This window comes from Deinococcus fonticola (assembly GCF_004634215.1).
Taxonomy (GTDB): Bacteria; Deinococcota; Deinococci; order Deinococcales; family Deinococcaceae; genus Deinococcus; species Deinococcus fonticola.
This window is the reverse complement of record NZ_SMMH01000003.1, coordinates 111,892-167,705: the sequence shown is the minus strand read 5'-3', so window position 1 is coordinate 167,705 and position 55,814 is coordinate 111,892. Positions and strand designations below refer to the sequence as shown.

The window sequence follows — 55,814 nt, the reverse complement described above, 5'->3', positions numbered from 1 at the left end:
GCGCGAAAATGCCGCCGCGCAGCGCGTATGGTTCTATGACCTCTCCGCCAACCCGGATCCCTGGACGCAGGCCTACGACGTGACCAACAGCGACGTGACCGGCGACAAGAAGGCCGATTACCGCATGCCGCCCATCTGGGAGTACGGCACCCGCAAGGCCAGCCTCGGCTACAGCCGCAAGGTCAGCCCGGATCTGGCGCTGGTGACCCGTTACGTGGCCCTCAACCTGCTGTTCACGCCCAGCCCCATCTACCGCGTGGCCCTGACGCCGCCCGAGCTGCCCAACGACATCGTGCTGGATTACCACGTCGAGCAGGGCGCCAAAGCCAGCGGCATCGACAAACTGCTGAACAAGACGCTCAGCCAGCAGCGCTTGCAGGTGCTGCAACCCTTCGCCAAGCTGTCGTCCAGCGAGAAGACCACCGCCCTGAGCGGCGACCTGGCGGACGTGTACAAGTGCTTCATCGTGACGCCCGAGAAACCCGAGGACATCTGCTCCCCGAACTTCGCGGATGCCAGCGGCGAACGCCTCTTCCAGTTTGCCCTCAAGGAACTGCGCGAATCGTACAAGACCAACCCTGGCAAGTACCTGCTGCCCATCTACCTCTTCAACGACGACGCCGACATCAACGAGGGCCTGCTGGGCATCGCCTACGACGACGGCGAAACCGGCACGCAGACCTTCGTTTACTCCTTCCTGAACCCCTCGCTCAACGATGCCGGCTTCGGGTTTACCGACACGGCGGTGCATGAGGCCGGTCACCACTTCAGCCTGTCGCACCCCCACGACGGCTACGACAGTGAAGAAGACCTGTCCTACGGCCCCAGTGGTCAGTTCCGCTTCGTCGACCTGGGCGACGAGAGCAACTCGGTGATGTCGTACATGAGCATCCAACCCAACTTCAGCCAGTTCAACCTGGACAGCCAGTACCGTTACCTGACCGCCGCGTACCTGAACAACACCAACGCCATTCTGGAACTGGCCCGCCGCGCCGGCAAGGAAAGCGCCCTGGCCTCCACCGCCGTGGCCGCCGACAAGGTGTTCGCGCAGGTGCAGGGCAAGTACGACGCCCTGGCTTACCTCGACGCCGCCAGGCTTGCACACGACGGCTACCGCCAGGTGCTGAATGCCGCCAAGACGGCCGGCGTGAACGTGCAGCCGTACAAGTGGTACGAGAACCTCAACGGCCTGTCCACCTCTACCGGCGCCAAGGCCCGCTACAGCTCCACTTTCCTGCCGCAGAAGGGCGCGGTGATCTTCCCCGAGGAGACCGAACAGCAGCGCGCCAACCGTCTGGCTCCCTGAGCATTTGACCGAAGCGTCACCGTTTTGACGCTGGCGGGGAAAGTTGCCGGGAGGCCTTTCCCCGCCAGCCCTTTTTCGTTCTCAGGAGATAAGAATGTCCCCGCTTCTTTTCAGCTGGTCGTCAACTGGACGGCTTAAGCTGGGCAGTATGACGCGCCGTATTCGCTTCGCCCAGCTGATGCCCCTGCTTCTGGGTTGCGGGGTGTTCCCGGAGGTGTCCGCCATGACCCCAACCACCCCGCCGTCGCAGGCCGACCGCATTCAGCGGCAACAGGGCCAGGGCACCCGCTGGTGGCCCTCGGACACTCCCGGCCCCCGGACACCCGCCGCGCCCACCGGCCACGAGACCCTCAGCCTGCCCACGCTGGACTTGCTCATTACCCTGCGGCTCCTGCGCGATCAGGTGAAGCAGGGAAACATTCAGCCCACGCCGGCGGCCAGCGCGGCCCTGCGGGAGCTGCTGCCTGGCCTGCTGCGGGAACCTGCACTGGGCAATCGCAAGGCTACCGATATGCGCTTGGCAGTGCTGGAAACGCTCTCTGCGGCGGACGTGGCCCTGCTGGAACGCCAGCGCGTGGCCCTGGAGCAGCGGGCCAGTCTGCTGCTGACCCGCGCCCGCATCGCCGCGCCGGATGGCCCTGTGAACATCACCGAAGTGCGCCTGGGGTTCATGGTGCCGGGTGGCACCGTCCTGGTCAAGGAACTGCGCCAGCAGCCCACCCTGAACCCGTACCGTCAGGCCGGCGCGAATGCCGCCCTGCTGCGCGAACTGCTGGCCCTGCTCAACCTCAACCGCTGAGCGGCTGACCTGCCTGGCTGGCACACTGCGGGCACCGGCCGTACAGCGTGACCTCGTGGGCCTCCACCACGAAGCCGCCGGGATAGACCGTGCCGCTGGGCAGGGCCACCGGGCAGGTGTGCAGCGTGAACACGCGCCCGCACACTGTGCAACTGAAGTGATGGTGGTGGCCGCGCCCGGACGCCTCATACAGCGTCTCGCCGTCCAGGATAACGGGGTGAATGCGGTGCTGCTCGGTCAGTAGCTTCAGGGTGCGGTACACCGTGGCCAGGCCCAGGGTAGGCAGGTCGGCGCGCGCCTGCGCCAGCACCTCGCTGACCGCGAGCGGCCCGGCGGCCTGCGTGATGACGCGGGCAATCACGTCGCGCTGGCGGGTGCTGCGGGTGGCGGTCATGCCCCCAGCTTACCAGAAGCCAGGAAGTGCTAAACGGGAGTGCCAAACGAAAAAAGCCCACCATCAGGGTGGGCCTCTCGGGATGGGCGGCCGCCCGCTTCAGTGGGCGTTGGGGTTGCGGCGCTCCTCTTCGGCAATGGGCGTACCGACCGCCTTGGCCTCGACCTGGCTTTCGGGCATGGGGATCACACCCACGTGGGCCGTCACTGGCGCAACCTGCGGGGCGGCAGGCGCGGGCGTCTTCAGGAAGCTGGCCACCGGTTCGGGCTGGTTGGCCGCCGGGCTGGCGGGCACCAGAACAGGTCTCGGGGCGGCAGACACCTGTGGCCTGGGCGCGTGACTCGCCGGCTGCCCGGCCTTCTCCAGCAGGTTGTTGGCGGCCTCTTCCAGCCGGGGCGTCACGACCTTTTCCATTACCTGCTTGAAAGCCAGGGTGCCCAGCGTGGCGATCAGCGCACCGCCCATGCCCTTGCCGCTCTGCTGCTGACTCTGGGCTTTCATCAGCCCCTTCTGGTGCTTCAGGGGACTTTCGGCGTCCACGTAAATTTTCTTGCTGCGCCGGAGCTGCCGGCCCAGTACCAGGCCCATCACGGCGCCGACCGCTGAAGCGCCCCCCAGCATCTTGAGGGGTTCTTTCTGCATCTGCACCTGCAAACTGGCCTGCTCGCTCAGGGCGTCAATGCTGGCTTTCAGGCGGGCGCGGGCCTCCTCCTGCTCGGTCATGTACCGCACCTCGGTGGGGTAACTTATGTCCTTCAAGTAAGTCGGGGGCAGCTGGGGGGGCTGGTCTTTCGGGTTTTCGGCCATCTCAGTACCCCTCCTTGCGCATGTCTTCCGGGTAGGTGGGCTTGGTGCTCACGCTGATGCCCGGGGTATCCTTGAGCGTCACCGGGTTGTGCAACTCGGGGTCGGCGTGCCCGTCGTTCAGCTTCTTGTTCAGACCGCTGCCGTAATACTGCGCCTCGCCGCTGGGTTTGCTTTCGTATACGGTGTGGTTGGCGCGTTCCACGCTGGAAGCAGAATGACCGATCACGTCATCGCTGGGAAAGCGCATGTCCTTCACGTACACCGCCTCCGGGTGCTTTTCGGCGGCGGTCGCGGCCGTTCCAGCGGCGATGGCTGCCCCCACCGGCGCAGCGGGCGTGGCCGGAACGCTGCTCTCCGCTTTGCTGAGCGGCACCGGGTGGCGGGGCATTTCAGTGTCCACGTGGGCGCTGAGTTTCTGCATGGCAAAGGCGATCAGAGCGCCCGCCAGCGCGAAGCTCAGCAAGGCGATGACCAGCGCCGCGCCCCAGGCCGGCAGCCACAGGCTCAGCAGATAAAACACCGCCAGAATCAGGAAAATCAGGCCCAGAATAATGGGGCCGGCGGCAGCCAGCATCAGGGCCACGCCCACCCCTTTGGCCTTGGCGACGTCACCGACCTTCTTACCGACGGCGTTGATCTCGGATTTGACAAGCACCACGCCGGCGTCGAAAACATCGACCAGTGCGCTCCCCATGGTTTTACGTTCTTCCATTCTTCCTCCCAGAAGACCCGCCCTGCGGCAGGGTTTAACGCCCCTAGCATAATGAAAAGCGTGAAAGGCACGCTACACAGCCAAGAAACCCTGAACGGCTCTCATGACCAGTGACTCGCCTCGGCTAAATTTGACTAAATCACTCGGATTAATTAGGATTACAATTCATGAAGAAAGCTATCCTCCTGCTCGGCCTTACCCTCACCAGCACCAGCCTCGCGCAGCAAAGCCTCACCATCTACTCGGGCCGCGCCAAGACCTTCGTGGAACCGGTTGTCCAGCAGTTCCAGCAGCAGACCGGCATTAAAGTCAACGTCCGCTACGGCACCGACGCGCAACTGGTCGCGGCCCTGCAGGAGGAAGGCAGCCGCAGTCCCGCCGACATCTTCTGGGGCAACAGCGTCGGCGCCCTCGGTGAACTCAGCGACAGCAAAAAATTCGCCAAACTGAGCACCAGCCTGTACCGGGGCGTCAGTGACGACTACGCGCCCAGCAGCAAAGACTGGCTCCCCACCACCGTCCGTTTCCGCGTCCTCGCGTACAACAACACCAAACTGAAACCGGCGGACCTGCCCGACAGCGTTCTCGACCTGCCCAAGAAAACCAACCTGAAAGGCCGTATCGGCTGGACGGTCAGCTACCCCAGCTTCCAGGATTTCCTGGCCGGCATGATCGCCAAGCACGGCGAAGCCACCACCAGGGCGTGGCTGGAAGGCATGAAGGCCCTGCAACCCCGCGACTACAAGACCAGCAACGTCGGGATGCTCGAAGCCATTCGCGCCGGAGAAATCGACGTGGGCCTGACCAACCACTACTACATCCAGCGCGTCAACCGCCTCAGCTACCCCATCGACACGCACTTTTTCAAGGCGGGCGACATCGGCAACCTCGGCAACGCCACCGGAGCCGCCATCCTGAGCAGCAGCAAGAACCGCGCCGCCGCCACCCGCTTCCTGCAGGCCCTGACCGGCAAGGACGCCCAGACTTTCTTCCTCAGCGTCAACTTCGAGTACCCGGTCATCGGGAATATCCTGCAGCCCACCACCATGCTGCCCTACAACGACGTGGTGAAACGCAGCCCCAAAGTCGAGCCCTCGGTGCTTCCCAAAAACATCGAAAAAGCCCAGAAGCTCCTGCGCGACGCCGGACTGCTGTAAAAACACACAAATGAAAGCTCCGTCGAGAAGAAGGCGGAGCTTTTGCGTATCGGGAACTTTCCGCTTGACTCGGTTGTCTGCCTCCCGTGACCTTTCACTCAACTCGCTGACAGTTCTCCCGAAGAAGCGAAATTCACTGGCTGGGCAGAAATTTTTTGCTCTTGTCGGCTGCGTCCTTCCAGCTCGACCCATTGAAGAGAGCCCGATCTCTTTTCCTAACCCATTAACCTGATCAAGTTAGTCTGGTATCTTTGGTGACTTGATGCGCCGTATTCCGCCACATCTGCTTTTGCCAGCCTTGTTGACGGTGCTGGGCGTGCTGTTGCCGATCTGTTATCTGCTGCTGCGGGCAGTCAGTGCGGACGCCGGCGAGTTGCGGGAGATTGTGTTTCGTTCCCGCAATCTGGAGTTGGCGTGGAACACCCTTGTTTTAACAGTGGCGACCCTGGCGGGAACAACGGCGCTGGCGTTGCCGTTGGCGTTTCTGGCGGCACGCTCCACCTTCAGGCCGCGCCGATTGCTGGTCTTGCTGGGAACCCTGCCGCTGGCGCTACCGGGATACGTGGGCGCTTACGCCCTGGTGGCCGCGACGGGCTATGGGGGCGCCCTGGACACGCTGCTGGGCCTGAAGATCACACCACCCAGCGGGTTTCTGGGGGCACTGGGCATCCTGACGCTGTTTACGTTTCCATACCTGTTCCTGAACTTGCACACGGCCCTGCGCACACTGGATCCGGCCCTGGAAGAAGCCGCGCGGCTGCTGGGGCGCACGCCCTGGCAGACCTTCCGTGAAGTGACGTTGCCGCACCTGCGCCCCGCCTGGCTGTCCGGGGCACTCCTGATTGCCCTGCACGTGCTGGGGGATTTCGGGGTGGTGTCCCTGATGCGCTACCCGACGTTCAGCGCCGCGATTTACCAGCAGTACACCGCCGCTTATGACCGCGTGTACTCGGCCTGGCTGGGCCTGTTCCTGCTGGCGTTCGCCGCCCTGGTTCTGTGGCTGGAAGCGCGACTGATGCGGAACGTGATGCTGGCGCGCGTTTCCCCCACCACCGCCCGCCGCTCCGCTCCGGTGCGACTGGGCGCGTGGACGTTGCCCGCGTGGGGGCTGGCCGGGAGTATTGGCGTGGCCGCGCTACTCATTCCCATCATGACCATCGTGTACTGGACGCGCACCGAGTTGAATCCCTGGGCGCTGAGCAGCCTGTGGGCCTCCGTGAAATCCGCTGCGGGCGCGGCGGCCCTGGCGGCCCTGACCACCACGGCGTTGGCGTTTCCGCTGGCTTACATCGGGAGTCGGTATGGAAACACGCCGCGCAGCGGCAGGCTGGCCCGACTGACGGAACGGGTGGCTTATCTGGGGTACGCCACGCCCCCGCTGGCGTTCGCCCTTGCCCTGATTTTCTTCACGCTCGGGGTCGTGCCGGGCCTGTACCAGACCTTCACGCTTCTGATTCTGGCTTACACGCTGCACTTCGTGGCTGAAGCCATTGGCCCCCTGCGCAGCGGGCTGGTGACTGCCACGCCACGGCTGGAGGAAGCCGCCCGCGTCCTGGGGTACAGCCCCCTGCAAACCCTCTGGAGCGTCACCCTTCCCCTCCTGAGGCCGGGCCTGCTGACCGGCGCGGCGTTCGTGTTTCTCAGTGTCCTGAAAGAACTGCCGCTGACGCTGCTGCTCGCGCCCATCGGGTTCGAGCCCCTCTCGCGTAACCTGTGGACGTACACCGAAGAAGCCCAGTACGCCAGCGCCGCCCCCTACGCCCTCGCGCTCATTGCCTGCGGGGTCGTCACCACCCTTCTGATTGGCCGGAGAAACGCATGAGCACCCTTCCCCTGACCCTGGAGCCACTGACCCTGGAGAACGTCACGCGGCGCTTCAGTCCCCACCTGCCGCCCGTCATCGACCGCCTGAACCTGTCGTTGCAACCGGGGGAACTGTTGACCCTGCTCGGCCCCAGCGGGTGCGGGAAAACCACCGCCCTGCGCCTGATCGCGGGCCTCGACACGCCCGACGAGGGGCGCATTCACGTGGCCGGGCGCGAGGTCACGCAACCCTTCATTCCACCGGAGAAACGCGGGGTGGGGCTGGTGTTTCAGGATTACGCGCTGTTTCCTCACCTGAACGTCCTGCAAAACGTGCTGTTCGGGCTGAAGCATTTGCCGCGCGCCCAGCGCCTGCCGCGTGCCCGGGAAACGCTTGCCCTCGTGGGTCTGACCGTGTTCGAGGGCCGCGCGCCACACCAGCTGTCTGGCGGGCAGCAACAACGCGTCGCGCTGGCCCGCGCCCTGGCCCCACGGCCCGCGCTGCTGCTGCTCGACGAACCGTTCAGCAACCTGGACGCCCAACTCCGGCACGCCACCCGCCAGGACGTGCGGCACATCCTGCGGCAAAGCGGAACCGCCGCCATTCTCGTTACCCATGACCAGGAGGAGGCCCTGGCTTTCAGTGACCGCGTGGCCCTGATGCGGAGCGGCACCATAGAGCAGATAGGCCCACCCACCCACGTTTACGGCCAGCCGGAAACCGCCTTCGTCGCCAGTTTCCTCGGGCGCAGCAACCTCATTTCCGGCACGGCGCAGGGCCAGCAGGCGCACACCCTCCTGGGCCACCTGCCCCTGCACGAACCCGCCAGCGGCCCGGTCATGCTCAGCGTCCGGCCCGAACAACTGATGTTCACCCCGCACGGAACACCCGCCACCGTGAAAGCCCGCGAATTCGGCGGGCGAGACACCCTCTATCACCTGCAGATCGGTGAACAGGAACTCCTGATGTTCACCAGCGACCCGCAAGTCCACCGGGAAGGAGCGAGCGTGAACATCAGCGTCCAGGGCGCGGCCCGGATTGTTCGCTGAGTCTCTTGCCGAGGCCCAGTTACAGAAAGGCAAAGCACCTTGTCCTCTGCCTCTTTCAACACTGAGATGATGCGCCTCTCTCACGGGCGATCTGCATGAAGGACACCATCGACCTGCGCCGGGGTTGCTACCATGGGTGGCGTGAATGCCGCCCGTCTGTTCCTGACGCTCATTTCCGGCCTGTCCACCGCGCTTCTGGCTTTCGCGGTCATCTACGTCCGGGGCGACGCGGGGGGCGTAATGATGTTCCTGCGGGAACGCGGGAAATTCAAACGCCTGGTGACCTCCGGCGCAGCGGCCGAGCAGATTGACGCGGCCCGCACGCACCTGCAACAACTGGCCGAGCGCCTCGCCGCGCCTGACCTGGCCACACAGCTGATCCCACTGGAACTGCTGATCGGGGTGCTGTTCGGTGCCCTCGTCTGGTGGGCCTTCGGCCGCCGGGCCGCCCGCATGGACAGTGGCCGGGAGCGCCCGGACGTTCAGGAACGCATGGTCATTCGCTTCGCGCACCGCGTGGGCCGCCCCTTTACCCTGCGCGACCTCAGCGACAGGAGCCCGCTGAACGCCGAGCAGGCCAGCCTCACCGTGAGCGCCATGCTGGAACGCGGTCAACTGCGCCGTGAAGGCGAAGGGTACGCCCTGCCGTGACCCCAGAAGACCTGGCCACCCTGCTGGACGAAGCGAACCACCACCCCTGGGAAAGCGTGAAAGCCGCCCTGAGCAAAGTGGACGGGCAACCTCACCCGCGCATCGGCTGGCTTACGGCCCATCTGGCAGAGACCAAGAGAAGGTACTGGCTTCTGGTGGCGGAAGTGGCTGGAAGCAGATTGCCCCCCGATGATGCTGGACTGACGCGCCTGATGGAATGGGAAATCGAGGCGGCCCGGGAACTTCCGGCTGAATCGCTGAACCTTTCCACTGCTTATGAGGGAATGGAATGGAGCGTCGCTTCACTGCTGCGCCTGAACGCCCGTCATACCGCGTGGCACGCTGGACAGATCGCGGCCCTTGCCCGGCGAATGCAGACCGCCTGATGCCCGACGAAAAACCGTTCCTGACCGAACCCAGCCCCGCTGGGGAAACCGGGAACGGTTCCGCCCCGGACGCCCTGTTCGACCTCGCCGTGAACCGCGCTGCCCTGGCCGTGCGCGGCAGCCCGCTGGAAAGCTGGCACGCCCGCACCCGCTTCGCCCGGCGCATTCCACTGGGTGAGATTAAAAAAGCACTTTCCACCAGACCGGGCAGCGGCGACTGGCACTGGCAAGGCGGGCCGAACGGCGCATGGCAAGAAGGGAAAGCGCCGTTTCCGTAAAGCCTCCTCATCACTGAACACCCGAATAGCGGGAGAAGAAAAAGCACTCCGGCCCTGATGTGAGCCAGCCGATGCTGTTCCGAGTGGCTGACGACTCGAACGGGAGGTTCATCAGTCGCCTCACCGAGTCAGCCTGGCAAGCAGCGGATCCGAGTCCCCTTAAAAGGGAAGCGAAAAGCAAAATTCACTGATCAGTCGCTCTCATTCCCTTGACCGTCGTCTCTGCCGCTATCTTCACTGCCCTGGTAATTTCACTTTGCGGCAGGTAGGGGAGGGCGGGGCGGTCTTCCGGCACGGCCAGCGCCACGGCCGGGTTGGCGGGAACGTGCAGGAAGCCGCAGGGAACGTGCGCGGCGTTCGTCTCGTTCAGGTAATGAAGGGCCTGGTACATCACGAAATTACAGAGGTACAGGCCCGCGGTGTTGCTGATCTGACCCGGAATCTCCGCCTCCCGCCACACTTGCAGGATGTTCCGCAGCGGCAGGGTGCTCAGGTAGGCGGCGGGCGCGGCCTCGTGCTCATGGGCCGGTGCGTCCCGGTAGGTGTTCCCGGCGTTGTCTGGAATGTTGAAGTCCATGACGTTCACCGCCACGCGCTCCAGTGAAACGTGAGGGCGTCCTGCCGCGAGGCCCGTCAGCAGCACCGCGTCCGGTGAAAGGCGGTCGAGCAGGCCCAGCAATTTCTGCGCGGCGGTTCGGGGTTCCACGGGCAGCAGGGCGGACACCACCTGGACATGTCCCAGGTTCGCCCCGTCCAGTTCCGACGCGGCGTTCGCGCTGGGGTTGTCCGGATGCGTGTGAAACGGCTCGAAACCAGTCAGGAGTAGCGTTGGCACACGGCCCAGCATACGCGCACGGTTGCCGCCCTGTTCGCCCGGTATTCTCGCTTCATGCCTGAGTTGCCGGAAGTGGAAACCACCCGTCGCAAAATAGAGCCGCTGCTGAAAGGCCGCGTCATCGAGCGCATCGAGCACGACGCCCCGCACAGGTACCGCAACACGGAGGCCGCGCACGGCAAACGCATCAAGGCTTTGACCCGGCGTGGCAAGTACCTGCTGTTGCAACTGGCTGCCGCCGACGCCGAGGGCGACGTGCCGCACGAGCTGGAACTCATCGTTCACCTGGGCATGACGGGCGGATTCCGCCTGGAACAGGGCAAGCACACCCGCGTCACGCTGCACACGGATGACGGCGTGCTGCACTTCGACGACTCGCGCCGCTTCGGGAAGTGGGCGGTGGTCGATCCTGGCAAGTACGCGAGCATGCCCACCCTCGCCGCGATGGGGCCGGAACCGCTTGAGGAGGCGTTCACCGAGGCAGAGTTTGTGAAAGCCGCCGCCACCTGCGGGGCCGTGAAGGTATGGCTGCTCTCGCAGAAACCCGTGAGCGGCGTAGGCAACATCTACGCCGACGAGAGCCTCTGGCTGGCCAGAATTCACCCGGCCCAGACGAAACTCCAGCCCGCCGAGGCGGGACGCCTGTACCACGCCATCCGCGAAGTGATGCAGGGCGCCGTGAACGCCGGCGGCAGCAGCCTCGGCAACGGAGTCGGGAATTACCGCCAGCACGACGGTCTCTCCGGCCTTTTTCAGCACCAGCACCACGCCTACGGCAGAGAAAATCAGCCCTGCGAACGCTGCGGCACGGAAATCAGGAAAATCGTGCTGGGACAACGCGGGACACATTTTTGCCCGCAGTGCCAGAAGTTGAGAGAATAGGCCCAGCATGACCGACTTGACTTCGATGCGGATTTCTTACACGCGTGACGCCCTGAGCCGTGACCAGTTGAAGGACAGCCCACTCGAGCAGTTTGGCGTGTGGTTCGAGGACGCCCTGCGTGAGGACGTGCCCGAGCCTTATGCCATGCAGGTGGCGACGGCGAACGCAGCAGCCCGCCCCAGCGTTCGCACGGTGCTGCTGCGCGGCGCGACCGAGGACGGCCTGACGTTCTACACGAACTTCGACAGTCACAAGGGACTGGATCTGGCGGAAAATCCGCAGACGGAACTGCTGTTCTACTGGGCACCACTGGAACGGCAGATTCGCGCTTACGGCACCGTTGAAAAAGTCCCCGACGAGGAAGCCAACCGTTACTTCCACGTTCGCCCGCGCGAAAGCCAACTGGCTGCGCACGCCAGTGATCCGCAGAGTGGCGTGGTGGAGAGCCGCGAAACCCTGGAAAAACGCTTCGCCGACTTACACACGCAGTACCCCGAAGGCACCGCCGTTCCTAAACCCGACTTCTGGGGCGGCTACCGTGTGACCGTGCATGAGTGGGAATTCTGGCAAGGCCGTCCCAACCGCATGCACGACCGCTTCCGTTATACCCGCGAAGGCGACGGCTGGCGCGTGGAACGACTGAAACCCTGACAGGCGCTCTGGCCGTCAATAAGGCGAACCGCCCAACCACTGAAACACTTCTGGCGTTTAGACGGTTCGGCAGTTAGATGGCTTGATTTTCTTCAGTACTTGTAGAAACCTTCGCCGCTCTTGCGCCCCAGCAGCCCCGCCTGCACCATTTTGCGCAGCAGGGGAGAGGGCCGGTACTTGTCGTCCCCGAGGCCCCTGTGCAGGACTTCCATGATGGCCAGGCAGGTGTCCAGGCCGATGAAGTCCGCCAGCGTCAGCGGCCCCATCGGGTGGTTCATGCCCAGTTTCATGATGCCGTCAATCGCCTCTGGTTCCGCGACGCCTTCCATGACGCACTGGATGGCCTCGTTCAGCATGGGCATCAGGATGCGGTTGCTCACGAAGCCAGGGAAGTCGTTGCACGCGAGCGGCGTTTTGCCCATCTTCTCGGCGGTTTGCGTGACCATTTGCGTGGTTTCGTCACTGGTCTGATACCCGCGAATGACCTCCACGAGCCCCATCAGCGGCACCGGGTTCATGAAGTGCATCCCGATGAACTTAGAAGGGCGGCCCGAAGCGGCAGCCAGCGCCGTGATGGGGATGGAGCTGGTGTTGCTCGCCAGAATGCCCTCGGGCTTCACGATCTGGCCGAGTTGCCGGAACAGTTCGTTTTTCACCTGTTCGTTTTCGACGATCGCTTCGACCACCAGATCGCAGTCGGCGAAGTCGTTCAGGTCAGTGGTGAAGTGAATGCGGCCCAGGACGGCTTCAGGCGAGTCGCTCAATTTGCCTTTCTCGTGCAGCTTGCCCAGGCTTTTCTGAATGACGGCTTTCCCGCGATCCAGAAATTCCTGTTTCATGTCCTGAACAACGACATCAAAACCACTCTGCGCCGCGACCTGCGCGATCCCACCGCCCATCTGACCTGCACCGATGACCCCAAATTTCATAACTGGAACCTCTCTTCCTCATTTAGATAAGTGAAGTTGGTTTTGGGATTTCGCATTTTTTCAGCGAGGACTCGGACAAAACCATTGACATAGATCACGTAATTTTCTTCGACTCCCTTCCTCTTTAGATTCTCAGAGAATTCCTCAATCACTTTTAAAAATTCTCTCTGGGTTTCAAGGCTGTAGTCTTCAATCCATACCCCGTGCATCAGGCTGCCTTCTTTGAGCAGGCGTAAAAGCTCAGAGCTTGCTCGCAAATCCTCTGCGAATCCGAGGATGCCAGCAAAAAACAGGTTGCTGAATTGATAGTGGTTCTCCGAATTTGCATCATCCAAAAAGACAAAGACCGTCACACTTCACTCCACCAGGGGCACGCCCTCCAGTTCCAGGCTTTTCCCGCGCTTCACTGGATGGAAGGCGGTGTACTTGTAGCGGGAGCACCCGTGTTTCACGAAGGGGTCTTCATCAAACAGTTCCATGAGTTGCTCGACGTGCTCGGTGCGGGCCACCAGGATGCCGCCGGTGTTGTCCACTTTGCGCCCGCTGGTGAGAAAGAGGCCGCTCCTGTAGTGCTGATCGAGCCATTCGCGGTGCTGCGGGGTGATTTTGGCGATTTCATCGGCGGGTTTCAGGTACGTGCTTTCGATGATCCAGAGGGTCGTCATGTGCTTAGCCTAACCGTTTCACAGCCAGGGCGAGGCCGTTGCCGCCGCCCATGCACAGGGTGGCAATGCCGGTTTCCTTGTCCTGCTGCTTCAGGGCGCTCAGCAGCGTGACCAGAATGCGTGCGCCGCTCGCGCCGATGGGGTGGCCCAGTGCGACCGCGCCGCCGTTCACGTTCACGCGGGCCGCGTCCAGACCCAGTTCGCGGCTCACGGCGAGGCTCTGCACGCTGAAGGCTTCATTTAGTTCCCACAGGTCGACGTCGCCGGCCTGCCAGCCGAGTTTCTGCAGGAGTTTCTGGGTGGCGGGCACGGGCGTCATCATGACCCATTCGGGGGCCAGGCCGCCCGTGGCGTAGTCGATGATTTCCGCAATGGGCGTCAGGCCGTGCGCCTGGGCGAATTCCTCGCTGACGACCATCAGGCTGGCGGCACCGTCGTTGAGCCCGGGGGCATTCCCGGCGGTGACGCTGCCCTCCTTCTTGAAGGCAGGTTTCAGTTTGCCGAGGGTTTCCTCGCTGGTGTCACTGCGGGGGCCTTCATCGGTATCCACGACCACGTCACCCTTGCGGCCCTTCACCGTCACGGGAACGATTTCGTCTTTGAAGCGGCCTTCCTGCTGCGCGGAAACGGCTTTCTGATGGCTGCCCATCGCGTAGGCGTCCTGTTCCTCGCGCCCGATACTGTACTTCTCGGCCACGCGCTCGCCGGTCAGGCCCATGCCCTCGTCGTTGATGGAGCACCACAGGCCGTCGTGAGTGTTGGCGTCCAGCACCGTCTGGTGGCCCAGGCGGTAACCCTTCCTGGCCCCTGGCAGCAGGTGGGGAGCGTTGCTCATGCTTTCCATGCCGCCCGCCAGAACGGCGTGCTGATCCCCGGCCCGGATGCTCTGCGCGGCCAGAATCACGGCTTTCAGGCCGCTGCCGCACACCTTGTTGATGGTCAGCGCGCCGACCTCGTGGCTCAGGCCAGCTTTCAGGGCCGCCTGCCGCGCCGGGTTCTGGCCGCAGCCGGCCTGCACGACCTGCCCCATGATGACTTCCTCGACCAGTTCAGCCGGGGCGCCGCTGCGTTTCAGCGTTTCGGCCAGGGTGATGGCCCCCAGATCCACGGCTTTCACGTCAGCGAGTGCACCCAAAAATTTCCCCGTCGGCGTGCGGGACGCCGCCACAATCACAGCTTTCGACATACGTTTAGTTTACGGGAAGGGCCTAACGGGTGTTAGGAACTGAGGGCGTGACGGCCCACTCCTGACGGCCCACTCCTGACGGCACAGTCCTCACAGCCCAATCCTCACAGTACAGCCCCCTCCACTCATTCCCCTTCCCAGTACAACCTCTGCTCGAAAGCGCCACGGTCTCTGGCTTTCTCGGCGCGGAAGTAATCGAGTTGGCTTTCGGTGACGCCGTCCAGTTTCGCCAGCGCGTACACGACCTCCAGAATGTCCGCGAGTTCCATGACCTCGCCGCCCTCCAGGTACTCCTGCACTTCCTCCTGAAGTTTCTGGCGCAGCGCGGTCTCGAAGGCGTCGTCGTCAAGGGGACGGTGCGTGCCGGCCTGGTCGCCCAGCAGTTCGGGAATGCGGTCGCGGATGAGTTTGCCCATGTCCTCAGGGTACAGGGTGGTTTCCGAATCTGGTTGACGCCGTGCGCCAGAGGTCCCTGCCCAGGTCGGGCCTGGTGACGGACTCAGCTGTGGGAACCGACTTGAGTCTGGGCACGTATGCTGCTTTCAGAATGACCTGGCCTTTTCTCGTTTTTCTGGTGGTGTGGCTGGTAGGCGTGATATGCACGTTCCTGCCGGTGGTGCCGGCCACCCTGATCATTTTCGCGGGGGCGCTGGTGGCGGTTCTGATGGACGGGTATCAGGCCGCGCAGGATCTGACCGTGCTCCTGACTTTCGGGCTGGTGGCAATTCTGGCCCTGGTCGTCGACAACCTGGCGGCCTCGTGGGGAGCCCGCAAATTCGGGGGCAGCAAGGCGGGCATGTGGGGTGCCCTGCTGGGCGGGCTGCTGTCGTTCTTTATTCCACTGCCGCCTTTCAACCTGCTGATTGGCCCGGTGGCGGGGGCACTGATTGCCGAACTGCTGTTCGAGCGCAAACCCTTAAACGAGGCGCTGGCCTCTGCCTGGGGCACCTTGGTCGGCCTGCTCTCGGGGATCGCGGCCAAACTGGCGCTGCACGTTCTGATCGGCCTGTACGGTCTGTGGCACTTCTGGGGCCGGTAAGGAAGCAGCCGCTTTTCCGCCCCGGTCTTTTTACGCGTACTGATTTTCCCAGATCAGGTCGCGCAGCACCCAGCCGCTGCCCTGAAAGCGCAGGCCGCTCTGAATGGCCTGCAGCAGATACTCGCGCACGATATTCACGTCCTGCGCCAGGTCGACGATCTCGCCCAGGTTGCGCTCCCCGTCGAGCAGCAGCGTTACCGGGTGATCGGTGGCGTACTGCGAATCGGGATTGATCAGCAGGCCGAACCACGCGAACCGGTTGGTGGGGCGCAGCCGGCGGCTCCGGACGTCCTCGGCGACCTGCTGCGACAGTTCCAGCAGCGGGCGGTTGCTTTTGCGGGCAGCGGCGCGAATGCTGCGGCCCCCATGCTCGTTGAAGAGGGGCAAGTCCCCGCTGAACAGGCGGCTGGGACTGCCGATGTACGTGCAAACCTCCGCCCACTCGTCGCTGACCCTGGCCCACTCGGTGGTGAACATGTCGTAAGGCGCCAGCGGCTGCCCGGTCACGCCGCGCTGCCGGAACTGAAACTTTCCCCGGGTGGGCAGCAGCGAGCAACTGTGCAGGGCGTCGGTGCCCAGCCAGTCCAGAATTCCACCGGAAACGATCTGGCCCTGCTGGAAGGCAATGGTGAAAGGCAGGTCACTCTCGACCTCCAGCACGCCAGTCTGCCGGGTCGCGTGGATCAGTTCCAGCAGGCCGAGAAGGGGAAGATCAGAGAGCAAACCCTGCATGAACGGGCTCAGTTTAGTTCATTTTATGACGTTGCCTTCAATGATGTCGTGCCGCCCTTTGGGGGTGGGGGCGGTATTGTCCGCCAGCACCAGGCTCTGCCAGGCACGGCCCAGTTGTTCTATGACGTCCGTGGCGCTCAGCCCGTACCCATGCTGCTGCCCGGCCAGTTCGCCCGCGCGGGCATGCAGCGCTGTGCCGGCCAGCGCGGCCTCGCCGGCACTTAAGCCCTGGCCCAGCAGCGCCGCCAGCACCCCGGAGAGGGTGTCGCCCATTCCGGCGCTGGCCATACCGGGGTGTCCGCCCCGGCTGACCCGTATACCGTCCGGCGCCGCGATGGTGCTTGGCCCGCCCTTCAGGATGACCACGCCGCCCAGCCGCTCCTGAAGGGCGCGGGCCGCCTGAATGGGGTCGCGGGTCACGTCCGGGGTGTTCGTGCCCAGCAGGCGGGCAGCCTCGCCGGGGTGCGGTGTCCAGATGCACTGCGCGTGCCCCGCGCCGGCCAGGGAGGGTTGCAGGGCGTCGGCGTCCAGCACGGTGGGCCGTTGCCAGGCCAGCACCAGACGCGCCGCGTCCTCGGCCTGGGGCCCCAGGCCCATGCCCACGCACAGCGCCTGCGGGCGACTGGCCGGCGCGGTGTCCCGCAGCGCCCCCAGCAGGGAGGCGTGCTGCCGGATCATCAGTTCCGGCGTGACCAGCGGCACCGGCGCCTCGGAATGCACCGTGACCAGGCCCGCCCCGCTTCTCAGGGCGGCCCAGCCAGCCAGGGCGGCGGCTCCGACCATTCCCGGATGCCCGCCGATCACCCACACGTGCCCCGCCGTGCCCTTGTGCGCGTCCGCGAAACGCACCGGCAACAGCCCCGCCACTTCGGCAGCCGCCGGCCGGGTCGCCAGGGCTTCGGCCAGCGCCCAGCCGGGCGGCAGGCGCAGGTCGGCCAGCTGCACCTGCCCCGCGTAGTGGGCTGCCGGGCCGTACAGCAGCGCGGGCTTCAGGCCGCTGAAGGTGACCGTCACGCTGGCCTGTACCGGTTCACCCGTGACCGCCGCGCTGCCGGCGTCCAGGCCGGTGGGCAGGTCGAGCGCGATCACCGGCTGCCCGGAGGCGTTCACCAGCCTGACCAGTTCCTGCAACGCGGGCCGCAGTGGGGGCCTGAAGCCGGTGCCCAGCAGGCCGTCGATCACCCCCTGACTCTCACGCAGGGCGCGGCGTAGGGGCGCCGCACTCAGGCGGCCGACCTCGACCCCGACCGCTTTCAATCGGCGGCGGTTGAGGCGGGTCAGGGGGTGCTGGGCCGGCAGCGCCAGCACGGTCACGGCCCGCCCCAGCGCATGCAAGTGCCGCGCCGCCACCAGTGCGTCCCCGCCGTTGGCCCCGCTGCCCGCCAGCAGCAGCACCTGCCCCACTGGAAAAAAAAGCTGGATGGCGTCCGCTGCGGCCCGCCCGGCTTCCTCCATCGCCAGATCCAGCAGGCCCGCGCGTTCCAGCCGGGCATCGATGGCCCTCACGCCTGCCGGGGACAGCACCACTTCCGGCCGCAGCCTCTCTGGCGTCATGACCTAGCGGCTCAGCAGCAGAATCAGGAGAAACACCGCGACCAGCACGGCAATCATGATGTTCCGCATGCGGCGCATCGCCGGATCGCTCTGCATTTTCTCCTTCATTTCCTCGCGCGTCTCCTGCTGCGTGCGCCGCACGTTCAGGCGCTGCGCCCGGCGGATGGAACCCACCGACTCGTACACCTTGCCCTGCCGCCGCAGCGCCACCCCCAGGTTGTGGTGCGCGCCGTCGTACTGCGGCGCCAGTTTCAGCACGGCGCGGTATTCCTGCTCGGCCGCTGCGGCGTCGCCGGCCTCCAGCGCCAGGTTCCCCAGGTTCATGCGCGCCCGGTAATGCCCGGGATCGTGCGCCAGCGCCTCACCGAAATGGCTTTTCGCGGCGTCCGCTTCGCCGCGCAGGGCGTGCAGCACCCCCAGGGCGTTCAGGGCCTCGGCGCGGGTCAGCGGGTGGGTTTCGGCTTCGGCCAGTCTGGCGTGCAGCACCTCCGGGTCAACCTCGCCATTGACCGTCTCCAGCGCGCTCAGGGCGCGGCCCAGCTGCTCCGGCGTGACCAGGGTATGCAGCAGGGCCGCTTCCCCCTGACGCTGCTGCTCCAGCTCCTTCAGGGTGATCTGGAGGACGCTCAGGGCGCGGCGAGCGCCGAAGTACTTGCGGGCCCGCACGTCCTCCTGAAGCGCCGAAACCGACTGTAAGGCGGCGTGAAGTGTCCCCCCCGGCTCCTTCAGCGACGCCACCGTCTGGGCCCGCGACCAGTCGTGCTGCCGGGCAAAAGACTGCCAGCTGGGCAGTTCGGCGCTGCCCGGCCCGGCGGGAACACTGGATGGCAGGTCATCCACGGCGTTCCCCACGCTGCTGGAGGGATGGGCGGGATCGGTCATGCCGGCAGTATACTGACGCGCTCAGGCCCGCTTCTCGGCCCCAAACCACAAAGGGCGCGGGGGCACCGGCCAAAAGCGTAGCGCGCCCTTTCCCTGGAGTTTCCCTGTGACTGATCCTGTTGCCGCCCCCCCTCTGTACTCCCCGGCCCGCGTGCGCGAACTGCTCAGCACCCACGGCCTGCGCCCCACCAAGAGCCTGGGGCAGAATTTCCTGATCGACGGTAACATCCTGCGGGCCATCGCCGAGGCGGGCGGGGCGGCGCCGGGCGTCGACGTGCTGGAGGTCGGGCCGGGCCTGGGCGTGCTGACGCGCGAAATGGCGTTACGCGGCGCGCGGGTCACGGCGCTGGAAAAAGACGAACGGCTGCGCCCGGTGCTCGCCGAAACGCTGGCCGGCACGGACGTGCAGGTCGTGTGGGGTGACGCGCTCGACTTCGATTACGCTTCCCTGCCCGCCGGCACCCGGGTGATCGCCAACCTGCCGTACTACATCACCGGGCTGCTGCTGTCGCGTTTCATGGCTGCGCCCGGCATCCTTTCGGCCACGGTGCTGGTGCAAAAGGAAGTGGGGCAGCGCCTGGCCGCCCGGCCCGGCCAGGACGCCTACGGGTTCCTGAGCGCCCTGGCGGCCCTATACGGCAGCGTGACGCACGTCCGCGACGTACCCAAAGGGGCTTTTTTCCCCGCGCCAGACGTGACCAGCAGCGTGGTGCGCCTCGACTTCGACCGCGCCCGCCCGCAACCCCAGACAGAACTGATTGCCTTTATCGACGCGGCCCTGCACCACCGCCGCAAAACCCTGCGCAACAACCTGCGCCTGGTGGGGCATGCGCCCGAAGCCATCGATGCGGCGCTGGGCCGCGTGGGGTTACGTCCAGACATCCGGGCAGAGGACATCCCCCTCCCCGAATTGGTGTCCATGGCACACCACCTGGACGTGATACGGTAAGCAGGCGCTGCAAAACCCGTGCGTACCCTCACCGCTCCGCCCCCGCAAGCCACCGAATTCCAGGGCCTGGAGTGACCCCTTTCCGGAGGATGTTCTCGTGAAGTTCTACGTCATAGGCGACGTTACCGTTGACCACCTTTATCATCTCGACCACCTGCCCACCCCCGGCGCGGAGATCGCCCCCCGACGCTCCACCATGCAGCCCGGCGGCGCAGGCGGCACCATCAGCGTCACCCTGGCCCGGCTGGGCCACACCGTCACCCTGGCGGCCCGCGTCGGCGAAGACCCCTTCGCGCAGGTCGCGCTGGCGCAGGTGCGCGAAAGCGGCGTGTCCGAAAGCGCCGTTCAGACCGACCCCGAATACCTGACCAGCACCATCACGGTCATGCAGACCCCCGACGGGGAACGCGCCATGATCAGCGACGGGGCGGCCAACCGCCAGCTCGACCCGGCCAAACTGAAGAAAAAAGACGTGGAAAGCGTCGACGCCCTGATCATCAGCGGCTACAGCCTCACCGAAGGGCCACAGCGCGACTACGCCCTGAAAGCCATCGAACTGGCGAAAGCGGCCAAGAAACCCGTCCCGGTGTTCATCGACCTGGGCACCGGAGCCGTCAACAAGGTCGGCACCAAGCTTCTTCAGGACGTGGTCGGCGCGGATTACCTGACCCTCAACCAGCACGAACTGCTGGCCCTGACCGCCACGAACAGCCTCAGCAACGCCCTCGCCAAGCTGGGCGAAGCCGGCGTCAGCCAGGTCGCCGTGAAGGTCGGCAAGATGGGCAGCGTCGTCTGGACGCCCGAGGACACCGAGCTGGTCGACTCTATTCGCCCTGAAAAACCTGTCATCGACAGCACCGGCGCGGGCGACACCTTCACCGCCGCCTTCGCCCACGCCATCCTGCAAGGCCAGACCCTCGCCCAGGCCGCGCGCGCTGCCAACGCCGCCGGAGCCCTGGCGTCCACCGCCGTGGGCGCACAGAGCCAGGAAATCACCCCCACCGACCTGGACAACATCCTCAAGCAGTAACCCTGCTCCTGGAATCCCAGAAACTGCCTCCCAGCGGGGCAGTTTTTTCATGGTTTCGATTCCAACCGGTAGCGTTCACCATTCCAGGAGTGCTGCCAGGAGGAGTGGCTGAACCGGTCAAATTGGTGATATGGACTCCGATATCTGGCGCGGCGGTGACTGTCCCTTCTCTGTTTTTCAGGCCTCTGCCATAATTTCCTGTGCTCAAGTCTCCTTATGCCGGTGGTCACCTTGAGGTGATCGTCGGCCCCATGTTCAGTGGTAAAAGTGAAGAGTTGATCCGCCGGGTCACGCGGGCGGTCATTGCCAGGCAGCGGGTGGCGGTGTTCAAGCCGGCGCTAGATGACCGCTACCACGCCACGCAGGTGGCGAGTCATGCGGGGCGCAGCATCGAGGCGGTGGCGGTGCCGGACGTGCAGGCCATCCGGGCGCGGCTGAGCGGTGAGGGCCAACTGCTGAGCGCCGAACCCGAGGGTGTAGACGTGGTGGGCATTGACGAGGCGCAGTTTTTTGGGCCGCAACTGATTCCGCTGGTGCTGGAACTGGCCGAGCGGGGCGTGCGCGTGATCCTGGCGGGGCTGGACATGGATTTCCGCGCCGAGCCGTTCGGCCCAGTGCCGGAGCTCCTGGCACGCGCAGAAAGCGTGGAGAAACTCACGGCCATCTGCACGGTGTGTGGCGCCCCGGCCACGCGTTCGCAGCGTCTGATTGCCGGACAACCGGCGCTGTTCGACGATCCGGTGGTGCTGGTGGGCGCTCAGGAGAGTTACGAGGCGCGCTGCCGCATTCACCATGACATCGGGTTGTCCACAGCCTGAGCCCGTACGCGCATAGACCCCATATCCCGCGAGGAACCTCCTGACCGCGCTCCCGGCGTTTTCTTCCGGTATCAGACGAGGCCGCCTCTTTTTCCTGAACAGCTGCTCTTTAATCTCCAGGGGTCGTACAGCGCGGGGCGTCGGCGCCTCTTAAAAACGGTTTACAATAAAAATCCCTCACATCCCGCTCAATTTGCGGTACACAACATGACTCACAGCGACTCTCGCCAACTGTTCACTATGACCGCCGGGGTTGGCGTGCTGGCCAGCGCGGCGGCCCTGTGGTTCGAACGGACGGACTTCGACCCGCTCGACCTCCTGATGCTGCCGGGCATCGCGGCGTTGTGGCTGGCGCTGATTTTCGGGGTGTACCGGGGGTGGGTGCGGCTGAACGTGGCCCAGATCGTGCTGTTCGCCGTTTACGCCGTTTACTTCCTGCTGGCGCTGAACCAGCAGTTCCGGGTGTTCGCGCCGGTGCATCATATGCTCAGCCAGAACACTTACTGGTTTGCCCCGCTCTATGCGGCGGCTTTCCTGTACTTTCGACCGCAGCGGGCCTTCCGGTTCAGCCTCAGCATCTTCGGCCTGTCCATGCTGATCACGGCCGGCCACCTGGCGGGCAACCCGACGCTGCGGCAGGACGCAACCCTGCTGGCGTCCACGCTGCAATTCGTGATGGTGAGTCTCACCATGATTTTCATGCAGTTCGTGATGGGGCGGCGGCACCTCCTGATGATGGCCAGGCAACTGGCCGCCTACCAGGACGCCCTGACCGGAACCGCCAACCGCCGCGCCGGTGAGGAGCACTTGCTGACGCTGCAACAGAGCAGTCAGGACTTCACGGTGGCCCTTTTTGATCTGGATCACTTCAAGAGCATCAACGACCGGCACGGGCACGCGGCGGGAGACGCGGTGCTGCGCAGCGTGGTGCAGTAGGCCCAGCGCGTGATGCCGGACGGCACAATGTGCGCCCGCTGGGGCGGCGAGGAATTCCTGCTGATTCTGCCGGTTTTGCCTGGGCCAGACATCACGCGCGTGCTCGAGCACTTCCGGGAGCGGCTGCCTGGCCTGAAGGTGGGCGAGGTCTCTGGGGTGACCGCCAGTTTCGGCGTGGCCCGGCGACTCCCCGCTGAGTCTTCGGACGAATTGCTGCGCCGGGCAGATATGGCCCTTTACGAGGCCAAGGCGCTGGGCCGCAACTGCATTCAGCACAGCGCTCACCAGCTCATCGCCGCCCAGCCGTAATCGACAAAAAGACAACCGCCCCACGGGGAGGCGGTTGTTAAAGAGCGAAACGGGTTACTCTTCGGTCTTCTCGTCTTTCTTATCGTTGCTCAGGCCAAACTGCGCGAACAGATCCGCGTACACGTCACCGAGTTTGGTGCTGATCTTGCCGCCCTGCTGGGCGTCCTTGGCGTTGTAGTTGTAGTCGGCGCCGCCCTGGCGTCCACCACGGCCGCCGCGCTGCCCGCCACTGCCGCCACTGCTGTAACGGTCGCTGCGTGCACCGCCACCCTGGCTGACGTAGTCGCGGTTGCCGCCCTGCTGCGGGGCGGGGGCACCGCCACCCAGGAAACGGCGACGGCTGAGGCTGGCGCGCTGTTCCACCGGGTCGATGTTCAGGATCATGGCTTCGATCTCGTCGCCCTTCTTGAACAGGTCAGCGGGGTTGTTGACGCGGTTCAGGTCGAGTTCGCTGATGTGGATCAGGCCCTCGATGCCTTCCTCGATCTCCATGAACACACCGAAGTCGGTCATGCCGGTGATCTTGCCCTTGACGGGCGTGCCGGGCGGGTAGCGGTCAGGCAGCGCGCTCCAGGGATCGTCGGTGGTCTGACGAATACCCAGCGAGATGCGGCGCTCCTTGGGGTCGATGCGCAGGATCACGGCCTCGACCTCGTCGCCTTCCTTCATCACTTCGTTGGGGTGACGCACACGCTTCGTCCAGCTCATCTCGCTGACGTGCACCAGACCTTCCAGGCCGGGCTCCAGCTCAATGAACGCGCCGAAGTTGGTAAGGTTCGTGACCTTGCCCTTGACCTTCTGGCCGATGCTGTAACGATCCACCGCACCTTCCCAGGGGTCTTGGGTCAGGGACTTCATGCTGAGGTTGATGCGCTCACGGCCCTCGTCCACGTCGATGACCTGAACCTTGACCGTTTCGCCGACCTTCACGACGTCACGGGGGTGGTTGAAACGCCCGAATGTCAGTTCGCTGCGGTGCACCAGGCCGTCGATACCGCCGAGGTTCACGAACACGCCGAAGTCGGTGATTTCCACCACTTCACCCTCAAACTCACTGCCGGGGGTGAGCTGACCGACCGTCGCCTCGCGGGCCTTGGCCTTCTCGGCCTCCATGATGGCGCGGTGGCTGATGATCACGCGGTTGCGCTTGCGGTTCAGCTCAATGAGCTTGACCTGCAGGGGCTTGCCCACGTAGGGGTCGAGCTCATTCACGCGGCGGGTGTCCACCTGGCTGGCGGGCAGGAAAGCGCGAATGCCTTCCACCTGGGCGACCAGACCGCCACGCACTTTTTCGAGGACGTCGACTTCGAAAGCCTCGTCGTTTTCCTGCATTTTTTCCAGAACGCGCCAGCCCTTGTCCTGCTCGGCACGTTTCTTGCTCAGCACAATCTGGCTGTTGGGCAGGTCGACGCGCACGACGTACGCCTCGATGGCGTCACCGGGCTTGTACATCTCCTGGGCCTGCTCCACGGTCACCGGCTCTTCCCCGAGCTGATTCAGGGGAATGACGCCTTCGACCTTCGCGCCGATATCCACCGCAATGCCGTCCTGACCGATAAACACCACGGTGCCGTCCACGATGTCGCCACGTGAGACGTTCTGGTGCTCCTGCGCCGCTTCACTGGCGAGGATGTCCTCCATGGTCATGGCCGGGTACTCGCGCTCCTGGCTCTGACGCTCCTCGGCGCCGGTGCTGGGCGTGTTGTCGGTGGGGGCGGCGTTGCCCGTCGTGGGCTGAGTCCCACCCTGCTGGGCGGGGGTCTGAGTGTTCTCTTCCATGAACTCCTGTCCTCCTGGCGCGGGCGCACTTGGCGTGCTCCTCGTTCGCCTGATCCTGATACCTACCCGTTTTGAAACGGCGCGGCAACACCTTAGTGTAACAGAAATGAATCAGGGGGGGCAAGTCGATTAGAGGCTTTCAAGGACGCCGTTGAACGGAGTTCAGCAGTGCCGGGCCTGAACGCCGGACTTGACGCCGCTGATTCGCTGTGCATATACTTTCCCGCGCCAGTGTGCTGTGCCTGGTGGGGCATCGTCTAATGGCAGGACGACGGTCTCTGACACCGTTAATCAAGGTTCGAGTCCTTGTGCCCCAGCCAATGAGAAACCCCGCCGACAGGCGGGGCTTTTTCGTTTCTACTTCGTTTCTGCGCGGCTTGATGAGAGACGACCCGCTGGGCCTGTTTTCTGACCGTTCCTGGCCGCACTGAAAGCTGGAGTTCCTGGGTTCTTCAGCATTTGTTGCCCGAGTAGACCCGAACGCTTCGCCCAGGGAAAGTGAAATTGCTGGGCCGGTCGTCACAGTTCGGCTTGCCGCAGATGGACGTTTGGACGACGGTTCGAAAAGAACTGGGTAAGATCCTTTGCTCTAGCATGATCTTATGTCCGAGGAATCGCTGCCCTCTGTCCCCTCCACCGATGAAGCGCAGGTGTCTCGGCTCCAGGAACTGCTGAGAACCGCCGAACCGCTGGTCGTGGCCGATGTCGCGCGCGCAGAGCAGCTTCTGCGCGAGGCGCAGGCCCTGGCCTTTCGGCTGGGAGACGCCCGCAGCGAGGCGCTGGCCTTGATTTTCCTGAGCGCGACCTCCTATTTCCGCTCGGAGTATCAGACGGCCCTGGACACCCTGGCCAAGGCCCAGGCCGCCGCCGATCTGGTGCAGGACGACCTCCTCACGGCCCGGATCGAGAACAGCCGGGGCAACTGCGCGGTGGCCCTTGGCCATTACGGCGAAGCGATGGAACACTACCAGACCAGCCTGGCGCTGGCTCAGGCCCGTGGGGACGTGGAAGACCGCGCCCGGGTGCTCAATAACGTGGGTCTAGTCCATATCGACCTTGGTGACTATCCCCTGGCACTCGAAGTGTTTCAGGAAGTCATGAAGCTGGCCCAGCAAAGCAAGTCGCCGCACGCGTACTCCTCGGCGCTCATCAATACGGTGCTCTGCTATTACCACGTGGGCTCCCCGGAGGAAGCCCTGGCGCTGGCCAGTGGGTATCTCCCCACCCTCCAGGAACTGCACGTCCGTCAGCACGAGGTGGTGCTGCGCACCTGGATCTTGCCCTGCCTGATCGATACGGGTGAGGTGGCCGAAGCGGCCCGTCAGGCCGAGGAACTGCTGCCGCTGGCGCTGGAGGTCGACGACCGGCAGTACGTGGTGTATGCCCGTATGTTCGCCGGCCAGGCCCTCTTGCAACTCGGACAGCTCGGCCCGGCCCAGGAGCAGTTGGAACTCGCGCTGGAGGAAGCCCGGCGCTACGACATCAGGCCGCTGCAACGGTCGGTGCTGCTGCACCTGAGCCGGCTGTACGCGGCCCGCGAGGAGTGGCAGCAGGCCTACGAACATTCACAGCTTTACCAGGCCCTGGACCGTGAACTGCATACCGAGGCCGTGGAGCGAAAAGCCAAGGTGCTGGGTGCACAGATTCAGGTGGAAATTCTGCGCCGCGAGGCCGAACACGAGCGGCGCCGCAGCAATGAGCTGGCCCAGGCCAACACCGCCCTCCAGGCCGCTCAGGAGGCCCTGGCCTACCGCGCGACCCACGACGCCCTGACTGGCCTGGCCAACCGTGCCCATTTCCAGCATGAAGTCGAGCGCGAGTTACAGACCCTCGACCAGGGCCTCTTCGGACTGCTGTTTATCGACCTGGACCGTTTCAAACAGGTCAATGACACGCTGGGACACGATGTCGGAGATGAACTGCTCAAGGAGGTGGGGCGCCGGCTGACCCATGTGGTGCGCTCCAGTGACCTGGTGGCCCGCATGGGGGGCGACGAATTCACGGTCGTGCTGCGCCAGATCCGGTCGGCTCAGGACGCTGAACGGGTGGCGCACAAGATTCTGAATGAGTTGATCCGGCCAGTCGAGGTCGGGGGGCACACGCTGCACGTGACCGGCTCCATCGGCGTGGCGGTGGCCCCGCACGACGGCCGCGACGTCACGACGCTCCAGAAAAACGCCGACATTGCCATGTACCGCGTCAAGCACGAGGGCAAGAACGGCGTGCAAACCTTCCAGCCGACCATGACTGAGGAAACGGCGGAGCGTGTGGATGTCGAGCGCGACCTTCGCGAAGGCCTGGCCCGCAATGAATTTGTGCTGCATTATCAGGGCCAGTTCGATGTTCAGACACGCGTACTGGTGGGCTATGAGGCGCTGGTGCGCTGGCAGCATCCGACTCGCGGTCTGCTGCCCCCTGGAGCGTTCCTCGGGATTGCCGAGGACAGCGAATTGATTGTGCCGCTGGGCGAATGGGTTTTGCAGGAAGCCTGTCGTCAGGCGGCGGTCTGGGGCGCGAATACCCGTGGTCTGACCATCAGTGTGAATATCAGCGCCCTCCAGTTCGAACACCCCAGCTTTCTCCCGGCAGTTCAGAAAGCCCTGGAACTCTCTGGCCTCGATCCGCACCGCCTGATTCTCGAACTGAGCGAGAGCAGTGTCCTGAGCAATGCCGGGGCAGCGTCGCAGCTGTTTACTCACCTCAAGGCGCTGGGGGTGCGGATCGCCCTGGACGATTTCGGTACCGGCCAGAGCAGCGTCAGCATGCTGCGGAGCCTGCCCATCGATATCCTCAAAATAGACCGCTCCTTCATGCACGATCAGGGCGCGCAAAAGGAACCCAGCGAGGTGTTCATCAGCGTGGTGATCAACCTGGCCCACGGCCTGAACATGCTCGTCACCGCCGAGGGAGTAGAATCCTCCGGGCAGATGGCCCTCCTGGGGGAACTGGGCTGTGACAGCATTCAGGGCTTTCTTCTGGCCCGGCCCCTGCCGCCGCGAGACATTGAAGCCCACCTTGGGGACAGCACGGCAACCTCGCCCGTGGATTAGAGACTCAGCGCGCGCAGTGTCTTGTGACGCGGCTATGGGTCAGGCCGGGTGGTCTAGCGCCACACGAGCTGGACTTTGGTGGCCTTGCCCGGTTAGGGTGGTGCGGCCGCTGGAGTGTAGCGTACCCACGGATGTACCCCGTGCAGGACACAAGTCAAGAGAACTTCTTGTGCCCAGGAGGCTCCTCGGGCAGACGCTCACCGGGGTTACAGGTTCACGAAGTGCTGTCCGGAGTGCCCCGGCGGCCGCTCTGAACAGCACTCTTTGCCCTGCCCGCACGTCCGAGCCTGCCGCATCGGATGGCAAGTCAGGTGGCGGTGTTTCCACCGCGAGCCAGACACCTGAAGGAGGACGACCTCCTGAATGTGCAGGTGCCTGATCTGGCCGGCGATATCGAAGGTGGGGTTGACCTGACGTCTGAAGACGGAGAAGCTACTGCCGGATGGTCAAGGCTTTGAGGATGCTGGGCCTCAGTTGTGGACTGACTTCCATAATGAAGATGCGCGCACGGGTACGTTCGCCATAGGTGTTGAAACTGATCGGGCCGGTGATGTTCTGACAGCCGAACTCGCTGGGCTTACATGCGGGCAAATCAATCTGGCGAACGGCGGCCGCCACCTGCGCTCTGCTGGGCCACTTTTGCTCTGCCATGGATTGTTCAAGGGCATTCAACAGGACGTTCATGGCGTCAAATGAGAAAGCGGCCAGACCATCAGGTTTCGTCTTGTAGGCCGTCTGATAGAGCTTGACGAAGCTTTGCGAGGATCTTTCATCTTCCTGTAGACCGAACACGGTCGTGTAGGAAGTCCGCACGGCATCGTGCCGCGCTGCTTTCAGGTAATCAGCCGTGTCCAGTCCGTCTGCACCCAGGAAAAACCCCTTTACGCCAGCGGCCCGTAAGCTCTTGAGCAGGACAGCACCCACATCATAAGTTCCGCCGAAATACACGGCGTCGACGTTGGCTTTCTTGATGGCTTTCACGGCGCTGTTGATCTGCTCGGGCGTTCCTGCGCCAAGCGCTACAGGCACGGCAATCGAGCTGTCCTTTAAAGCCGTTTCAGTGATTTTCATCAGCCCATTGCCATAGGTGGTGTTGTCCGAAATGACGGCCACACGTTTGACCTGTTTTTCCCGCAGGAGATCGGCGGCGGCGGTTCCCTGGGCGCCGTCCGGCGCGACCACGCGACTAAAGTGCTTCCAGCCGTTCTGGGTGAGCTTATCGTTCGTGCTGCCAGGCGAGATGATGGCCAGTCCGCTGGGTTCGAAGGCGCCGGCCAGGACGTTGCTGACACTGGAGTTGTAGGCACCAATGACACCCAGGATGGCGGGGTCGGCAGTGATCTTGTCGGCGATTCCACTTGCTCGGGTGGCGCTGGCCTGGTCATCGAAAGGCACCAGTATCAAGTCGTATCCCATTGCAGCGAACGCTTTGCGTTTGAAGCTCACTGCCAGTTCTGCGCCTTGCTGCATGGCTTTACCAAAAGCCGACTGGTCGCCACTGAGGGGGCCAACCACGGCGACCTTGAGTGGCGTGGCTGCCGCCTGACCCAGCATTAACGCCATGAAGGGAAAAACCAGCCGCCGTTTGGTATATTTGGACATAGCTCAGCGTAAATGGTCAGCGCTCACAGATTTATTACGAAGGTTATGTCCTGTCGCAGGACACTGCGGCCATTCCCCGAGATTCACGGGCAGGGGTTCAGAGCAAATGGAACACGCCTGGATTTTCTCGACTCAGAGGGCCTCCCTGCCTTGATGCAGGGATAACTGCTGAGCATGGCAGAGCTGTAATGCTTGTGCTGGAGCGGCATCAAGCGCGGCGTCGTCTACATTAAGGCGCACGGCATGTTCGTGGGCCACAGGGCTACCATGCGCACTCCCAGGATGAGTAGGCGCCGATGTCATTGGTGGATTCGCACGCATAACCTGCGTCACACCTCTGTCAGCCATCGCCCAGGGCCTTGACCTGCGAGTGGTCACGAAATGCCTGGGCCACAGCCAAGTCAGCGTCACCCGGAAACTTGAGGACGAAGACCCTCTCCGTCCCTTTTGAAAACCCAGGAGATGTGGTGGTCGCTATGAAAGGCCAACATCACGAAAAAGCCAAAAAGAAAAACCCCCGACTGAGCGGGAGTTTCTACTGGTAGAACCGAGGGGATTTGAACCCCTGACCCCTACCGTGTCAAGGTAGTGCTCTACCCCTGAGCTACGGTTCTATGGTGTCCATCTGGACGGGGTAGGTATATTGGAGGCGCTGACCGGACTCGAACCGGTGGTGGAGGTTTTGCAGACCTCTGCCTTACCACTTGGCTACAGCGCCGCACCCTGCACGCGGGTTTCTGCTGTCCCTCGCGGGGGCTGGACAGGTCTTTTCCTCGCCAGCGGAAGGAATGTTAGCACGCCCTTTCCAAACTGTAAACCCATCCATCCAGAGGCCCATCCAGACGCTTAGCCCTGCACAAGTAAAGCAAGTGGGAAGTTTTCCAACACCTTCGCCACAGGGATCTTCGTGCTTCTGGCGCGAAGGGTTTCACCCGTCAGGAGATTTTTGTAAACGCCTGATTTCGGCAGTGTGAGCGTCCGGTTGCCCCACACTTCCCCGTAGGCCCACGACGTTTTCTCTTTTGTCAGGGACAACGTGAGGCGCGGCGCGACCGTGACCACGCTCTGCTCTTCCCATTGCCGGGCGAAGGCCAGCAGGTATTTTCCAGCCTCGATGGGCGCGTAAGTACCGTACTGAAACAGATCTGGAGACGTCCGGCGGGCTTGCAGGGCGGCCCAGGTCACCAGGGTTTTCACGGCGCCGTTCTCGTATTTCTCCAGGAATTGCCGGGCCAGTGCCAGGTCAAGCCGGTGCTCCAGCCGGGTGAGAATGCGTCCACGACTGGCGTAACCCACCGGGCGGCGGTTGTCGGGGTCAACCAGGCTCTGGTTCCAGCCCTCGCAGCCTTGATACGTGTCCGGCACGCCAGGAGCGGTCAGGCGCACCAGCGCCGCGCTCAGGCTGTTCTGGGCGCCGTAGGGGCTCAGCCGTTCGTGCAACTCACGCAGACTCGCCATGAAGGCCCTGTGCGTCAGCAGGGCGCGGGTAAAGCTTTCCAGCGCCGCTTCGTACTCGCTGTCGGGGGCAGCCCAGCTGGTGCGGAGTTTCGCCTCGCGGGCAGCTTTGAGCATGTAGGCACTCAACCGGTCCGGGAAAGCCGTCAGGTCGCCATTCAGGGGGAAGGCGCCCAGCGCATTTTGCAGGAGCGTGTAAATATCCAGCTGAGAGGGAAGGAGCCCGTCCGGCGTGCGCGTCTGCAAGTCCCGGAACAGTGCCGACCACTGGCTCAGGAACGCCGCCCAGGTCTGCGGAAGCTCGCTTAACACGCTGATGCGGGCGCGGGTGTCCTCGCCACGTTTGGTGTCGTGGGTGCTGGCGGCCAGCATGGCGTGCGGCCATTTCCCGGCCCGTTCGCGGGCCAGCGCGTGGAAAGCTTTCACAGGTGTCCCGAAGTGCGCGGGGTCGCTGCCCACCTCGTTCAGCGAGAGCAGGCGGGCGTAGCGGTAGAACGCGGTGTCCTCCGCTCCTTTGGCGGTGACCGGGCCAGTGAGCTGCTGGAACTTCATGGCGAAGTTCGCATACCGCTCGCGGGTCGCTTCGTCCTCGGCTTCCAGCGTCAGGACGCGCTGCAGGAAATCGAAGACGGAGGGGTCGAGCGGCTGGCCGTCCTGACGGTTGTGGCGTTTGGCCTCGGCGATGGCCCAGGCAATCTTCGCGTCGTCGCCCGGTTCACGTTCGCCGTTCTCGCGGATGTAGGTGCGGTACACGGGGAACGAAGCAATCACCTGCCGGATCGCGCCGCGCAGGGTGGACAGCGTGAAATCGCGCGCCAGGCGGTCATGCTCGGCCAGCGTGACGAGGCGCTCGGCCAGCACGTTCACCTCACCGGGCAAACTCACGCGCTGAATCAGCAGCTTGCCCCGGTACAGGTGCGCCGGGTACTCGTCCCGGTCGCCCGTGAAGCGGCGGTAGATGCTGCTCAACTCGTCCTCGCTGGCGGCGTCCACGAACACGCCGCTCAACTGCGCCAGAAAGTCGTAGCCGGTCGTGCCGTGAACCGCCCAGTTGTCGGGCAGGTGCTCGCCCGGTTCAAGGATTTTCTCGGCCACCACGTACAGAGGAAGCGGGGGAGTGGGGGCTTCACCCGGCTCCTCGGCAGCCCCAATACTGGCCGCAGAACCGAGTACCTGCGCTGCGCCCTCCTGCAAGGCCTGAAAGTACCCCGCCGGGTCGTACAGCCCATCGGTGTGATCGAGCCGGACGCCCTGCACCACACCATCTTTCAGCAGTTGAAAAAGCGTGGCGTGCGCCCACTCGAACACGCGCGGGTCTTCCATGCGCAGGGCAGCCAGGTCGTTGATGTCGAAAAAGCGGCGGTAATTGATCTCCTCGGCGGCGACTTTCCAGTAGGCCAGGCGATAATTCTGCTCGGTGATCAGGGCGTCCAGCCGCACCGGATCGGCGTTGATGGCGTTCAGCGTGGCGCTGATGGCCGCGCAGATGGGTCTGGACGAGTCCATCAGTTGCCCCAGACGGTGGGCGATCACGTCCGCTTCCTGCGCGCGGCTGAGGCGGTCGTCGTCGGAGAGGTGCTCGGCGGTGCTGCGCGGCAGGTTCTGCACGCTGCGGGCAATGCTCGCCAGTTCCGCACGCGCCAGGTCGTCCACGCGGGGAGGCAGGCCCTCCAGCACGCTTCCCAGCAGCGGCGCGAGGCTGCGCGGGGACACGGGGAGCTGGCGCTCCCAGTAGCACAGCACAAATTCGTTGCCGCGCAACTCCAGCTTCAGTTCGCCGCGCTCCAGCACGCGCCCGTACTGGTCGCCCAGCACCGGCAGCAGGACTTTGCCGTCCAGCGCCCGCTTCAGGGGATGCCAGGCGATATCGAAGAAGTGCGCGAAGCGGCTGGCCTGACCGTGCCGCAGCACGTCCTCCCAGTAGGGGTTGTGACCACCCTGAATGCCCATGTGGTTGGGCACGAAATCCACGATGAGCCCCAGCCCCAGTTCCCGGGCGGCCGCCGAGAGCTTGTGCAAGCCCTTTACCCCGCCCAGTTCCGGGTTCACCACGCTGTGATCGGTCACGTCGTACCCGTGCCCACTGCCCGGCGAACTGGCCCAGATAGGCGACAGGTACACGTCCGACACGCCCAGGCGCTTCAGGTAAGGCAGCACCCGCCGGGCCGCCGCGAAGTTGAAGTCGGCGTTCAGTTGCAGGCGGTAGGTGGACTGTGGAACGTGGACGGTGGATTGCGCCAGGGTGCCTGTCATGCCGTCGTTCCCAGCAGCAAGGCATGACCGGCGGGAAGTTCGGGGGGAAACCCGCTGGACTGGCCGTCGGCTTCGCTGTAGAACACCACGTCTTGCGGCAGCCCAAAAGGCAGGGGCAGGGAATCCAGTTTGAGGTCGGCCGTTCCGACGTTCCACAGCAGCACGCGCTGGCCGGCGGCCGTTTCAGTCTTGACCCACAGCAGGTCGTTGCCCAGGCTGCCGGCGCTGAGGTGCTGGCGGCTGCGGTTTCTCAGCACCGGGTCAGTCTGGCGCAGGCGGGTCAGCGTGCGGTAAAGGCGCAGGGTCTGGCCGTGCTCGCCGCTTTCAGCTTCGTCCCAGCGCAGTTTCGCCTGCTGGAAGGTCGCTTCGTCCTGCGGGTCGAGGACATCTTCACCCATGAAGCCCGAGAAGCCCTCGAATTCCTTTTTGCGGCCCTCGCTGACCAGTTTCCCCAGTTCGCCGTGGTGGTCGCTGAAAAAGGGAAAGGGCGTGCTGGCGGCCCACTCCTGCCCCATGAAGATCAGCGGCGTCATGGGCAGCGTCAGCAGCAGCGTACTGGCCCCCCGGAACAGGGCGGGGGAGACGTGACTCAGGTGATGAATCCGGTCACCGATGGCGCGGTTGCCCACCTGATCGTGGTTCTGAATGAAGTACACGAGGCTGGGCGCCTCCAGCGTGTCGGCGGGCTTGCCGCGCGGCCTGTCCTCCAGCGGCCACCACTGGCCCTCGAAGACCCAGCCCCGGTTCACGGCGTTCGCCAGCGCCGCCGCGCCGCCACTGTACGGCTGGTAGTAGCCGTCCTTGTCCCCGGTCAGGGTCACGCGCATCTCGTGATGAAAATCGTCGATCCAGATGCCGTCGAGGTGGTGCTCGGTGACCATTTCCGGCAGGTTGCGGTAATCCTCGGCCAGCAGCAGGTGGGTGCCCCGCAGTTTGTGCACCTCGCCTGCCAGCTCGCGCAGGATATGCACCGGGCTGTCGTCTGGCATGGCCTGCGTGGCGTCCAGGCGCAGGCCGTCGAGGTGGTAATCCCGCAGCCACATGCGCGCATTTCCGGTGATGTATCGCCGCATGTGCGGCTCGGCGTAATCCAGTCCCTCCCCCCAGGCGCTGGAAAACCGGCTGGTGAAGTAGCGCGGGCTGTAGCACGTCAGGTAATTCCCGTCCGGCCCGAAGTGGTTGTACACCACGTCCAGAAACACGCCCAGCCCCAGCCCGTGCGCGGCGTCCACCAGGGCCATCAAGTCCTCGGGCCGCCCGTACGGCGCGTGGGGGGCGTACAGCGCTGTGCCGTCGTACCCCCAGCCGCGTTGCCCGGCAAACGACGCCACCGGCATCAGCTGAAGGGCCGTGATGCCCAGTTCCTTCAGGTACGGCAGTTTCTCCATGGCTGCCCGGTAGGTGCCTTGCGGCGTGAACGATCCCACGTGCAGCTCGTAAAAAATGCAGTCCTCCAGTTTCAGGCCGCGCCAGTCTGTGTTGCGCCACGGGTAGGCGTGCAGGTTCACCACTTCCGCCTCGCGGTGAACGCCGTCCGGCAGGAACCGGGCATACGGGTCCGGGCGGGCCACACCATCCAGATCGAAGAAATACTTCGTTCCCAGCGGGACATTCAGAAGCGCTTCAAAAATCCCGTCGCCCTGCGCTTCCATCGGGTAAAGCTGCCCACCGATGCGTACCGCCACCTTCTGCGCTTCTGTCGTCCAGGTGCGGAAGCGCACGCCGGAACCGTCCGGCAGGGGATGAGCCCCCAGGCGCGAGGCGAGCATGTCCGATTCAACCGTCAAAATTTCCTGAGTCATGAAGATCCTTTTTTCTGCCTTTCTGCTGGTAGAGAGCGGTAGGCAGACAGCACTTCAGGGTAAGGGGAGGGCTTGGCCGCGCGGCAGCGAATGAAGGGGCAGTGAAGAGGCTGCCCCGGCCACTGCTCATGATTCTCAAACACGCTTGAACCATGACCGAACAGGAAATGATGGCGGCCCTGAAGGAACTGTTTCCGCAGGCCAGCGTGACCGAATCACAGGCCAGCTTTTTCTGGTTCGTGGAAGGTGACGAGAAGAAAATGAGACCCTTCCTGACCGTCGTGACGACCGACGAGCACGACGCCGCCTCCAACCTTTCCAGACCCGGCGTGTACCGCCTGAATTTTCCTCTCCGCCCGCCGCAGTACCGGGAGCGCTTTGGCTCGCCTCCTAGGCCCAATGCCGAGTGGAGTGTGCTGGACACCGGCCAGGATTACACCGCGCTCGATGTCCTGATGCCGCATCCCATTTATGCCCCCATGAACTGGGTCTGTATCCTCAATCCCAGCCACGACGGTTTTCAGCAACTTTTCCCTTTGTTGGGCGAGGTGTATGCGCAGGCGACGACCGGGCAGTAGAGCCCGGTAAGCTTTCCCCATGACTCTGCCTCCGCCGGACGTGGTCGAAACGCTTGAGCAACTGGAGAGCCTGTTCGGGGAAGTGGGTGCCCCGTCGCTACGCAAAGAAGTGAATTTCCTTCACCCGGTGTACCAGCAGTGGATTCAGGCGTCCCCGTTCCTGGTGCTGGCGACCTCCGGCCCTGCTGGCCTGGACGCCTCCCCGCGAGGTGACCCGGCGGGACGACTGGTTCACGTGCAGGACGCGCACACGCTGCTGCTCCCGGAACGGCGTGGCAACAACCGCATCGATAGCCTGCGGAACATCCTTCACCACCCGCAGGTGGGTCTGCTTTTCTTCGTGCCGGGCGTCAACGAAACCCTGCGCGTCAATGGAAGGGCGCGAATTCTCTCGGGGGCAGACCTCCTTAGCCGTTTTGTGTTGGACGACAAACTGCCCAGGTGCGTACTGGAGATCAGTGTGGAGACGGCCTTCTTCCAGTGCGGACGCGCCATGGTTCGTTCCGGTCTGTGGAACCACAACGAACCTGCCCGCGTTCCCAGCGCAGGGGAGATGCTTCAGGCCCTCACCGCAGGCGACATTGGCGGACAGCAGTACGACGATACCCTGCCGCAGCGCCAGCGAGAAACGCTGTACTGAAACTTGAGAGGAAAAATGGTGAGAAGGACGCCAATCCCACTCACCATTCCCTCCTCGCCGCTTACCGTTGACAACGGTACATTTTCACGCTGCGGCCTTTCAGGATGGTGGTTTCCCCGGCTTTCACGGTTTCCTGCGCGTGATCGTCGGTGGTGTCCAGCACCAGTTCCCATTCACCGCACGCGTCGAGGTCGGGAATCTGGAACGGTAGATCGACGTGAGAACTGCTGAACAGCAGCAGCAGGTCGTCGTCGCGCAGGGGTTGGCCGTTCTCGTCCACGTCGTCCAGGCCATCTCCGTCGAGGAACATGCCGAGGCTCTGGGTCTGGTGGTTGCTCCAGTCCTCGTCGGTCATGCGCTGGCCGTCGAAGCGCAGCCACACGATGTCGCTGACGTCCTCGCCGCGAATGGTGCGTCCGCTGAAGAATTTGCGGCGGTGCAGCGCGGGGTGGGTCTTGTGCAGGGCGATCACTTTTCTGGTGAAGGCCAGCAGATCCTCGTCGATATCGGCCCAGTCGTACCAGCTGATTTCGTTGTCCTGGCAGTAGGCGTTGTTGTTGCCTTTTTGCGTACGCCCGAACTCGTCGCCGCCGAGCAGCATCGGTGTGCCCTGACCCAGCAGCAGCGTGGCCAGGAAATTCCGCGTCTGCTGGCCGCGCAGCCTGTTGATGTCGGGATCGTCGGTTTCGCCCTCTACCCCGCAATTCCACGTGATGTTGTGGTTATGCCCGTCGGCGTTGCCTTCACCGTTAGCGTCGTTGTGCTTGACCTCATAGGTCACGGAGTCGCGCAGGGTAAAGCCGTCGTGCGCGGTCACGAAGTTGATCGAGGCATACGGTTTGCGCCCGTCGTTCTGGTACAGGTCGCTGCTGCCCGTCAGGCGGTAGCCGATCTCGGAGGCCAGCCCACCGTCGCCTTTCCAGAAAGCCCGCATGTCGTCGCGGTAAATGCCGTTCCATTCGGCCCAGTTCACGGGGAAATTGCCCACCTGATAGCCGCCCTCGCCCACGTCCCACGGTTCGGCGATCAGCTTGACCTGAGAAATGATGGGATCCTGGTGGATGATGGTGAAGAACCCGGAAAGCTGATCCACCTCGTGCAGGCCGCGCGCCAGCGTCGAGGCGAGATCGAAGCGGAAGCCGTCCACGTGCATGTCCGTGACCCAGTAACGCAGGCTGTCCATGATCAGTTGCAGGGTCTGCGGGTGGCGCACGTTCAGGCTGTTGCCCGTGCCGGTGTAGTCGAAGTAGAAGCGCGGGTTATCGGCCACCAGACGGTAATAGGTGGGGTTGTCGATGCCTTTGAAGGACATGGTCGGCCCCATGTGGTTGCCTTCGGCAGTGTGGTTGTACACCACGTCCAGAATGACCTCGATGCCGGCGTCGTGCAGGGCGCGAACCATATTCTTGAACTCCGGCACCACGCCCGCGAAGTCCCCGCGCCGCGCCGCCGCCGAGTAGCGCACGTCCGGCGCGAAGTAAGACAGCGTGGAGTACCCCCAGTAGTTCGTGAGGCCCTTCGCCAGGAGAAAGGGGTCGTCCACGTGCTGGTGCACGGGCAGAAACTCGATGGCGGTAATGCCCAGTTCTTTCAGGTAAGTCAGGACAGGTTCGGTGGCGATGCCGGCGTAAGTGCCGCGCAGGGCCTCCGGCACGTCCGGGTGCGTCATGGTCAAGCCCTTGACGTGCGCCTCGTAAATGACCGACTGGTGAAAGGGAATGTCGGGTTTCACGTCGCCCACCCAGTTGAACATCGGGTCGATTACGATGCCCAGCGGGGCGCCGCGCTGTTCCTCGGTCTGCATCCGGGTATCGTCCTCGCCCATGACGTAGGCGAAGACGCCCTTATCGAATTGCTCGGTGCCGTCCAGCGCCTTGGCATAAGGGTCGAGGAGCACCACGTTGGGGTTGAAGCGCAGGCCCCTTTCCGGGGCGTACTCGCCGTGAACGCGGTAGCCGTAACGCTGGCCGGGGCCGATGCCGGGCAGGTAACCGTGCCACACAAAGGCCGTGTGTTCCGGCATGGGGTAACGGGTCTCGTGCCCCTCGTCGTCGAAAAGGCACAGTTCCACGCCAGTGGCGTTCTCGCTGTACAGGGCAAAGTTGGTGCCCTTACCGTCCCAGGTGGCTCCCAGGGGGTAAGGGTGACCGGGGCGTAAGGTCGGGGTTCCGCTGTTGGGCATAGGTTCGTTCAAACTCCTTCAAGACGGCTTCTCGCCGGCACGGTTCATGCAGAAGTGGTCATGCAGAAAGAGGCGCGTGACGGGTCGACATCTCGCCACGCGGCCTCCACCACTGGAAACGCTACCAGAAAGCGCCGGGGCTCGCCTCAGCCCAGGTTCATATTTTCCAGACGCTTGAGGGGTTCAGGGTTCGAAGCTGTCCTGGAAGGCGTAGCGGTCGCCGCGCACCCAGTAGTTCACGTAGGTGGCGCGCTTGTTCCCGCTGTACGTGGTGCGGCGCAGCAGAAAAGCGGCCGTACCCAGCGGCACGCGCAGCAGATCCGCTTCCTCCTGACGCAGGTTCACGGCCTCCAGGTTCTGCTCCACACGCTGCAGGGGCACGCCCATGCTGATCATCGTCTCGTGAATGCTTTCCACGCCGAGGTTGTGCTCCAGCAGCTTCGGCACCAGCCCGGCGTTGATGTAACGCTTCTCGATGACCAGCGCCTCGTCGCCGGCTGTGCGCAGGCGGTGCACGAAAATCACCGGGTCACCGGGGTTGATTTGCAACACCACCGCGATTTCCGGCGTGGCCTCGATCTGCATGGCCCGCAGCACGGTGGTGCGGTGATCGGGGTGGCGTGCCCACTCCTTGAAGGGTCGGATGCGGAACATGCCCTGCCGGAAGCGTTTGCCGGTCGGGAAGGTACCTGCCCCCTGCACGCGGTACACGTAGCCTTCGCGCTCCAGTTCGTCGATGGCGCGGCGGGCGGTCATGCGCGAGACCTCGAACTCACGGGCCAGTTGCGGCTCGCTGGGCAGCGGCAGTCCCTCGACGTAATGTCCGCCCAGCAGCCGGTCTTTTAAGGTGGTCTTGATCAACGGGTACTTTGCCATACATCCCTCCGGCGAACCGCTTGGCGCGACGTAAACTGTCCTTAACGCGGACTTTATCTTAGGCTTAGTGTCCAGATGACACAAGCCCTGGCCAGATTGTTCCCATCACCGGAACAAGCCGCAAGAAGGGTGCAGTTGGAGGCCGGAGAAGGCCATGTTCTGCCTGTCAGATGCAGGCTTACCCGCCGATATGCGACATTTCCACCTTGCGGGCGCGGGTCACTTCGCCGCGTTCCTCGCTGTAGCGGTCGCGCCGGGCCGCCCACACCCCCTGCACCAGGGCGCGGACTGCCTCGTCGGACGCCCCGGCCCGCAGCGGAGCCCGCAAATCCGTGCCGTTCCCGGCAAACAGGCAGGTGTACAGCACGCCCACCGCCGACAACCGCGCCCGCGAGCAGTCGCCGCAAAAAGGCGCACTCACCGACGAAATGAGGCCTATCTCGTGCCCGGCTGTGTCCACGTGACGGGCCGCCACCTCGCCGCGGTACTGCGCGTTCACAGGCCGGAATTCCTCGCCCAGGCGGGCCAGCACCTCGCCGGAAGGCACCACGCTGTCCAGGTTCCAGCCGTTGTGGTTCCCCACATCCATGAACTCGATGAATCTTACCGGGGCCAGGTCGCGCAGGGCCAGCCAGAACTCGCGCAGTCCCTCGTCGTTCACGCCGCGCTGCACCACGGTGTTGATTTTGACCTTCAGGCCCGCCTGCAACGCGGCCTCCACGCCGTCCAGAACCTTCTGCGGGTGAACGTTCAGGCCGTTCATGCGCCCGAAGACGTCCGGGTCGAGGCTGTCGATGCTCACCGTGACGCGGTGCAGGCCCGCCGCCCGCAACTGCGGGGCCAGGCGCGGCAGCAGCAGGCCGTTGGTGGTCATCGCCACGTCATCCACGCCTTCAATGCGCACCAGTCGCGCGATCAAGTCCGGCAGATCCCGCCGCAGCGTCGGCTCGCCGCCTGTGATGCGCAGTTTGCGCACGCCCAGCGAAACGAACACCCGTGCCAGCCGCTCTATTTCCTCGAAGGACAGCAGCTCGGTGCGCGGCAAAAAGGCGTAATCCGCGCCGAACACCTCAGCCGGCATGCAGTACGTGCAGCGCAGATTACAGCGGTCGGTCACGCTGATCCGCAAGTCACGAAGAGGCCGCCCCAACTGATCCGCCAGCATCCACCTAGCATAAGCCAGCGCCTGCTGGTCAAATAGGACAGCGAAGAGGGTTCCGGGGCATCAGGCGGCGCGGAAACCCATCTCTTGACGTTGTTCCACGTTTCTTGCTGCCCAGGCCCGCTAAAATCCCGGTATGCGAATCATGGCTGTGTTTGCTCACCCGGACGATGAAATCGGTTGCATTGGTACGCTGGCGAAGCACGCCGCGCGGGGAGACGAGGTGATGCTGGTGTGGACGACCCTGGGCGAACTCGCCAGCCAATTCGGCGACGCCACCCACGAGGAAGTCACCCGTGTGCGCCGCGAGCACGGCGCGTGGGTGGCCGGCAAGATCGGCGCGCAGTTTCACTTCTTCGACATGGGCGACAGCCGCATGACCGGCAACCGCGCCGAGGCGCTGCAACTGGCGCGGCTGTACGCCCAGTTCAAACCGAATGCCGTGATTACCTGGAGTGACGACCACCCGCACCCGGATCACCGCATGACTGCCAAGATTGCTTTCGACGCCATCACGCTGGCCCGGATTCCCAAGATCGTGAACGAAGCGGACGCCGAAGACCTGGCCCCACCCCCCAACCTGAACGACGAGCAGGCCAGCAGCCCCCGCTTCGAGGCGTGGCGCCAGCCCATCCGGTTTTACCAGTATTACGCGCCCGCCAGCCCCTACCCGGACGTGTTCATCGACATCAGCGGCACCATCGAGCAGGGCGAGGAAGTCATGAGTTTCTACCAGCAGTTCTACAAATGGGAATGGAAACCCGAGAACTACCGCGCCATGCGGGCCGAAATAGGCCGCCTGGGGGGCGTCAAGTTCGCTGAGCGTTTCAACCTGAAGGTCAGCCACCTGAGGGCCCGCGATTATCTCGACTGAGTTTTGACGTGGCTGTGTTTTGACCGTAGGAGCCGCTAACCACTCAAGCCTCACCATGGCCTGCCCGCCGCGTTACACTGGAAATAATGTCGGAAGAGATTCGTATCAAGCACACCATTCCGGTCCGCGCCCGCCCGGACATCCTGTACCGCCTGGCGCTGGAACCCGCGCGGCGCGTCGGCTGGGACCGGAATTACGTCAGCGGCACTTACGTGGGCAGTGAGGGCCGGCTGGTCAACAACGCGCTGGTGAACTACCGACTGGCCCGCAACCTGCTGGGCCTCAAATTTCAGGCCAGGTACGGCCAGTTACAGGCCCCGCAGCGCGGCGGCTGGGAGAGCGTCGCCCCTTTCGGCCCTATCGAGAAGATGACGCAAAGCTGGAATTTCAAGGCCATGCCCGGCGGCACCGAAGTCACGTTCGGCCTCAACGCCCGTATCCGGTACAGGTGGGCGGCCAAGCAACTGGAACGTATCCTGAACAACATGGTCGTCGGCACCCTGCTGGCCCTGCAAAAACAGGTGGATGCCCAGGGGGCCCAGCTGATGGAAGATATGGGCAAGGAGATGGCCGAGAAACAGAAAGCCGAGCAGAAAGCGGCGAAAGAAGCCGCAAAAGCAGCCAAACGCCGCAGGTAGACACTGAGGACAAAGTTGTGCTGACTCTCCACACTTGCCCGGGCACCTGAAGTCGTGACCTTTTGCCCAAACTGAAGATTCAGCCTGATGTAGATATTTTTTTGCTGCTCTGAGCCGTGGGGTTAAGACGTTTCAACTGTGCCTTCAGCGTCCCGCGCAGGGCGGCGCGAAATCTCCAGTTCGCAAGTAAAGCCATCCGACCACTCGCCAATAAACCAGCTTCGAGAGCGCGGAAGCTGCCGCGTAAGACAGCCGTTTTGCTTGTGATTTTCTCAAGGTGTCCTGACCGGGCCGCGCCGGACAGGCGCGTATCATGCCCCTTGTGAGTGCCGGAAGCCCTGGAAGCGGTTCCCGGCCCTGGAGGTTCCTATGAAGATCGGCATGATTGGGCTGGGCAAGATGGGCGGCAACATGGTCTTGCGCCTGCTGGGGGGCGATCAGGAAGTCATCGGCTTTGACCGCAGCGAGGACGCCCTGCAAAACATTGAGGCGCAGGGCGCAAAGGCCGCCCGCAGCATGGACGAGTTTATTGCCGCGCTGGGCGAACCCGGCGCCAGGGCCGTGTGGGTCATGGTGCCGGCCGGACAGATTACCCAGTCCGTCATCGACGACCTGGCAAATAGGCTGGCTCCCGGCGACATCATTATCGACGGGGGCAACAGCAATTTCCACGATACGCAGCGCCGGGGTGAGGCCCTTGCCCAGCGCGGCCTGCATTTCGTGGATGTCGGCACCTCGGGCGGCATCTGGGGCCTGAAGGAAGGCTACGCCATGATGATCGGCGGGCCGCAGGAAGCGGTGGAACGCCTGCGCCCGGTCTTCGAGGTGCTGGCTCCCGCGCCAGACCGGGGCTGGGGCCGCATGGGGCCGAGCGGCAGTGGGCATTACGTGAAGATGGTGCACAACGGCATCGAATACGGCATGATGCAGGCCTACGCCGAGGGCTTCGAACTGATGAAAGCCCACCAGGACTTCAACCTGGACATGGCCCAGATTGCCGAGTTGTGGCGGCACGGCAGCGTCGTGCGCAGCTGGCTGCTCGACCTGACCGCCGAGGCGCTGAAGAACAGCGCCGACTTCAATGCGCTGTCGGATTACGTGGCCGACAGTGGCGAGGGCCGCTGGACGATCATCGACAGTATCGAGCTGGGGGTGCCCACGCCCGTGATCACGCTGGCCACCCAGATGCGCTTCCGTTCGCAGCAGGACGTCAGCTATCAGGGCCAGATGCTCTCGGCCATGCGCCGCGCGTTCGGTGGGCACGCCGTGAAAACGCTGGAAGCAACCAAGCAGGAGGGGATGGTGCCGGAAGTCCAGGCGGGCGACCACCCCAAAGTCGCCGCGCCCGAGAACATCCCGGTGGCCGCCGCGCAGGCCAGCACCAGCGGGCAGAGTGCCGAACAGCAACTCGGTGAAACCGGGCAAAACCGCGTGACCGGCGACCAGCAGGGCAACGGATGACTTCACCCAGAGCCAAGAAACCGGCGACCCGGAAAAGCGCGGCTTCCAGGGCGGAAACGCCCGCGAAAGCCGCAGCCCATAAAACGACAGGCAAGAAAACTACAACGAAGAAAACGGCGGCGACTGGAGCAAGCCCGAAGAAGGGCGCGGCCTCTCAAGCTGCCAAACCCACCACCCGGAGTATCCGCGAGGCGGTGGAGCAGCAGGAAGCCCTGCAAAATGTACCCACCGCGCAACCGGCTCCAGAGGCGACGTCACATCATCCGCAACCCACCGCCCCCCGTAAATCGCGCCAGCGTGTGCCGCACAGTACCGATTCGAACGAAGGGGTGAATCCCTTCCGCGCTGTGATGCGACGTAACCGCGCCCCGGAACCCGCCACCATGGTGATTTTCGGCGCGACGGGCGACCTCGCCACGCGCAAGTTGCTGCCGGCCATTTTCGGGTTGTGGCAGGACGGGTTGCTGGGCAGCGCCTTCAACATCGTGGGCGTGGGCCGCCAGGAGATGACGGACGAGCAGTTCAAGGATTTCGCCATTAAGGCGCTGCAAACGAGCAAGGAAACCGACGACATCAAACCCGGCAGCCTGGAGAAGTTCCGCGACCTGCTGTACTACGAGGGCGGGGATTTTGCCGGGGACGACATCTACCAGCAGGTGCAGACCGAACTCGACCGCGCCGAGGAAGCGCACGGCGGGCGCAAAAATGCCCTGTTTTACCTGTCGGTGCCGCCCAGCCTGTTCGAGACCATCAGTAATGGCCTGGGCCGCCTGGGGCTCAACCGGCAGGACGAGGGCTGGCGGCGCATGGTCATCGAGAAGCCGTTCGGACGCACCCTGCAATCGGCGCGTGAGCTGAACGACGCGATTCACCGCGTCTGGGACGAGTCTCAGGTGTACCGCATCGACCACTACCTGGGCAAGGAAACGGTGCAGAACCTGATGGCGATCCGCTTCGGCAACGTCATCTTCGAGCCGCTGTGGAACCGCAGTTACGTGTCGCACGTGCAGATTACCGCCGCCGAAGACCTGGGGCTCGAAGGCCGCGCCGGGTACTACGAGGAAGCCGGGGTGGTGCGGGACATGCTGCAAAACCACCTGATGCAGCTGTTTGCCCTGACCGCCATGGAAGCCCCCGCCGCCTTCGACGCCGACGCCATCCGCGACGAGAAGGTGAAGGTTCTGCGGGCCGTGAAAGCCATCCCGAAAAGCCGCGTGAAGGAAGTGGCCGTGCGCGGCCAGTACGCCGCTGGCACCATGGACGGCGAGAACGTCCCCGGCTACCGGGAGGAACCCGGCGTGAAGGGAGGCAGCACCACGCCCACCTACGTCGCCGTGAAACTGGAGATCGACAACTGGCGCTGGCAGGGCGTGCCGTTCTACCTGCGCACGGGAAAGAGATTGCCGAAAAAAGTCACCGAGATTGCGGTGGTCTTCAAACGCCCGCCCCTGGGGATTTTCCCCGGCGGTCTGGAACGCAACGTGCTGGCCTTCCGCATCCAGCCCGACGAGGGCGTGTCGCTGAAATTTTCCAGCAAGACCCCCGGCCAGGAAATGGTGCTGCGCGAAGTCGTCATGGACTTCCGCTACGACGCTTTCGGCGCACAACTCGAAAGCCCGTACAGCCGCCTGCTGCTCGACGCCATGCTGGGCGACGCCACCCTTTTTCCGCGCGAGGATGAGGTCGACCACGCCTGGCAGATCGTCAGCGGGATTCTGGAAGCCTGGGACGGCAAAGCGGCCCCGCAGTTCCCCAATTACGTCGCCGGCACCTGGGGCCCGGACGCCGCGGACGAGCTGATCGCGCCGTTCCGCTGGCGGCGACTGTGACCAGCGTGAGAGGAGTGGAGGGGGCCTCATTCCCACGCATCACGCCTCACTCCCGGCCTCAAGGAGGCCCCCGATGACTTACGTGAAATCCTTCAAGACGCTTGGCCCGGTGGACACCACGGTCAGGCAGGCGCAGGCCACACTGGATCAGTTGTGGGCGCAGACGAACGTGGAAACGCGGGCGTACACCGGGAACATCGTGGCGCTGACCACCCGTTCGCACCTGGAGCGCGTGCAGGAGGCCCTCAGTGGGCTGGAGGGACGCTACGCCGGGCGGCAGATTATTGGCGTCATGGACGGAAGCTGTGACCTGACCGTTCACGCTTCGCTGGTGGCGCAGGAAGGCGGGCTTTATGTGGAACGCCTGCTGCTGGACGCCAACGCCGAACAACTTCAGGGCGCGATCCTGCCCCTCTTGCGGCCCGCCACCGTCAACCACGTGTGGTGGGGCTCGGACAGCAAACCCACCGGCACGCTGCTCTCGGAACTGACCGAAGTGGCTGACCAGATCATCGCCGACAGCCTCACGCTGGACATTCCCCCTTCACGGCATTACGCCCTGGCCGACCTGGGCTGGAGCCGCGCCGCCGCCTGGCGCGAAGCCGTTGCCCAGGTGTTCGACAGCCCCGACGCGGCCCGGCACCTGAAGCAGGTGAACGCCCTGAGCGTAAAGTACAAGGGCCGCAACGACCTGCCCGCCCGCCTGTTTGCCGGTTTCATCGGCAGCACCCTGGGCTGGCGCACCCTGAACCACGTGGAATTCAGAGAAGGCCGCTGCGAACGCGGCAAAGGCGACCTGTGCCGCGTCGAACTGACCGGCAAAGACGTGGCCTTCTCCTGGGTCGCCGACGGCCCCGAGATGGTGCACAGCACCGCCAGCTGGCCCGGCATGAACCGCAGCATGGATATTCACGTTCCCCCCATGAGCCTCGCTGCCGGTCTCGCCCGCGTCATGGCCCGCCCCGAACGCGCCGAGATCTTCGAGAAAGCCTGGGAACTGGCACGGAAAAGCAGAGCGTAAAGAGAGCAGAAGCCTGGAAGCATGACTGGGATGTGGTGTAGCCGACCTCCCAGTCGTGCTTTTTCTGCTACTTCTAGCCCACAGGCTCTAAACTGCCTGTCGTGAGTGGGGGAGAGGTCACTGCTGGGGCGCACCGAACCGCCGTGTGGAACGTGCTGGAGCGGACGCGGTTGTGCTCGTTTCCCTTTCCGCCGCAGGGCCACTGCCCCAACTTCAACGGAGCAAGGGACGCGGCCAAGAACCTGCTGAGTCACCCGCAGATGGCAGCCCACCGCACCCTGATCGTCGGGCCGGAGCGGGCACTGATGCCCCTGCGCAAACTGGCGCTGCAAAGCGGCCTGACGCTGTACGTGCCGCACCAGAAGAAAGAGGGGTGGTACTGGCGGCTGACCGATCCGCTGGGGGCCCGGCTCTCGCAGATGCCGGCCGTCGGTGAACCCAGGTTGAAACCGGAGGGGGCTCAGGCAGTCGTGCTCGCCTGCGTGGCCGCAGATCGCCAGGGCGGGCGCCTGGGAAAAGGCTACGGCTGGGGCGCCCGTGGCCTGAACCTCGGCCTGCCCGAATACACCCTTGCTCACCCCATCATGCTCAGCGCGCAGTTGCCGTGCGCCGCCGATTCCACCGTGAAACTTATCGCCACCCCCCGGGAAGTGATTGAAGCAGAGGGCCACTCTCCATAACACACCCCCCTTCTGGAGTGAAGATTCTGTCAGCTTTGCGCTGACCCTCAGGCTCTACACTGGGAATATGACGCACAGAAACAAGACTCTTCTTCCCGCAGTGGTGACGGTGGCGACGGTGGGCGTGGCGGCGGGCGCGGCGTTGCTGGCCCGCAAGCGCAAGGGAGACATCAAGGAATTTGTGGTCGCCAACGTGCTGGAACGCCCGGCGGGGCGCAGCAGCTTCACGGATCTGGGTCAGAACCTGGAGCGCGGCGGCGTTCACCTGGCGCAGCGGGCCGAAAAAGCCAGTGACACGCCAGAAAACCGCGAAGTGCTGATGCACATCATCGGGATTGAACGCTGGGGGCAAAACCGCATTCGCGTGGCGCTCAAGCAGCGGCCCTTCGAGAAGGACGATTACCACGCCTACCGCCCCCCCGCCGGCACCAGCCTGCCGCAGCTCAGGAACCTGCTGTCGCAGACGCGTTCCGGCACGGTCGATCTGGCCCGCCAGCTCCATAAAAGCCCGCCGGACGACGACTTTGTGGTGGAGCACAACGGCCTGGGGCCACTGACCGCCAAAGGCTGGCTGCGTTACCTCACGCAGCATGCCGACCTGGAAAGCCGCAAATTGAAGGCCGGCAACGACCCGGTGGAAGTCCCGGAACCGGAGCAGCCCGCCAGCGCGGGCTAAAAACAGGGCTGAGGGCAGACCGCCAAAGAAAACCCCGACCGTGAAGTCGGGGCTTTGCTTTTTGGTTTAAACCTTGTGCTTTCAGTCGTGCGCGGCGACCGTGCCGTCGACTCCTGCGCCGGTGTAGGCGCGGTACTGCATGGCTTCAAAGTCCTGATCGGCGGTGGGGCTGCGGCGGGCGGCGCCGACCAGGGTGCCCAGGTAGGCGAACAGGAACCCGGCGGGAATGCTGATGATGCCGGGGTTCTCCAGCCGGAACAGGGCGTTGGCCTGAATCAGGTGGCGCCCGGTGGTCAGGGTGTCCGGGTCGATTTTCATGATGTTGGGGCTGACGGCGATCAGCAGTAGCGTGAACAGCAGGCCGCCCACGATGCCCCAGATCGCTCCGGTGGCGTTGAATTTCTTCCAGAAGAGGGTAAAGAGAATGACCGGCAGGTTGGCGCTGGCGGCCACCGCGAAGGCCAGCGCGACCAGGAAAGCCACGTTCTGGGTCTTGGCGGCGAGGCCCAGCAGGATGGCGGCGATGCCGACGGCGACGGTGGCCATGCGGGCCACGCGGAACTGGTCGGCCTCGCTGGCCTGCCCACCCTTCAGGACGCCGTTGTAGATGTCGTGCGTGAAACTGGTCGACGCGCTGATGGTGAGGCCCGCGACCACGGCAAGGATGGTGGCGAAGGCCACGGCGGTCACGAAGGCCAGGCCCAGTTCGCCGCCGAAGGTGCCCTTGCCGCCGAACAGCGCCTCGGCCAGCATGGGAGCGGCCATGTTGCCGGCCGGGTTGGCGGCGATGATGGCTTCTTTGCCCAGCAGCACGTTGGCGGCGTTGCCCATGAAGGCGGTCATGACGTAAAAGGCCCCGATCAGAACCATGGCCCACACCACGCTCTTGCGGGCGTCCTGGGCGGTGGGCACAGTGAAGAAACGCACCAGGATGTGCGGCAGGCCGGCGGTTCCCAGCACCAGCGCCAGGCACAGGCTGATCAGGTCGATGGGGTCTTTGTACTTCAGGCCCGCGCCCAGGAATTCCGGCCCATTGGCCCGCTCGGCGGCGCCCAGCAGGGTGCTGAAACTTCAGCCGAAGCGGCTGAGAATCAGCACGGTCATGACGATGGTGGCGAACATCAGCAGGCCGGCCTTGATGATCTGCACCCAGGTGGTGGCCAGCATGCCGCCCACGACGACATAAACGATCATCAGGACGCCGACCAGCGGAATCGCCAGTTCGGCCTTGATGGTGTTGCCGGACAGCAGCGAGATCAGGGAGCCCGCGCCGACCACCTGCGCGATCATGTACAGGGTGGAGATCACGATGGTGCTCATGGCCGCGTAGGTGCGAACCCGGGGGTCTTTCAGGCGGTACACCAGCATGTCGGCCAGGGTGTACTTGCCCAGGTTACGCAGCGGTTCGGCCACGATGAACAGCACCGTCAGGTACGCGATGAACCAGCCGACCGAGTACATGAAGCCGTCGTAGCCGTTCAGGGCGATCAGGCCCGTGATGCCCAGGAAGGAAGCGGCGCTCATGTAGTCCCCGGCAATGGCGATGCCGTTCTGGGTGGCGCTGATGCGGCCCCCTGCCACGTAGAAGTCGCCGGCGCTGGTGTTGCGCCTGGACGCCCAGAAGGTGACGATCAGGGTGATGGCGACGATGATGCCGGCCAGCAGGAAGGTCATGCTTTGGCCTCCTCGGCCAGGCGGTCGAAGGTTCTGGCCCGCTGCACGTAGATCCAGGCCATGACCCAGCCCATGATGAATTCCAGGAAAGCCAGCACGTACCCGAAAGTGATGTTGCCCATCACCTTGGTGGCCATCAGGGGTTTGTTGTACCCGGCCAGGAAGGGCAGGATGAAATACAGCACCAGAAAGGCCAGCGTCATGCTGATCATGAAGCTGGTCTTCTGCTGCACCAGTTGCTGGTACGCGGCGTTGCGCTGGGGTGGGGCAGCGATACTCGGGCGGGATACAGTCATGCGGGCCTCCAGAGGTGAGGGAATGAACTGCGGTGCGGCTGAACGCGGCGCTGGGTTGTTTTGAACTGTTCGCAGAGTAGGAGTCCATTAAGGGAAAATCAATAAACTCCGTCTAAAAAAAAGTGTTTACCCCAGCGGAACTGTCTAGTCAGTCGCCTGTTTCCCCGACCTCTCCGGCTAACCTGTCTAATCAAGCTGACGAACGGTAGGCCCTTCATCCTGAAGCCGCAAGTCGCGGAGAACCTCTGTGACGCCCTGCCGCAGGGTCTGCTCCGACCCCACGCCACTCAGGTCCAGCAGGTGAACCACCTCCGCCACGTCCAGCCCAGGGTGCTCGTTGGCCCGCAGCAGTGCGTAGTGCGTGAGGCTGGTGCCTGGCCGGGCTCCCCCCGCCGGCATCCACACCTGGCGCACGCGCGGCAGCAGCGCCACCGCAAAACGCTCGATGTCATCGGCGTGCCGCTGCAACTCGCGGTCAAGCTGCCCCACCGAATGCACGCCCACGTACTGAAGCAGACTCGCCAGCCGCTGCGGACGCTCCGGATCGGGCCAGCCCACCAGCAGGGTCACGTTCAGGGCGTTGGCAATGCGGCTGTCCAGCTCAGCGACCGTGCCCGTGTCCAGCAGGAACTTCATGCTCTGCGCATCGATAAACACGCTGTCGGGTTCCTCGGCCACGCGCTGCGGCAGGGTCGCGCCGTAATCGCGGCTGAGGCGGGCCACCGTCATGAATTCCTCGTCCGCCATTTCCAGCAGGCCCGCCAGCCGGTAAAAGCGCCGCCTCACCTCACGCGGCACCGCGTCCGGGTTCTTGTACCCCAGGTCGTGCTCGATTTCGGCCCAGGCGTGTTGCAGGATGCTGCGAATCTGAATTTCCAGCGGAAACGCCCTCAGGTGCAGGCCCCGGAATTCCGGTGTGCCCTCCAGCGGCCGCACCACGTAATGCACGCCCATGTACCCGAACCTGTCCGGATCACGCATCTTCGACTTGTCGACCGAGTTGTTCCAGTCCACCTGATACGCGCCTTCCACCAGCTTCGACACGACGTTCACGTCCGACTCGAAGTAAGTGATGACGCGCACCCCCACCAGATCCGTCACGTCGTCCAGCGCGTGGTGCCGCCCCGGTTTGCGCCTGAGTTTGTCGGCCAGGCTCGCGGGTTTCTTCACGCGGCTGGTTACGTGGTGAATGTTCAGCCCGGCTTCGTCCAGCAGGCGCTGCACATGAACAATGGCCGCCCGCCGCAGGGCCTCGAACTCGGCCTGCCGCGACTCGTATTCCGCCACCAGGGACTGCATGAATACCCGCATCATACGCGCTGAAGGCCGGCGGCCGCGCGAAAAGACGAGCACTTTGGCCATAAAGTTTTCCTCAAGGTGGCCTGCTCTCACGCAGCGTCAGGAAAAGACCCACACCATGAAGGCATGAAACGAATCCTGTCTCTCATGACCCTGCTTGCCCTTGGAGGAGCCGTGGCCACCGACATCCGCATTTATCCCAGTTTTACCGAAGTGCGTGAAGCCGTCAGCAGCACCGGGACGACCCTGAGTGTCTCGCTGCCGCAGGAAGCCTGGAACGGCGTCATCCCCGGCTCGCTCGACCTGGAGGGCCTGAGCTTTGGCGGCGCCGTGCAGAAACTGGAACCCAACTGGCTGACCACGCTGGAAGGCAAGACCGTGTATCTGAGGCGCGAGGAAGGCCAGACTGAACCCGTCACGCTGGTGCGTGCCCGCGACCTGCTGGTCAAGGACGCCGCCGGGAAGTACTTCACCGTGCGCTACGAGGAGTTGCAGTTCGATGTGCTGCCGCCCAGCAATCCCCTCAGCCCCTCGCGCACGCTGGTGTACAGCCTCACGCGGGGCGGCAGCGGCACCCTGAGTTACCTGACGCGCTCGGTGACCTGGCAACCCCGCTACACCCTGAAAGCCAGCGACGCGGGCGCGAACCTGAGCGCCCTGGCCGACATTCACAACAACGCCGACCTGGATTACGACATCAAGAACACTGAGCTGTACGCCGGGGATGTGAACGTGCAGGGCGGCGGCTACCCTAGGGCCGACATGGCCGAGCGTTCGTACATGGCCGCCCCGGTGGCCGCGCCTGCGCCAGCCCCGAAAATCCAGTCCGGCGGCGACCTGCGCGGCCTGTACAAGTACACCCTGAGCAGCGCCTTTACCCTGCCCGCCAGCAGTGTGGTGACCCTGCCCTTCCTGACGCCTAAGCTGACGACCTTCGAGCGCTTCGCCAGCCTGGACACGTACTTCAACACGGGTACACGGGAAGGGAATCTGAATCGCAGTTATCGCCTCAAAGCCGACGACCGCCTTCCCGCCGGGCAGATCACCGTGCGCGAGGAAGGCCGCATCGTCGGTCAGACGACCCTGGCGGACACCCGCAAGGGCGGCGAGATCGAATTTACGCTCGGGGACGATCCGGACGTGACCTACACCCGCAGCGTGCAACTCGTGACGCAGGTCAAGAGCGCCCAGGGGAACGTGACCAAGAGCACCTACAAGGTCACGTACACCCTGGAGAACGCCCGCAGCAAAGCCGTCCGCGCCGAAATCACCGAACGCATCAGCGGCCGGCGCATCCTCATCGACAAGTTGCCTGCCACCCAGAACCAGGGCCAGTACACCCTGAAAGTCGACCTGCCCAGCGGCGGCAAAGTCACCCGCACCTTCGATCTGGTGATCGACAACTCGTAAAGGCTTGCTGGTGACAGGGGCTGGGATTCTGTTTGAATCCCGGCTCTTTTTTGGTAAGGATTGCACTCCCTCAGTGAGGAAATGACTGGGAAGGGTCGAGCAGACTTATAAAACTGCAAAGCAGAGCGGCCAGGAACAAAAAACGGCCCGGACGTGGAGTGAACCCTCCGGCGTTTTTCCGCAGAGCGCACAAAACAAACGGGAAGTTTACGAGGCCATTCAGCCGTCGTGGACGCACCTGCTCTAGAATTCCTCCTGTGACCACAACTGAAATGCCCCGCTGGCGCACCGACGATCTTTACCCCGGTCTGGACGACGCCAGGTTTGAAGCCGACCTCACCGCGCTGAACGCGGACGTTCAGGCGCTGGAACGGCAGTTCGATGACCTGAATATCCGCAAGGACGGCGCAGAAATGACGCCCGCCACGCTGGAAACGGTGCTCGGCGCCCTGAACGCCCTGAGCAGGCAGCGCCAGCGCCTGGGCGTGTACGTCAACGCCTTCACGTCCGTGGACAGCCGCAACGCGCTGGCCCAGCAGAAACAGGGTGAACTGACGACCATCACGCTGCCGCTGGGGCCGCTGCGTTCGCGCCTGACCGCCTGGCTGGGCGGCCTGGACGACGAAGCCCTGCAGAACCTGCTGGCCGCTTCCGACCTGGCGCGCGAACACGAGTTTTTCATCCGGAAAGCCGTGAAGTACGCCCGCCACCAGATGACCCCGCCCGAGGAAGACCTGGCGGCCCGCCTGCACCCCAGTGGCGCGGGCGGCTGGGGCAAGCTGCACGGCAACTACACCAGTCAGCTGCTGGGCGAGTACCGGGGCCAGCAACTTCCCGTGACGGCCCTGCGCGTGCTGGCCAGCGACGCCGACCCCGGCGTGCGTAAAGACGCCTTCGACGCCGAGATCGCCGCGTGGAAAACAGCCGAACTGGTGTGTGCCGCGTGCATGAACGGCATCAAGGGCGAACAGGGCACCCTGGCCGCGCGCCGGGGCTTTGTCGACCCCGTGGAACCCAGCCTGCTGATGAACAATATCGACCGGGAAACGCTGGACGCCATGCTGGGGGCGGTCAAGCGCAGCCTGCCGGACTTCCACCGGTACTTCCGCGCCAAGGCGAAGGTGCTGGGCAAGGAAAAAATGGACTGGTGGGACATCACCGCGCCCGTCGGCGAGAGCCAGACCGAGTGGCTGTATCCTGCCGGAGCGGACTTCGTGGAGAAGCAGTTCCGCACCTACAGCGCCAAGATGGGTGATTTTGCCGCCCGCGCCTTCCGCGAGGACTGGATCGACGCCGGCCCCCGCGACGGCAAGCGCGGCGGGGCGTTCTGCATGGGCTGGGAAGGGGACGCCAGCCGCATCATGATGAACCACGCCCCCAGCCTCGACAGCGTCTCCACCCTGGCGCACGAACTGGGCCACGGCTACCACAACCTGGTGATTACCGAGCGCACCCCGCTACAACGCGAAACCCCCATGACCCTCGCCGAAACGGCCAGTATCTTCTGCGAAACCATCATTCAGAACGCGGCGCTGGACACCGCCCAGGGCGCGGAGAAACTGTACGTGCTGGAAACGCAGATCATGGGCCACTCGCAGGTCGTGGTGGACATTTACAGCCGCTTCCTGTTCGAGCAGGCCGTGTTCGAGAAGCGTGCCGGGCGCGACCTGACGCCTCAGGAGTACAACGACCTGATGACCTGGGCGCAGCGTGAAGCGTACGGCGACACCATAGGTACCCTGCACCCGTACATGTGGGCCGTGAAACCGCACTACTACATGACCATGTTCTACAACTACCCGTACACGTTCGGCCTGCTGTTCGGCCTCGGGGTGTACGCCCAGTACCAGCAGGCCAGAGCGCAGGGCGAAGAAGCCGAATTCCAGGCCCGCTACGACCAGCTCCTCAGCAGCACGGGCCTGGCCGATGCCCGCACCCTTGCCGCGCAGTTCGGCATCGACATCACGAAGGGCGACTTCTGGGAAGGGAGCCTGAACGTCATCAAAGCGCAGATCGACGAGTACGAGAAAACCGTCGGGGCGTGAGCTGATTTACCGTTCGTAGGATTTGAAACACGCGCCCTGCTGCTTGGCGCGTGTTTCAGGCTGCTGGCCGGGAAAGACAGCGCCAGTGAGCAGGTGGGGTTATGCGGGTGAAGGCACGACGCCGCGCACGGCCCAGGCTCTGGCGCTCAGGGGAATACTGCCGTCTGCGGCCCGCTCCAGCCGGGAGTCCAGCCGCGAACGAATCTGCTCCTGCACGTCGGCGTCCAGCGAGGCCAGGAAGGGGCGGGCGACCTGCCGGCAAGGGTTGGAGCGCAGATCCTCCGGACGACGCGGCGCGCCTGCGCCACAAAAAACCCCGCCGATGTTCAGGCGGGGCAGGCACAGGGGGATTTCCCTCAGCGAACTTTGATTTCCTGGTCGAACCACGTCAGCACGCGCTCTTTCCCGAAGGGCCACACGCTGACCTGCGCGGCGTCCCGGACGTCCTTCACGAATTCCGGCAGTGGCCCGTGGTTTTTGGGCGTGGCCGTCCAGGTGGGGGCGTCGTAGGAGAGGCCCGCGAGTTCGGCAGCACGCTGAAGGCCGGTGTGCAGGTCGCCCAGTTCATCGACCAGGCCCAGGTTCAGGGCGTCCGCGCCTGACCAGATGCGGCCCCGGCCGATCTCGTTCACGCGTTCCTTGGTCAGGTGGCGTCCGTCGGCCACGCGGGTGATGAAGCGGTCGTACACTTCCTCGATACCCCGCGCCATGTGGTCGCGTTCCTCATCGGAAAAGGGGCGACTGGCACTGTATTTCAGCGCCTGCGGGCGACCCACGCCTTCGGGTTTGAACCCCTGCCGCTCGTTGAACTTCTGCATGACGGGTTTGCCGGTGACCACGCCGATGCTGCCCGTGATGGTGTACGGGCTGGCAATGATTTTCTTCGCGCCGGCCGCCAGGTAGTACCCGCCGGATGCGGCGTACTCGCCCATGACGACCACCACGGGTTTCTCGCTGGTGGCGATCTCGCGGTGCATCAGGTCGCTGGCCAGCGCACTGCCGCCGCCGCTGTTCACATACACCACGATGGCTTTGGTGTGCTTGTCGGCCTTGGCGCGTTTCAGGGCGGCCACCACGGTGTCCGACCCGGCCATCGGGCCGCCCATCAACGGCAGCGGAAGGGGGTTGTTGCGGCTCTTGCCGGGAACGATGGTGCCGATCACGGGCACCACGGCAATGCGGTCTTCCTTGGGGTTGGGGCGGTCGAACTGGGCGCTCAGGAGCTCGACGATCGCGGCGATGGGCCGGGTGCCGGGGCCGACCAGTTCGTCCTCATAGGCGATTTTGGTCAGCAGGCCCGCTTCGAACATGGCCTGGGCGCTGGTAAAGTCCTCTTCCAGCCAGGCGCGGGCGGTCTCCTCGCCCACGCCGCGCCCTTCGGCCAGGTCACGCACCCAGGCCGCCTCGGCGGCGTCGAGATAAGCCTGCAACTGCTCGCGGTTGTGGTCGTCCATCTGCTCCTCGCTAAAGCGGGTCAGGGCAGCCTTGTACTCGCGGATGCGCAGGTTCTCGAACTCGATGCCGTGTTTTTTCAGGAAGGCCCCCATGAAGGTGGGTTCCAGCGCGAAGCCGCTCAGCATCACGTCCGCCGATTCGGGCGCGGTGAGTTCCGGGCAGCCGCTCGCGGCGATCAGGGAAGTCATGGTGAGCTGCGGCAGGTGCGCCACCACGCGTTTTTTCTCCGACAGGCGTTTCAGGATGCCGCGAATGGCGTGCGCGGTGGTCGGGCTGGCCGTGAATTCCGAAATCCTGACCAGCACGCCGTGCAGCCAGCCGGCGTCGGCCAGCGCC

General features: G+C 64.2%; 49 protein-coding genes, 3 tRNA genes and 2 pseudogenes (2 of these 54 only partly in view). 28 read left to right on the top strand and 26 right to left on the bottom strand.

Annotated features, from left to right (window positions below; genetic code table 11):
* Both E5Z01_RS03150 and E5Z01_RS03145 read left to right on the top strand, forming a co-directional pair.
* On the top strand, positions 1–1,306 hold the 3' portion of the coding sequence (locus tag E5Z01_RS03150; RefSeq protein ID WP_135228034.1) for a zinc metalloprotease. Its footprint begins 743 nt before the window's first position; the window shows 1,306 of its 2,049 coding nt (coding positions 744–2,049); its start codon lies off the left edge, out of view; its stop codon occupies positions 1,304–1,306.
* A 148-nt stretch (positions 1,307–1,454) separates the two neighbouring features.
* Positions 1,455–2,105 carry a hypothetical protein gene (locus tag E5Z01_RS03145; protein ID WP_135228033.1) on the top strand — a complete coding sequence of 217 codons (651 nt, stop codon included), beginning with the start codon at positions 1,455–1,457 and terminating at the stop codon, positions 2,103–2,105.
* Here E5Z01_RS03145 and E5Z01_RS03140 read toward each other — a convergent pair.
* The 3 genes from E5Z01_RS03140 to E5Z01_RS03130 form a co-directional block, all read right to left on the bottom strand.
* Positions 2,095–2,499 (bottom strand): Fur family transcriptional regulator, encoded by a 405-nt coding sequence (locus E5Z01_RS03140; protein WP_135228032.1) that lies wholly within the window; start codon positions 2,497–2,499, stop codon positions 2,095–2,097. The genes E5Z01_RS03145 and E5Z01_RS03140 overlap by 11 nt on opposite strands.
* Before the next feature lie 99 nt (positions 2,500–2,598).
* Positions 2,599–3,306, bottom strand: a complete 708-nt coding sequence (locus tag E5Z01_RS03135; RefSeq protein ID WP_240738155.1) for a hypothetical protein — start codon at positions 3,304–3,306, stop codon at positions 2,599–2,601.
* A gap of 1 nt (position 3,307) precedes the next feature.
* On the bottom strand, positions 3,308–4,018 hold the full coding sequence (locus E5Z01_RS03130) for a phage holin family protein (protein WP_135228031.1): 711 nt from the start codon (positions 4,016–4,018) through the stop codon (positions 3,308–3,310).
* A gap of 167 nt (positions 4,019–4,185) precedes the next feature.
* Here E5Z01_RS03130 and E5Z01_RS03125 point away from each other — a divergent pair, with 167 nt between their 5' ends.
* The 6 genes from E5Z01_RS03125 to E5Z01_RS03100 all read left to right on the top strand — a co-directional run bounded on the left by E5Z01_RS03125 (position 4,186) and on the right by E5Z01_RS03100 (position 9,343).
* Positions 4,186–5,175, top strand: coding sequence for an extracellular solute-binding protein (locus E5Z01_RS03125; protein ID WP_135228030.1), 990 nt, complete (start codon positions 4,186–4,188; stop codon positions 5,173–5,175).
* A 262-nt stretch (positions 5,176–5,437) separates the two neighbouring features.
* Complete coding sequence (locus E5Z01_RS03120; protein ID WP_135228071.1) at positions 5,438–6,997, top strand: ABC transporter permease; 1,560 nt, start codon at positions 5,438–5,440, stop codon at positions 6,995–6,997.
* Positions 6,994–8,028, top strand: coding sequence for an ABC transporter ATP-binding protein (locus tag E5Z01_RS03115; RefSeq protein WP_135228029.1), 1,035 nt, complete (start codon positions 6,994–6,996; stop codon positions 8,026–8,028). The genes E5Z01_RS03120 and E5Z01_RS03115 overlap by 4 nt, the downstream gene beginning before the upstream one ends.
* Positions 8,029–8,160: 132 nt before the next feature.
* Positions 8,161–8,679: a hypothetical protein gene (locus E5Z01_RS03110; RefSeq protein WP_167757745.1), complete on the top strand. Its 519-nt coding sequence runs from the start codon at positions 8,161–8,163 to the stop codon at positions 8,677–8,679.
* A complete protein-coding gene (locus tag E5Z01_RS03105) occupies positions 8,676–9,065 on the top strand; it encodes a hypothetical protein (RefSeq protein WP_135228027.1) in 390 nt (129 codons plus the stop codon). The genes E5Z01_RS03110 and E5Z01_RS03105 overlap by 4 nt, the downstream gene beginning before the upstream one ends.
* A complete protein-coding gene (locus E5Z01_RS03100; protein WP_135228026.1) occupies positions 9,065–9,343 on the top strand; it encodes a hypothetical protein in 279 nt (92 codons plus the stop codon). The genes E5Z01_RS03105 and E5Z01_RS03100 overlap by 1 nt, the downstream gene beginning before the upstream one ends.
* A gap of 184 nt (positions 9,344–9,527) precedes the next feature.
* Here E5Z01_RS03100 and E5Z01_RS03095 read toward each other — a convergent pair whose 3' ends face one another.
* Positions 9,528–10,178 carry a pyroglutamyl-peptidase I gene (locus E5Z01_RS03095; protein WP_135228025.1) on the bottom strand — a complete coding sequence of 217 codons (651 nt, stop codon included), beginning with the start codon at positions 10,176–10,178 and terminating at the stop codon, positions 9,528–9,530.
* Between the two features lie 54 nt (positions 10,179–10,232).
* On the opposite strand from E5Z01_RS03095, the gene E5Z01_RS03090 reads away from it, so the two are divergent.
* A complete protein-coding gene (locus E5Z01_RS03090) occupies positions 10,233–11,060 on the top strand; it encodes a DNA-formamidopyrimidine glycosylase (RefSeq protein WP_135228024.1) in 828 nt (275 codons plus the stop codon).
* A 7-nt stretch (positions 11,061–11,067) separates the two neighbouring features.
* A complete protein-coding gene (gene pdxH, locus E5Z01_RS03085) occupies positions 11,068–11,712 on the top strand; it encodes a pyridoxamine 5'-phosphate oxidase (protein WP_135228023.1) in 645 nt (214 codons plus the stop codon).
* Between the two features lie 92 nt (positions 11,713–11,804).
* On the opposite strand, the gene E5Z01_RS03080 is transcribed toward pdxH, so the two are convergent.
* The 5 genes from E5Z01_RS03080 to E5Z01_RS03060 form a co-directional block, all read right to left on the bottom strand.
* On the bottom strand, positions 11,805–12,641 hold the full coding sequence (locus E5Z01_RS03080) for a 3-hydroxyacyl-CoA dehydrogenase family protein (RefSeq protein ID WP_135228022.1): 837 nt from the start codon (positions 12,639–12,641) through the stop codon (positions 11,805–11,807).
* Positions 12,638–12,994, bottom strand: a complete 357-nt coding sequence (locus E5Z01_RS03075) for a hypothetical protein (RefSeq protein WP_135228021.1) — start codon at positions 12,992–12,994, stop codon at positions 12,638–12,640. The genes E5Z01_RS03080 and E5Z01_RS03075 overlap by 4 nt, the downstream gene beginning before the upstream one ends.
* 3 nt (positions 12,995–12,997) lie before the next feature.
* Positions 12,998–13,306: a YciI family protein gene (locus tag E5Z01_RS03070; protein ID WP_135228020.1), complete on the bottom strand. Its 309-nt coding sequence runs from the start codon at positions 13,304–13,306 to the stop codon at positions 12,998–13,000.
* 4 nt (positions 13,307–13,310) lie between these two features.
* Positions 13,311–14,492: a thiolase family protein gene (locus E5Z01_RS03065; protein WP_135228019.1), complete on the bottom strand. Its 1,182-nt coding sequence runs from the start codon at positions 14,490–14,492 to the stop codon at positions 13,311–13,313.
* 125 nt (positions 14,493–14,617) lie between these two features.
* Positions 14,618–14,908, bottom strand: coding sequence for a nucleoside triphosphate pyrophosphohydrolase (locus E5Z01_RS03060; RefSeq protein WP_135228018.1), 291 nt, complete (start codon positions 14,906–14,908; stop codon positions 14,618–14,620).
* Between the two features lie 131 nt (positions 14,909–15,039).
* Here E5Z01_RS03060 and E5Z01_RS03055 point away from each other — a divergent pair, with 131 nt between their 5' ends.
* A complete protein-coding gene (locus tag E5Z01_RS03055) occupies positions 15,040–15,531 on the top strand; it encodes a DUF456 domain-containing protein (protein WP_135228017.1) in 492 nt (163 codons plus the stop codon).
* Between the two features lie 30 nt (positions 15,532–15,561).
* On the opposite strand, the gene E5Z01_RS03050 is transcribed toward E5Z01_RS03055, so the two are convergent.
* The 3 genes from E5Z01_RS03050 to E5Z01_RS19385 are packed head-to-tail and all read right to left on the bottom strand — an operon-like array spanning position 15,562 to position 18,699.
* Positions 15,562–16,263: a DUF4388 domain-containing protein gene (locus E5Z01_RS03050; RefSeq protein ID WP_135228016.1), complete on the bottom strand. Its 702-nt coding sequence runs from the start codon at positions 16,261–16,263 to the stop codon at positions 15,562–15,564.
* Positions 16,264–16,281: 18 nt separating this feature from the next.
* Positions 16,282–17,817, bottom strand: coding sequence for an NAD(P)H-hydrate dehydratase (locus E5Z01_RS03045; RefSeq protein WP_135228015.1), 1,536 nt, complete (start codon positions 17,815–17,817; stop codon positions 16,282–16,284).
* A 3-nt stretch (positions 17,818–17,820) separates the two neighbouring features.
* On the bottom strand, positions 17,821–18,699 hold the full coding sequence (locus tag E5Z01_RS19385) for a tetratricopeptide repeat protein (RefSeq protein ID WP_167757744.1): 879 nt from the start codon (positions 18,697–18,699) through the stop codon (positions 17,821–17,823).
* 106 nt (positions 18,700–18,805) lie between these two features.
* Between E5Z01_RS19385 and rsmA the strand changes: the two genes are divergently transcribed.
* The 4 genes and pseudogenes from rsmA (at position 18,806) to E5Z01_RS20300 (ending at position 22,741) form a co-directional block, all read left to right on the top strand.
* Positions 18,806–19,648: a 16S rRNA (adenine(1518)-N(6)/adenine(1519)-N(6))-dimethyltransferase RsmA gene (rsmA, locus tag E5Z01_RS03035; RefSeq protein WP_119762763.1), complete on the top strand. Its 843-nt coding sequence runs from the start codon at positions 18,806–18,808 to the stop codon at positions 19,646–19,648.
* Positions 19,649–19,745: 97 nt separating this feature from the next.
* The gene (locus E5Z01_RS03030; protein WP_119762761.1) at positions 19,746–20,678 is read left to right on the top strand and encodes a carbohydrate kinase family protein; all 933 of its coding nucleotides are present in this window, start codon (positions 19,746–19,748) and stop codon (positions 20,676–20,678) included.
* A 200-nt stretch (positions 20,679–20,878) separates the two neighbouring features.
* On the top strand, positions 20,879–21,496 hold the full coding sequence (locus E5Z01_RS03025) for a thymidine kinase (protein ID WP_135228014.1): 618 nt from the start codon (positions 20,879–20,881) through the stop codon (positions 21,494–21,496).
* Positions 21,497–21,703: 207 nt separating this feature from the next.
* Positions 21,704–22,741 (top strand): annotated as a pseudogene (locus tag E5Z01_RS20300) (GGDEF domain-containing protein).
* A 54-nt stretch (positions 22,742–22,795) separates the two neighbouring features.
* Here E5Z01_RS20300 and E5Z01_RS03010 read toward each other — a convergent pair.
* A complete protein-coding gene (locus E5Z01_RS03010) occupies positions 22,796–24,520 on the bottom strand; it encodes a 30S ribosomal protein S1 (RefSeq protein WP_135228011.1) in 1,725 nt (574 codons plus the stop codon).
* Positions 24,521–24,766: 246 nt separating this feature from the next.
* Between E5Z01_RS03010 and E5Z01_RS03005 the strand changes: the two genes are divergently transcribed.
* Together E5Z01_RS03005 and E5Z01_RS03000 are read left to right on the top strand one after the other, a co-directional pair.
* Positions 24,767–24,840: transfer RNA gene (locus E5Z01_RS03005), tRNA-Gln, on the top strand.
* Positions 24,841–25,122: 282 nt separating this feature from the next.
* A complete protein-coding gene (locus E5Z01_RS03000; RefSeq protein ID WP_135228010.1) occupies positions 25,123–27,570 on the top strand; it encodes an EAL domain-containing protein in 2,448 nt (815 codons plus the stop codon).
* Between the two features lie 432 nt (positions 27,571–28,002).
* Here E5Z01_RS03000 and E5Z01_RS02995 read toward each other — a convergent pair whose 3' ends face one another.
* From E5Z01_RS02995 to treZ, 5 genes are all read right to left on the bottom strand, one after another.
* Entirely contained in the window at positions 28,003–29,124 is a 1,122-nt protein-coding gene (locus E5Z01_RS02995; protein ID WP_167757742.1) for a branched-chain amino acid ABC transporter substrate-binding protein, read from the bottom strand.
* A gap of 587 nt (positions 29,125–29,711) precedes the next feature.
* A tRNA-Val gene (locus tag E5Z01_RS02990) sits at positions 29,712–29,786 on the bottom strand.
* A 30-nt stretch (positions 29,787–29,816) separates the two neighbouring features.
* Positions 29,817–29,890: transfer RNA gene (locus E5Z01_RS02985), tRNA-Cys, on the bottom strand.
* A 128-nt stretch (positions 29,891–30,018) separates the two neighbouring features.
* Entirely contained in the window at positions 30,019–32,880 is a 2,862-nt protein-coding gene (treY, locus tag E5Z01_RS02980; RefSeq protein ID WP_135228008.1) for a malto-oligosyltrehalose synthase, read from the bottom strand.
* Complete coding sequence (gene treZ, locus E5Z01_RS02975) at positions 32,877–34,682, bottom strand: malto-oligosyltrehalose trehalohydrolase (RefSeq protein ID WP_135228007.1); 1,806 nt, start codon at positions 34,680–34,682, stop codon at positions 32,877–32,879. Before treZ ends, treY begins: the two co-directional genes overlap by 4 nt.
* Positions 34,683–34,834: 152 nt before the next feature.
* Between treZ and E5Z01_RS02970 the strand changes: the two genes are divergently transcribed.
* A complete protein-coding gene (locus E5Z01_RS02970) occupies positions 34,835–35,260 on the top strand; it encodes a DUF6194 family protein (RefSeq protein ID WP_167757741.1) in 426 nt (141 codons plus the stop codon).
* Between the two features lie 19 nt (positions 35,261–35,279).
* The gene (locus tag E5Z01_RS02965; RefSeq protein ID WP_135228006.1) at positions 35,280–35,900 is read left to right on the top strand and encodes a pyridoxamine 5'-phosphate oxidase family protein; all 621 of its coding nucleotides are present in this window, start codon (positions 35,280–35,282) and stop codon (positions 35,898–35,900) included.
* Between the two features lie 61 nt (positions 35,901–35,961).
* On the opposite strand, the gene glgX is transcribed toward E5Z01_RS02965, so the two are convergent.
* The 3 genes from glgX to moaA all read right to left on the bottom strand — a co-directional run bounded on the left by glgX (position 35,962) and on the right by moaA (position 40,123).
* Positions 35,962–38,082, bottom strand: coding sequence for a glycogen debranching protein GlgX (glgX, locus tag E5Z01_RS02960; RefSeq protein ID WP_135228005.1), 2,121 nt, complete (start codon positions 38,080–38,082; stop codon positions 35,962–35,964).
* A gap of 183 nt (positions 38,083–38,265) precedes the next feature.
* Positions 38,266–38,958, bottom strand: coding sequence for a GntR family transcriptional regulator (locus E5Z01_RS02955; protein WP_119762707.1), 693 nt, complete (start codon positions 38,956–38,958; stop codon positions 38,266–38,268).
* 178 nt (positions 38,959–39,136) lie between these two features.
* Entirely contained in the window at positions 39,137–40,123 is a 987-nt protein-coding gene (gene moaA, locus E5Z01_RS02950) for a GTP 3',8-cyclase MoaA (RefSeq protein WP_135228004.1), read from the bottom strand.
* 133 nt (positions 40,124–40,256) lie between these two features.
* On the opposite strand from moaA, the gene E5Z01_RS02945 reads away from it, so the two are divergent.
* The 7 genes from E5Z01_RS02945 to E5Z01_RS02915 all read left to right on the top strand — a co-directional run bounded on the left by E5Z01_RS02945 (position 40,257) and on the right by E5Z01_RS02915 (position 47,299).
* Positions 40,257–40,994: a PIG-L deacetylase family protein gene (locus E5Z01_RS02945; protein WP_135228003.1), complete on the top strand. Its 738-nt coding sequence runs from the start codon at positions 40,257–40,259 to the stop codon at positions 40,992–40,994.
* Positions 40,995–41,080: 86 nt separating this feature from the next.
* Positions 41,081–41,632, top strand: coding sequence for an SRPBCC family protein (locus tag E5Z01_RS02940; RefSeq protein WP_135228002.1), 552 nt, complete (start codon positions 41,081–41,083; stop codon positions 41,630–41,632).
* Positions 41,633–42,001: 369 nt separating this feature from the next.
* Positions 42,002–43,093, top strand: coding sequence for a phosphogluconate dehydrogenase (NAD(+)-dependent, decarboxylating) (gene gnd / locus E5Z01_RS02935; protein ID WP_135228001.1), 1,092 nt, complete (start codon positions 42,002–42,004; stop codon positions 43,091–43,093).
* A complete protein-coding gene (gene zwf, locus E5Z01_RS02930; RefSeq protein ID WP_135228000.1) occupies positions 43,090–44,922 on the top strand; it encodes a glucose-6-phosphate dehydrogenase in 1,833 nt (610 codons plus the stop codon). The genes gnd and zwf overlap by 4 nt, the downstream gene beginning before the upstream one ends.
* 73 nt (positions 44,923–44,995) lie before the next feature.
* On the top strand, positions 44,996–45,943 hold the full coding sequence (locus E5Z01_RS02925) for a glucose-6-phosphate dehydrogenase assembly protein OpcA (RefSeq protein WP_135227999.1): 948 nt from the start codon (positions 44,996–44,998) through the stop codon (positions 45,941–45,943).
* A gap of 101 nt (positions 45,944–46,044) precedes the next feature.
* Positions 46,045–46,623: a 5-formyltetrahydrofolate cyclo-ligase gene (locus E5Z01_RS02920; protein WP_240738154.1), complete on the top strand. Its 579-nt coding sequence runs from the start codon at positions 46,045–46,047 to the stop codon at positions 46,621–46,623.
* Positions 46,624–46,690: 67 nt separating this feature from the next.
* A complete protein-coding gene (locus E5Z01_RS02915) occupies positions 46,691–47,299 on the top strand; it encodes a DinB family protein (RefSeq protein WP_135227998.1) in 609 nt (202 codons plus the stop codon).
* A gap of 81 nt (positions 47,300–47,380) precedes the next feature.
* Here the strand turns inward: E5Z01_RS02915 and E5Z01_RS02910 are convergent.
* From E5Z01_RS02910 to E5Z01_RS02900, 3 genes and pseudogenes are all read right to left on the bottom strand, one after another.
* Positions 47,381–48,973, bottom strand: a pseudogene (locus tag E5Z01_RS02910) (solute symporter family protein).
* Positions 48,970–49,269 (bottom strand): DUF485 domain-containing protein, encoded by a 300-nt coding sequence (locus E5Z01_RS02905; RefSeq protein ID WP_119762687.1) that lies wholly within the window; start codon positions 49,267–49,269, stop codon positions 48,970–48,972. Before E5Z01_RS02905 ends, E5Z01_RS02910 begins: the two are co-directional and overlap by 4 nt.
* A 186-nt stretch (positions 49,270–49,455) precedes the next feature.
* Positions 49,456–50,568, bottom strand: a complete 1,113-nt coding sequence (locus tag E5Z01_RS02900; RefSeq protein ID WP_135227997.1) for a GTP pyrophosphokinase — start codon at positions 50,566–50,568, stop codon at positions 49,456–49,458.
* Between the two features lie 126 nt (positions 50,569–50,694).
* Between E5Z01_RS02900 and E5Z01_RS02895 the strand changes: the two genes are divergently transcribed.
* Together E5Z01_RS02895 and E5Z01_RS02890 are read left to right on the top strand one after the other, a co-directional pair.
* The gene (locus E5Z01_RS02895) at positions 50,695–51,978 is read left to right on the top strand and encodes a DUF4139 domain-containing protein (RefSeq protein ID WP_135227996.1); all 1,284 of its coding nucleotides are present in this window, start codon (positions 50,695–50,697) and stop codon (positions 51,976–51,978) included.
* 272 nt (positions 51,979–52,250) lie between these two features.
* A complete protein-coding gene (locus E5Z01_RS02890; protein ID WP_135228068.1) occupies positions 52,251–54,023 on the top strand; it encodes a M3 family oligoendopeptidase in 1,773 nt (590 codons plus the stop codon).
* Between the two features lie 99 nt (positions 54,024–54,122).
* Here E5Z01_RS02890 and E5Z01_RS02885 read toward each other — a convergent pair whose 3' ends face one another.
* Both E5Z01_RS02885 and sppA read right to left on the bottom strand, forming a co-directional pair.
* Entirely contained in the window at positions 54,123–54,410 is a 288-nt protein-coding gene (locus E5Z01_RS02885; RefSeq protein WP_135227995.1) for a hypothetical protein, read from the bottom strand.
* A protein-coding gene (sppA, locus tag E5Z01_RS02880) for a signal peptide peptidase SppA (protein WP_135227994.1) crosses the window boundary here: on the bottom strand, positions 54,380–55,814 show its 3' portion. The gene runs 167 nt beyond the window's last position; 1,435 of the gene's 1,602 nt are visible here — the last part of the coding sequence; the start codon falls outside the window, past its right edge — the gene reads right to left on this strand; the stop codon is at positions 54,380–54,382. The genes E5Z01_RS02885 and sppA overlap by 31 nt, the downstream gene beginning before the upstream one ends.

What these genes read in the sequence shown, in the direction of transcription:
- E5Z01_RS03145 (WP_135228033.1), top strand. Translation starts at nt 1,455, where the DNA reads ATGACGCGCCGTATTCGCTTCGCCCAGCTGATGCCCCTGCTTCTGGGT.
- E5Z01_RS03140 (WP_135228032.1), bottom strand. Translation starts at nt 2,499, where the DNA reads ATGACCGCCACCCGCAGCACCCGCCAGCGCGACGTGATTGCCCGCGTC.
- E5Z01_RS03135 (WP_240738155.1), bottom strand. Translation starts at nt 3,306, where the DNA reads ATGGCCGAAAACCCGAAAGACCAGCCCCCCCAGCTGCCCCCGACTTAC.
- E5Z01_RS03130 (WP_135228031.1), bottom strand. Translation starts at nt 4,018, where the DNA reads ATGGAAGAACGTAAAACCATGGGGAGCGCACTGGTCGATGTTTTCGAC.
- E5Z01_RS03125 (WP_135228030.1), top strand. Translation starts at nt 4,186, where the DNA reads ATGAAGAAAGCTATCCTCCTGCTCGGCCTTACCCTCACCAGCACCAGC.
- E5Z01_RS03120 (WP_135228071.1), top strand. Translation starts at nt 5,438, where the DNA reads ATGCGCCGTATTCCGCCACATCTGCTTTTGCCAGCCTTGTTGACGGTG.
- E5Z01_RS03115 (WP_135228029.1), top strand. Translation starts at nt 6,994, where the DNA reads ATGAGCACCCTTCCCCTGACCCTGGAGCCACTGACCCTGGAGAACGTC.
- E5Z01_RS03110 (WP_167757745.1), top strand. Translation starts at nt 8,161, where the DNA reads ATGGGTGGCGTGAATGCCGCCCGTCTGTTCCTGACGCTCATTTCCGGC.
- E5Z01_RS03100 (WP_135228026.1), top strand. Translation starts at nt 9,065, where the DNA reads ATGCCCGACGAAAAACCGTTCCTGACCGAACCCAGCCCCGCTGGGGAA.
- E5Z01_RS03090 (WP_135228024.1), top strand. Translation starts at nt 10,233, where the DNA reads ATGCCTGAGTTGCCGGAAGTGGAAACCACCCGTCGCAAAATAGAGCCG.
- pdxH (WP_135228023.1), top strand. Translation starts at nt 11,068, where the DNA reads ATGACCGACTTGACTTCGATGCGGATTTCTTACACGCGTGACGCCCTG.
- E5Z01_RS03080 (WP_135228022.1), bottom strand. Translation starts at nt 12,641, where the DNA reads ATGAAATTTGGGGTCATCGGTGCAGGTCAGATGGGCGGTGGGATCGCG.
- E5Z01_RS03070 (WP_135228020.1), bottom strand. Translation starts at nt 13,306, where the DNA reads ATGACGACCCTCTGGATCATCGAAAGCACGTACCTGAAACCCGCCGAT.
- E5Z01_RS03065 (WP_135228019.1), bottom strand. Translation starts at nt 14,492, where the DNA reads ATGTCGAAAGCTGTGATTGTGGCGGCGTCCCGCACGCCGACGGGGAAA.
- E5Z01_RS03060 (WP_135228018.1), bottom strand. Translation starts at nt 14,908, where the DNA reads ATGGGCAAACTCATCCGCGACCGCATTCCCGAACTGCTGGGCGACCAG.
- E5Z01_RS03055 (WP_135228017.1), top strand. Translation starts at nt 15,040, where the DNA reads ATGACCTGGCCTTTTCTCGTTTTTCTGGTGGTGTGGCTGGTAGGCGTG.
- E5Z01_RS03050 (WP_135228016.1), bottom strand. Translation starts at nt 16,263, where the DNA reads ATGCAGGGTTTGCTCTCTGATCTTCCCCTTCTCGGCCTGCTGGAACTG.
- E5Z01_RS03045 (WP_135228015.1), bottom strand. Translation starts at nt 17,817, where the DNA reads ATGACGCCAGAGAGGCTGCGGCCGGAAGTGGTGCTGTCCCCGGCAGGC.
- E5Z01_RS19385 (WP_167757744.1), bottom strand. Translation starts at nt 18,699, where the DNA reads ATGACCGATCCCGCCCATCCCTCCAGCAGCGTGGGGAACGCCGTGGAT.
- E5Z01_RS03010 (WP_135228011.1), bottom strand. Translation starts at nt 24,520, where the DNA reads ATGGAAGAGAACACTCAGACCCCCGCCCAGCAGGGTGGGACTCAGCCC.
- E5Z01_RS03000 (WP_135228010.1), top strand. Translation starts at nt 25,123, where the DNA reads ATGTCCGAGGAATCGCTGCCCTCTGTCCCCTCCACCGATGAAGCGCAG.
- E5Z01_RS02995 (WP_167757742.1), bottom strand. Translation starts at nt 29,124, where the DNA reads ATGCTGGGTCAGGCGGCAGCCACGCCACTCAAGGTCGCCGTGGTTGGC.
- treY (WP_135228008.1), bottom strand. Translation starts at nt 32,880, where the DNA reads ATGACAGGCACCCTGGCGCAATCCACCGTCCACGTTCCACAGTCCACC.
- treZ (WP_135228007.1), bottom strand. Translation starts at nt 34,682, where the DNA reads ATGACTCAGGAAATTTTGACGGTTGAATCGGACATGCTCGCCTCGCGC.
- E5Z01_RS02970 (WP_167757741.1), top strand. Translation starts at nt 34,835, where the DNA reads ATGACCGAACAGGAAATGATGGCGGCCCTGAAGGAACTGTTTCCGCAG.
- E5Z01_RS02965 (WP_135228006.1), top strand. Translation starts at nt 35,280, where the DNA reads ATGACTCTGCCTCCGCCGGACGTGGTCGAAACGCTTGAGCAACTGGAG.
- glgX (WP_135228005.1), bottom strand. Translation starts at nt 38,082, where the DNA reads ATGCCCAACAGCGGAACCCCGACCTTACGCCCCGGTCACCCTTACCCC.
- E5Z01_RS02955 (WP_119762707.1), bottom strand. Translation starts at nt 38,958, where the DNA reads ATGGCAAAGTACCCGTTGATCAAGACCACCTTAAAAGACCGGCTGCTG.
- moaA (WP_135228004.1), bottom strand. Translation starts at nt 40,123, where the DNA reads ATGCTGGCGGATCAGTTGGGGCGGCCTCTTCGTGACTTGCGGATCAGC.
- E5Z01_RS02945 (WP_135228003.1), top strand. Translation starts at nt 40,257, where the DNA reads ATGCGAATCATGGCTGTGTTTGCTCACCCGGACGATGAAATCGGTTGC.
- E5Z01_RS02940 (WP_135228002.1), top strand. Translation starts at nt 41,081, where the DNA reads ATGTCGGAAGAGATTCGTATCAAGCACACCATTCCGGTCCGCGCCCGC.
- gnd (WP_135228001.1), top strand. Translation starts at nt 42,002, where the DNA reads ATGAAGATCGGCATGATTGGGCTGGGCAAGATGGGCGGCAACATGGTC.
- zwf (WP_135228000.1), top strand. Translation starts at nt 43,090, where the DNA reads ATGACTTCACCCAGAGCCAAGAAACCGGCGACCCGGAAAAGCGCGGCT.
- E5Z01_RS02925 (WP_135227999.1), top strand. Translation starts at nt 44,996, where the DNA reads ATGACTTACGTGAAATCCTTCAAGACGCTTGGCCCGGTGGACACCACG.
- E5Z01_RS02915 (WP_135227998.1), top strand. Translation starts at nt 46,691, where the DNA reads ATGACGCACAGAAACAAGACTCTTCTTCCCGCAGTGGTGACGGTGGCG.
- E5Z01_RS02905 (WP_119762687.1), bottom strand. Translation starts at nt 49,269, where the DNA reads ATGACTGTATCCCGCCCGAGTATCGCTGCCCCACCCCAGCGCAACGCC.
- E5Z01_RS02900 (WP_135227997.1), bottom strand. Translation starts at nt 50,568, where the DNA reads ATGCAGTCCCTGGTGGCGGAATACGAGTCGCGGCAGGCCGAGTTCGAG.
- E5Z01_RS02895 (WP_135227996.1), top strand. Translation starts at nt 50,695, where the DNA reads ATGAAACGAATCCTGTCTCTCATGACCCTGCTTGCCCTTGGAGGAGCC.
- E5Z01_RS02890 (WP_135228068.1), top strand. Translation starts at nt 52,251, where the DNA reads ATGCCCCGCTGGCGCACCGACGATCTTTACCCCGGTCTGGACGACGCC.